At 40.4% G+C, this 57,671-nt stretch carries 51 protein-coding genes (2 of these 51 cut by a window edge); 36 read left to right on the top strand and 15 right to left on the bottom strand.

Going from position 1 to position 57,671, the window contains the following annotated elements; all coding sequences use genetic code 11:
* The 13 genes in view from nuoG to FET73_RS13065 are tightly spaced (at most 30 nt apart) and all read left to right on the top strand, a layout consistent with a single transcriptional unit that may run on beyond the window.
* Positions 1-1,902, top strand: partial view of an NADH-quinone oxidoreductase subunit NuoG gene (nuoG, locus tag FET73_RS13125; protein ID WP_154224429.1) — the 3' portion only. The gene continues 429 nt to the left of window position 1, outside the view; 1,902 of the gene's 2,331 nt are visible here — the last part of the coding sequence; its start codon lies beyond the left edge, outside the window; it ends in the stop codon at positions 1,900-1,902.
* Positions 1,899-2,909: an NADH-quinone oxidoreductase subunit NuoH gene (gene nuoH / locus FET73_RS13120; protein WP_154224428.1), complete on the top strand. Its 1,011-nt coding sequence runs from the start codon at positions 1,899-1,901 to the stop codon at positions 2,907-2,909. Before nuoG ends, nuoH begins: the two co-directional genes overlap by 4 nt.
* A gap of 19 nt (positions 2,910-2,928) precedes the next feature.
* On the top strand, positions 2,929-3,417 hold the full coding sequence (gene nuoI, locus FET73_RS13115; RefSeq protein ID WP_154224427.1) for an NADH-quinone oxidoreductase subunit NuoI: 489 nt from the start codon (positions 2,929-2,931) through the stop codon (positions 3,415-3,417).
* Positions 3,417-4,043, top strand: a complete 627-nt coding sequence (locus tag FET73_RS13110; protein ID WP_154224426.1) for an NADH-quinone oxidoreductase subunit J — start codon at positions 3,417-3,419, stop codon at positions 4,041-4,043. The genes nuoI and FET73_RS13110 overlap by 1 nt, the downstream gene beginning before the upstream one ends.
* The gene (gene nuoK / locus FET73_RS13105; protein WP_179952294.1) at positions 4,037-4,342 is read left to right on the top strand and encodes an NADH-quinone oxidoreductase subunit NuoK; all 306 of its coding nucleotides are present in this window, start codon (positions 4,037-4,039) and stop codon (positions 4,340-4,342) included. The genes FET73_RS13110 and nuoK overlap by 7 nt, the downstream gene beginning before the upstream one ends.
* Before the next feature lies 1 nt (position 4,343).
* Positions 4,344-6,305: an NADH-quinone oxidoreductase subunit L gene (gene nuoL, locus FET73_RS13100; RefSeq protein ID WP_218944343.1), complete on the top strand. Its 1,962-nt coding sequence runs from the start codon at positions 4,344-4,346 to the stop codon at positions 6,303-6,305.
* Between the two features lie 15 nt (positions 6,306-6,320).
* On the top strand, positions 6,321-7,826 hold the full coding sequence (locus FET73_RS13095; protein ID WP_154224424.1) for an NADH-quinone oxidoreductase subunit M: 1,506 nt from the start codon (positions 6,321-6,323) through the stop codon (positions 7,824-7,826).
* A 1-nt stretch (position 7,827) separates the two neighbouring features.
* Complete coding sequence (gene nuoN / locus FET73_RS13090) at positions 7,828-9,273, top strand: NADH-quinone oxidoreductase subunit NuoN (RefSeq protein WP_154224423.1); 1,446 nt, start codon at positions 7,828-7,830, stop codon at positions 9,271-9,273.
* A 12-nt stretch (positions 9,274-9,285) separates the two neighbouring features.
* On the top strand, positions 9,286-9,792 hold the full coding sequence (purE, locus tag FET73_RS13085; RefSeq protein WP_154224422.1) for a 5-(carboxyamino)imidazole ribonucleotide mutase: 507 nt from the start codon (positions 9,286-9,288) through the stop codon (positions 9,790-9,792).
* Entirely contained in the window at positions 9,789-10,898 is a 1,110-nt protein-coding gene (locus tag FET73_RS13080; protein WP_154224421.1) for a 5-(carboxyamino)imidazole ribonucleotide synthase, read from the top strand. Before purE ends, FET73_RS13080 begins: the two co-directional genes overlap by 4 nt.
* A 30-nt stretch (positions 10,899-10,928) precedes the next feature.
* Entirely contained in the window at positions 10,929-12,176 is a 1,248-nt protein-coding gene (gene hemA, locus FET73_RS13075; protein WP_154224420.1) for a glutamyl-tRNA reductase, read from the top strand.
* A complete protein-coding gene (gene prfA, locus FET73_RS13070; RefSeq protein ID WP_154224419.1) occupies positions 12,176-13,255 on the top strand; it encodes a peptide chain release factor 1 in 1,080 nt (359 codons plus the stop codon). The genes hemA and prfA overlap by 1 nt, the downstream gene beginning before the upstream one ends.
* On the top strand, positions 13,252-14,682 hold the full coding sequence (locus FET73_RS13065) for a tetratricopeptide repeat protein (RefSeq protein ID WP_154224418.1): 1,431 nt from the start codon (positions 13,252-13,254) through the stop codon (positions 14,680-14,682). Before prfA ends, FET73_RS13065 begins: the two co-directional genes overlap by 4 nt.
* Positions 14,683-14,759: 77 nt before the next feature.
* On the opposite strand, the gene cls is transcribed toward FET73_RS13065, so the two are convergent.
* The 5 genes from cls to FET73_RS13040 all read right to left on the bottom strand — a co-directional run bounded on the left by cls (position 14,760) and on the right by FET73_RS13040 (position 21,127).
* Complete coding sequence (gene cls, locus FET73_RS13060) at positions 14,760-16,193, bottom strand: cardiolipin synthase (RefSeq protein ID WP_154224417.1); 1,434 nt, start codon at positions 16,191-16,193, stop codon at positions 14,760-14,762.
* A 122-nt stretch (positions 16,194-16,315) separates the two neighbouring features.
* Positions 16,316-16,747, bottom strand: coding sequence for a hotdog fold thioesterase (locus FET73_RS13055; RefSeq protein ID WP_154224416.1), 432 nt, complete (start codon positions 16,745-16,747; stop codon positions 16,316-16,318).
* A 10-nt stretch (positions 16,748-16,757) separates the two neighbouring features.
* Positions 16,758-19,790, bottom strand: coding sequence for an efflux RND transporter permease subunit (locus FET73_RS13050; RefSeq protein WP_154224415.1), 3,033 nt, complete (start codon positions 19,788-19,790; stop codon positions 16,758-16,760).
* 4 nt (positions 19,791-19,794) lie between these two features.
* Complete coding sequence (locus FET73_RS13045) at positions 19,795-20,535, bottom strand: efflux RND transporter periplasmic adaptor subunit (RefSeq protein WP_154224414.1); 741 nt, start codon at positions 20,533-20,535, stop codon at positions 19,795-19,797.
* Positions 20,510-21,127: a TetR/AcrR family transcriptional regulator gene (locus FET73_RS13040; protein ID WP_154224413.1), complete on the bottom strand. Its 618-nt coding sequence runs from the start codon at positions 21,125-21,127 to the stop codon at positions 20,510-20,512. Before FET73_RS13040 ends, FET73_RS13045 begins: the two co-directional genes overlap by 26 nt.
* Before the next feature lie 267 nt (positions 21,128-21,394).
* On the opposite strand from FET73_RS13040, the gene FET73_RS13035 reads away from it, so the two are divergent.
* The 5 genes from FET73_RS13035 to FET73_RS13015 all read left to right on the top strand — a co-directional run bounded on the left by FET73_RS13035 (position 21,395) and on the right by FET73_RS13015 (position 29,231).
* Entirely contained in the window at positions 21,395-21,955 is a 561-nt protein-coding gene (locus FET73_RS13035; RefSeq protein WP_154224412.1) for a recombinase family protein, read from the top strand.
* 2 nt (positions 21,956-21,957) lie between these two features.
* On the top strand, positions 21,958-25,002 hold the full coding sequence (locus FET73_RS13030) for a Tn3 family transposase (protein ID WP_154224411.1): 3,045 nt from the start codon (positions 21,958-21,960) through the stop codon (positions 25,000-25,002).
* A gap of 241 nt (positions 25,003-25,243) precedes the next feature.
* Positions 25,244-25,984 carry a MauE/DoxX family redox-associated membrane protein gene (locus tag FET73_RS13025; RefSeq protein WP_154224410.1) on the top strand — a complete coding sequence of 247 codons (741 nt, stop codon included), beginning with the start codon at positions 25,244-25,246 and terminating at the stop codon, positions 25,982-25,984.
* Positions 25,985-26,074: 90 nt separating this feature from the next.
* Positions 26,075-27,085 (top strand): phospholipase A, encoded by a 1,011-nt coding sequence (locus FET73_RS13020; RefSeq protein ID WP_154224409.1) that lies wholly within the window; start codon positions 26,075-26,077, stop codon positions 27,083-27,085.
* Positions 27,086-27,119: 34 nt separating this feature from the next.
* Positions 27,120-29,231, top strand: a complete 2,112-nt coding sequence (locus FET73_RS13015; RefSeq protein WP_154224408.1) for a TonB-dependent receptor — start codon at positions 27,120-27,122, stop codon at positions 29,229-29,231.
* A gap of 103 nt (positions 29,232-29,334) precedes the next feature.
* Here the strand turns inward: FET73_RS13015 and FET73_RS13010 are convergent, their stop codons facing one another.
* Complete coding sequence (locus tag FET73_RS13010; protein ID WP_154224407.1) at positions 29,335-30,531, bottom strand: serine/threonine protein kinase; 1,197 nt, start codon at positions 30,529-30,531, stop codon at positions 29,335-29,337.
* Positions 30,532-30,553: 22 nt separating this feature from the next.
* Between FET73_RS13010 and FET73_RS13005 the strand changes: the two genes are divergently transcribed.
* Entirely contained in the window at positions 30,554-32,032 is a 1,479-nt protein-coding gene (locus FET73_RS13005) for a wax ester/triacylglycerol synthase family O-acyltransferase (RefSeq protein WP_218944342.1), read from the top strand.
* Between the two features lie 68 nt (positions 32,033-32,100).
* Here the strand turns inward: FET73_RS13005 and FET73_RS13000 are convergent, their stop codons facing one another.
* Genes FET73_RS13000 through FET73_RS12990 form a run of 3 tightly spaced genes read right to left on the bottom strand, consistent with a single transcriptional unit; the run spans position 32,101 to position 33,726 of the window.
* Positions 32,101-32,400 carry a hypothetical protein gene (locus FET73_RS13000; RefSeq protein WP_154224406.1) on the bottom strand — a complete coding sequence of 100 codons (300 nt, stop codon included), beginning with the start codon at positions 32,398-32,400 and terminating at the stop codon, positions 32,101-32,103.
* Between the two features lie 22 nt (positions 32,401-32,422).
* A complete protein-coding gene (locus FET73_RS12995) occupies positions 32,423-33,127 on the bottom strand; it encodes a UDP-2,3-diacylglucosamine diphosphatase (RefSeq protein WP_154224405.1) in 705 nt (234 codons plus the stop codon).
* Positions 33,124-33,726, bottom strand: coding sequence for a peptidylprolyl isomerase (locus FET73_RS12990; RefSeq protein ID WP_154224404.1), 603 nt, complete (start codon positions 33,724-33,726; stop codon positions 33,124-33,126). Before FET73_RS12990 ends, FET73_RS12995 begins: the two co-directional genes overlap by 4 nt.
* 233 nt (positions 33,727-33,959) lie before the next feature.
* Between FET73_RS12990 and purT the strand changes: the two genes are divergently transcribed.
* From purT to FET73_RS12975, 3 genes are all read left to right on the top strand, one after another.
* A complete protein-coding gene (purT, locus tag FET73_RS12985) occupies positions 33,960-35,147 on the top strand; it encodes a formate-dependent phosphoribosylglycinamide formyltransferase (protein ID WP_154224403.1) in 1,188 nt (395 codons plus the stop codon).
* A gap of 3 nt (positions 35,148-35,150) precedes the next feature.
* Positions 35,151-37,274, top strand: coding sequence for a bifunctional 23S rRNA (guanine(2069)-N(7))-methyltransferase RlmK/23S rRNA (guanine(2445)-N(2))-methyltransferase RlmL (rlmKL, locus tag FET73_RS12980; protein WP_154224402.1), 2,124 nt, complete (start codon positions 35,151-35,153; stop codon positions 37,272-37,274).
* 75 nt (positions 37,275-37,349) lie between these two features.
* Positions 37,350-38,234: a DUF1684 domain-containing protein gene (locus tag FET73_RS12975; RefSeq protein WP_154224401.1), complete on the top strand. Its 885-nt coding sequence runs from the start codon at positions 37,350-37,352 to the stop codon at positions 38,232-38,234.
* A gap of 38 nt (positions 38,235-38,272) precedes the next feature.
* On the opposite strand, the gene FET73_RS12970 is transcribed toward FET73_RS12975, so the two are convergent.
* On the bottom strand, positions 38,273-39,382 hold the full coding sequence (locus tag FET73_RS12970) for a hypothetical protein (protein WP_154224400.1): 1,110 nt from the start codon (positions 39,380-39,382) through the stop codon (positions 38,273-38,275).
* 402 nt (positions 39,383-39,784) lie between these two features.
* Between FET73_RS12970 and FET73_RS12965 the strand changes: the two genes are divergently transcribed.
* From FET73_RS12965 to FET73_RS12920, 10 genes are read left to right on the top strand one after another with little or no spacing between them, the layout of a single operon-like run.
* Entirely contained in the window at positions 39,785-40,705 is a 921-nt protein-coding gene (locus tag FET73_RS12965) for an ACP S-malonyltransferase (protein WP_154224399.1), read from the top strand.
* Positions 40,706-40,752: 47 nt separating this feature from the next.
* Positions 40,753-41,688 (top strand): SDR family oxidoreductase, encoded by a 936-nt coding sequence (locus FET73_RS12960; protein ID WP_154224398.1) that lies wholly within the window; start codon positions 40,753-40,755, stop codon positions 41,686-41,688.
* 10 nt (positions 41,689-41,698) lie between these two features.
* On the top strand, positions 41,699-42,706 hold the full coding sequence (locus FET73_RS12955) for a ketoacyl-ACP synthase III (RefSeq protein ID WP_154224397.1): 1,008 nt from the start codon (positions 41,699-41,701) through the stop codon (positions 42,704-42,706).
* The gene (fabA, locus tag FET73_RS12950; RefSeq protein ID WP_154224396.1) at positions 42,703-43,296 is read left to right on the top strand and encodes a bifunctional 3-hydroxydecanoyl-ACP dehydratase/trans-2-decenoyl-ACP isomerase; all 594 of its coding nucleotides are present in this window, start codon (positions 42,703-42,705) and stop codon (positions 43,294-43,296) included. The genes FET73_RS12955 and fabA overlap by 4 nt, the downstream gene beginning before the upstream one ends.
* Positions 43,293-43,799 (top strand): 3-hydroxyacyl-ACP dehydratase FabZ family protein, encoded by a 507-nt coding sequence (locus FET73_RS12945; RefSeq protein ID WP_218944341.1) that lies wholly within the window; start codon positions 43,293-43,295, stop codon positions 43,797-43,799. Before fabA ends, FET73_RS12945 begins: the two co-directional genes overlap by 4 nt.
* Before the next feature lie 23 nt (positions 43,800-43,822).
* Positions 43,823-45,103 (top strand): beta-ketoacyl-[acyl-carrier-protein] synthase family protein, encoded by a 1,281-nt coding sequence (locus tag FET73_RS12940; protein ID WP_218944340.1) that lies wholly within the window; start codon positions 43,823-43,825, stop codon positions 45,101-45,103.
* A 40-nt stretch (positions 45,104-45,143) separates the two neighbouring features.
* On the top strand, positions 45,144-45,386 hold the full coding sequence (locus tag FET73_RS12935; RefSeq protein ID WP_154224394.1) for an acyl carrier protein: 243 nt from the start codon (positions 45,144-45,146) through the stop codon (positions 45,384-45,386).
* 46 nt (positions 45,387-45,432) lie between these two features.
* Positions 45,433-46,194, top strand: coding sequence for a lysophospholipid acyltransferase family protein (locus tag FET73_RS12930; RefSeq protein ID WP_154224393.1), 762 nt, complete (start codon positions 45,433-45,435; stop codon positions 46,192-46,194).
* A 5-nt stretch (positions 46,195-46,199) separates the two neighbouring features.
* Entirely contained in the window at positions 46,200-46,838 is a 639-nt protein-coding gene (locus tag FET73_RS12925) for a 4'-phosphopantetheinyl transferase superfamily protein (protein ID WP_154224392.1), read from the top strand.
* Between the two features lie 38 nt (positions 46,839-46,876).
* A complete protein-coding gene (locus tag FET73_RS12920) occupies positions 46,877-47,419 on the top strand; it encodes a GNAT family N-acetyltransferase (RefSeq protein ID WP_154224391.1) in 543 nt (180 codons plus the stop codon).
* A gap of 28 nt (positions 47,420-47,447) precedes the next feature.
* Here the strand turns inward: FET73_RS12920 and FET73_RS12915 are convergent, their stop codons facing one another.
* The 5 genes from FET73_RS12915 to FET73_RS12895 all read right to left on the bottom strand — a co-directional run bounded on the left by FET73_RS12915 (position 47,448) and on the right by FET73_RS12895 (position 54,193).
* On the bottom strand, positions 47,448-49,040 hold the full coding sequence (locus FET73_RS12915) for a cation:proton antiporter family protein (RefSeq protein ID WP_154224390.1): 1,593 nt from the start codon (positions 49,038-49,040) through the stop codon (positions 47,448-47,450).
* A gap of 10 nt (positions 49,041-49,050) precedes the next feature.
* Complete coding sequence (locus FET73_RS12910) at positions 49,051-49,890, bottom strand: universal stress protein (protein WP_154224389.1); 840 nt, start codon at positions 49,888-49,890, stop codon at positions 49,051-49,053.
* Between the two features lie 148 nt (positions 49,891-50,038).
* Positions 50,039-52,519: a TonB-dependent receptor plug domain-containing protein gene (locus FET73_RS12905; protein ID WP_179952287.1), complete on the bottom strand. Its 2,481-nt coding sequence runs from the start codon at positions 52,517-52,519 to the stop codon at positions 50,039-50,041.
* A 29-nt stretch (positions 52,520-52,548) separates the two neighbouring features.
* Positions 52,549-53,565 carry a FecR domain-containing protein gene (locus tag FET73_RS12900; protein ID WP_154224387.1) on the bottom strand — a complete coding sequence of 339 codons (1,017 nt, stop codon included), beginning with the start codon at positions 53,563-53,565 and terminating at the stop codon, positions 52,549-52,551.
* Entirely contained in the window at positions 53,558-54,193 is a 636-nt protein-coding gene (locus tag FET73_RS12895; RefSeq protein ID WP_179952286.1) for an RNA polymerase sigma factor, read from the bottom strand. The genes FET73_RS12900 and FET73_RS12895 overlap by 8 nt, the downstream gene beginning before the upstream one ends.
* A gap of 197 nt (positions 54,194-54,390) precedes the next feature.
* Between FET73_RS12895 and FET73_RS12890 the strand changes: the two genes are divergently transcribed.
* The 4 genes in view from FET73_RS12890 to FET73_RS12875 are tightly spaced (at most 17 nt apart) and all read left to right on the top strand, a layout consistent with a single transcriptional unit that may run on beyond the window.
* Positions 54,391-55,050: a thermostable hemolysin gene (locus FET73_RS12890; protein WP_218944339.1), complete on the top strand. Its 660-nt coding sequence runs from the start codon at positions 54,391-54,393 to the stop codon at positions 55,048-55,050.
* A gap of 17 nt (positions 55,051-55,067) precedes the next feature.
* Positions 55,068-56,534, top strand: a complete 1,467-nt coding sequence (locus FET73_RS12885; protein WP_179952285.1) for an AMP-binding protein — start codon at positions 55,068-55,070, stop codon at positions 56,532-56,534.
* The gene (locus tag FET73_RS12880) at positions 56,497-57,168 is read left to right on the top strand and encodes an iron-containing redox enzyme family protein (RefSeq protein WP_154224383.1); all 672 of its coding nucleotides are present in this window, start codon (positions 56,497-56,499) and stop codon (positions 57,166-57,168) included. Before FET73_RS12885 ends, FET73_RS12880 begins: the two co-directional genes overlap by 38 nt.
* On the top strand, positions 57,165-57,671 hold the 5' portion of the coding sequence (locus tag FET73_RS12875; RefSeq protein WP_154224382.1) for an SDR family oxidoreductase. Its footprint extends 300 nt past the window's final position; 507 of the gene's 807 nt are visible here — the first part of the coding sequence; the start codon lies at positions 57,165-57,167; the stop codon falls past the right edge of the window. The genes FET73_RS12880 and FET73_RS12875 overlap by 4 nt, the downstream gene beginning before the upstream one ends.

Here is a 57,671-nt window from a genome sequence, read left to right as displayed (position 1 = left end):
AACTTAGGCTCTTTGATTTCTACCGACATGACGCGTTGTATCTTGTGTACTCGTTGCGTTCGATTTTTAAATGAAGTGGCAGGTACAGACGAATTAGGCGGAATCGGTCGTGGTGATCGCACCAACATCAGTACCGCAGTTGGACGCTCAGTTGATTCTGAAATGTCAGGTAACGTCATTGATTTGTGTCCAGTAGGCGCATTGACCAATAAACCATTCCGTTATAAAGCACGGGCGTGGGAATTGATGGCGACATCAGCAGTCTCTATGCATGATGCAGTAGGTTCAAACATGTATTATCACACCAGAAATGGTGACATATTGCGTGCTGTTCCTCAGGATAATGATGATTTAAATGAAGCTTGGTTATCAGATCGTGACCGTTATGGTATTCATGGTTTGAAAGACGCCACGGACCGCGTAACCACACCTCAAATTAAAGAAAACGGTGTTTGGAAAGACATCAGTTGGGAAGATGCTTTGGCGACTTTGGTTGATCAAATCAAAGCAGCTTCTTCAGATGATTTGGCTTTGTTTGCTGGGAACCACGCCACAACAGAAGAATATGTGTTGTTGAAACAATTGTTTGATGGATTGGGTTCACATAACTATGAGCACCGCATCCATGCCACCGATTTGTCACAACATGATCGTTTACCTCGAGTAGATTTAACTTTGCCTGAAGTCGCTGATCAAAACAGTGTCGTCATGATTGGTGCATATCCAAGACATGAACAGCCCATTTTGAACCACAAGCTGCGTCAAGCATGGTTGAAAGGGGCAAAAATATCTTCGATTACAGCGAAAAAACAAAAGCAAAACTTTGATTTGTTGCATGATTATGTTGGCAACCAATTAGACTGGGTTAAAGCTTTGGCCTCATTGGCACACTGTGTGGCTGATATCAAAGGTGAACAACCTACTGGTGAATTGGGTGTTTGGGTCATGGCTCAGAAAACTGACGAAGACTTGAATCATTTGGCCAAACAATTGTTAAAAGAAGAAAATAACAATTTATTCATCTTGGGTCAAACGGCTGAAAGTCATCCACAAGCCAGTATGATTAAGGCCACCACGGCTTGGTTAAGCCAAGTTACAAATGGTAAAGTTTATGAAACAGTTCGTGGTGCCAATGCGGTAGGTGCTTCAATGGCAGGTTTGTCATTTGATGGTAATTTGTTAGATAAAGCACACAAGGTTAATGTACTGTATCAAGCCGAATTACAAGACTTTGCTAATCCTGCAGATGCCAAACAAGCATTAATAAACAGTGATTTTTCTGTTGCTATGAATGCATTTGCTGATGAAGATTTAAAATCACGTGTAGACATGATTTTGCCGATTGCCTTGTTGCCAGAAACCAGTGGTACATTGGTTAACAACTTAAACCAAAGACAAGAATCATTGGTGGCACAACGGTCACCTGGCGAGACAAAACCAGGTTGGCGCGTGTTGAGGGTTTTGGGCACTTTATTAGAGTTGAGTGGCTTTGACTACCAAGACGTTAATGATGTGATGGCAGTGACTGAAAAAATGTCTGCAGTAGAAGGTATCATAAACCAAGATGTTGTGGTCACAGAGCCAGAAGTCAAAGGTTTGGTGCTACTCGCCAATACGGCTATTTATGATGTGGATGCACTAACAAGACGCTCTAAACCATTACAAGAAACTGTTCTGGCATCAAGTGATACGGTTTATGTGAATCCTGCTGACATGGCTTCTATTGGCTTTACTGAAGGTGATATGGTTGCTGTTGAACAGGACGGCCGTTTCGCTGAAATGACATTATCAACTTGCGATTTTGTTTCAGCAGGTTCAGCTCAAGTATCGATGGGGCGACGCAGTTCATTAAAACTCAATGCCAATGACTTGAGCATCAGTATCATAGGAGCACAATCATGATTTGGGACCAAATTTGGATGGTGATCTGGACACTTTTAAAAATTGTGGCAGTGGTTTTACCTTTGATTTTGTGTGTGGCATATGCAACCTATTTCGAACGTAAAGTGATTGCCTTCATGCACGCCAGAATGGGACCTAATCGGGTAGGGCCCTGGGGTTTGTTACAACCTTTTGCCGATGTATTTAAGTTGTTGACGAAGGAAATCATTTTTCCTGCTAATGCGAATAAGTTTTTATTTTTAATTGCACCAGTCATCACATTAGGAACGGCATTTGCGGCCTGGGCTGTGGTGCCATTTTCAGATGGTTTGGTTCTGGCAGACATCAATGCAGGCTTGGTCTATATTTTGGCCATGACATCAATGGGCGTATATGGCGTCATCATTGGTGGTTGGGCTTCTAATTCAAAATATGCACTGCTGGGTGCATTGCGATCAGCTGCTCAAATCGTTTCGTATGAGATTGCCATGGGTTTTGCCTTGGTGGGTGTATTGATTGCTGCCGGTTCTTTGAATTTAACAGAAATTGTACAGGGTCAAGAAGGCGGAATACACCATTGGTACTTTATTCCGCTGTTCCCGTTGTTTATTATCTACTTTATTGCAGGTGTTGCAGAAACTAACCGTGCGCCATTTGATGTCGCCGAGGGTGAGTCTGAAATTGTAGCAGGTTTCCATGTAGAGTATTCCGGTTCTGCTTTTGCTGTGTTCTTTTTGGCTGAATATGCCAACATGATTATCATTTCAGCTTTGGCTGCAATCATGTTCTTAGGCGGCTGGTATTCGCCGATTCCTGGAGATTCTATTTTTGCTCAACCCAGTATCATTTGGTTTTTAGCAAAAGCGAGTATCTTCATGTATTTGTATTTTTGGTTCAGGGCTTCTTTACCGCGCTATCGTTATGATCAAATCATGCGATTGGGCTGGAAAGTATTTATCCCGATCACCATCGTTTGGATCATGGTTGTTGCTGTGATGCGTGTTTATCATATCGGACCTTGGTTCTGATCCAATATAGAGTGAAATTATGAGTAAATTTGTAAGTTACTTGAAAAGCCTGACGCTGAAAGAGCTGCGACAAGGTTTGAAGTTAACGTTCGGTTACTTCTTTAAAAGGAAGTTTACTGTACGCTACCCAGAAGAAAAAACACCGAAATCACCAAGATTTCGCGGTTTACATGCTTTACGTCGCTATCCTAATGGTGAAGAGCGTTGTATTGCTTGTAAATTATGTGAAGCAGTATGCCCAGCAGCTGCCATCACCATTGACTCAGATGTCAGGGAAGATGGGTCTCGCAGAACAACCAAATACGAAATTGATTTGTTCAAATGTATTTATTGTGGTTTTTGTGAAGAATCATGTCCGGTGGACTCCATCGTAGAAACTGATATCCATGAATACCATTTCGAATCAACAGGCAAAAACGTCATCACCAAAGAGCAATTATTGGCCATTGGTGACATGTATGAAGAACAAATTGCCGATTCTAAACAACAAGACGCGAAGTACAGATGATGAGTCCAGAATTATTTCAACAATTGTTATTTTATGTGTTTGCTGCTATGACCGTTGGCTCTGCCATGGCTGTAGTCAGTGTTAAGAACACGGTTTATTCAGCACTTTTCTTGGTGTTGTGTTTCTTTAATACAGCCGTACTGTGGATGTTGATAGAGGCAGAATTCTTAGCCATCACATTGGTGCTCGTCTATGTAGGTGCTGTTATGGTACTGTTTTTGTTCGTTGTCATGATGTTAGATGTCAAACAACAAAAATCAGCCATGTTAAAACAGTCATACACCAAAGCGGCTTTGTTAATTGTTGCTGCCATGTTGGTGGAACTGTTGATGTTGTTTGGTTACAAATTACAAGATCAGTTACCTCAAGATGAATTGATTCGCATGCCAGTCGGTTACAGCAATGTAGAAGAAGTCGGTTTAGAGTTGTTCACACACTATGTCTATCCTTTTGAGATTGCCGCCGTTATATTGTTGGTTGCTATTGTCGCAGCCATTTCTTTGACGTTAAGAAAACGTCCTGAAAACAAAACCATTGACGCGTCAAAACAAGTCAACATCAACCCTGCTGAGCGCATGCGTGTGGTTTCGATGAAAGCTGAAAAAGGCAACGGAGAAAAATCATGAGTTTACATCATTATTTAATCGTCTCTGCTGTGCTGTTTGTGATCAGCATGGGCGGTATTTTTGTTAACCGACGCAATGTATTGGTCGTGTTGATGTCCATCGAATTGATGTTGTTGGCAGTAAACACCAACTTGATAGCCTTCTCTAAATATTTAGGGAACGTAGAAGGACAGGTTTTCGTTTTCTTTATCTTGACGGTAGCTGCTGCAGAAGCTGCTATTGGTCTGGCTATTTTGGTGGTGTTGTTCCGTAATAAGAAAACACTGGAATTACAAGAAATCAACGATTTGGAAGGCTGATATGGACATGAAAACCAATTTGATGTTGATTGCTTTTACGCCGTTAGTAGCCGCTGCAATAGCTGGGCTGTTTGGACGTAAAATAGGTCGCATCGGCGCACACACAGTCACAATCAGTGCCGTGGCATTGTCATGTGTGTTATCAATTAAAACACTGCTGTTATTCGTCAATGGTGAAGCCAGCACATTTAATGAGAACTTATACACTTGGATGGTTACTGGTGATTTGTCATTGCATGTAGGTTTTATGGTAGATGCGTTGACAGCCACCATGATGGTGGTGGTGACATTCGTTTCCCTGATGGTACACATTTACACCATTGGATACATGAGTGAAGACCCTGGTTACCAGCGTTTCTTCAGTTACATTTCATTGTTTACATTTGCCATGTTGATGTTGGTCATGTCTAACAATTTCATGCAACTGTTCTTCGGCTGGGAAGCTGTGGGTTTGGTCTCATATTTGTTGATTGGTTTCTGGTACAAAAAAGAAACGGCCATTTTTGCCAACATGAAAGCCTTTTTAGTTAACCGTGTAGGAGACTTTGGTTTCTTATTGGGTATTGCTGGTGTGTTAATGACTTTTGGTACTTTAGACTATGTCGAAGTGTTCAATTTGTTACCCACTGCAGAAGGCAAAACCATTAATATTTTTGGTGCAGCTGAATGGTCAATGATGACGTTTATTTGTATTTGTTTATTTATTGGTGCCATGGGTAAATCAGCACAAGCACCATTGCATGTGTGGTTACCAGATTCGATGGAAGGACCTACGCCAATTTCGGCTTTGATTCATGCCGCGACCATGGTAACAGCAGGTATCTTTATGGTATCGCGCATGTCTCCATTGTTTGAAATGTCTGAAACTGCATTGAGCTTTGTCATGTTGATTGGTGCCTTCACTGCCTTCTTTATGGGTTTGATTGGAATCGTTCAAAATGACATCAAACGTGTGATTGCTTATTCGACATTGTCACAATTGGGTTACATGACAGTGGCATTGGGTGTGTCAGCATATTCAGCTGCCATCTTCCACTTGATGACGCATGCCTTCTTTAAAGCCTTGTTGTTCTTAGGTGCAGGTTCTGTGATCATAGCCATGCATCACAAACAGGACATGCAAGAAATGGGTGGCTTGCGTAAGTACATGCCAGTAACCTTTGTTACCGGTTGGATTGGTACATTGGCTTTGACTGGCTTCCCTGGTTTTTCAGGTTTCTTCTCAAAAGACGTGATCATTGAAGCGGCTCACTTGTCTGATCGTTGGGGTTCTGGTGTTGCTTATGTTGCTGTATTATTAGGCGTGTTTGTCACAGCACTTTACAGTTTCAGGTTGTTGTACCTGACATTCCATGGCAAAGAGCGCATGGATAATCACACCAAAGAACATTTGAAAGAGTCTCCTTGGGTAGTCACTTTGCCTCTGATTCTGTTGGCCATTCCTTCAATTTTTATTGGTTGGATTGCGATTGAGCCTATGCTATTTGGTGGTTTCTTAGATGACGCGATTCATGTCAATGCATCTAATGATGTGGTTAAAGAAATTGGACTGTATTTATTTAAAGATGGTCCTGGCGCATTTGCACTACACGGTTTAATGACACCAGCTTTCTGGTTGGCATTTGCAGGTTTTGCCGTAGCGACATATATTTATATGAAGAATATCGCTTTGGCAGGAAAAATCAAAAAACAATTGTCACCTGTTGTGCGTATTTTAGAAAACAAATATGGTTTCGATGCTTTCAACCAGAAGTTCATTGCCGGTGGCAGTGTGAAATTAGGTGAATGGCTATGGAAATGGTCTGATTCAAAATTGATTGATGGCATCATTGTTAATGGCAGCGCTAAAGTAGTCAACGCCGTTTCAAAAATGTTCAGGTCACTACAGTCTGGTTATGTTTATCACTATGCATTGGTTATGGTGGTCAGTGTGATCGTGTTCATTAGTTTATACATCTTTTAAGGGCAGAGTTTAGATATGTTTGAAGGTTCAATTTTAAGTATATTGGTTTGGCTGCCTATATTGGGTGGTTTGTTGTTACTGCCATTAGGGCAGAGCAAAGCCAATTTGGTTCGAGTCGGTGCATTACTTATTTCTGTATTGACTTTTGCCATCAGTATTCCCTTGTGGACTGGCTTTGATGCCAACACAGCGGCTTTACAGTTTGTTGAAAAAAATGAATGGATTGGTGCGTTGAATATCAATTACCATTTAGCCATTGATGGCATTGCATTACCATTGGTTGTATTAACGACATTCATTACTGTATTGATTGTGTTATCAGCTTGGCAAGTGATTCGAAAGAATGTACATCAATACATGGCTGCATTCTTGATACTTGAAGGCATGATGATTGGTGTGTTCACAGCACAAGATGCAATGATGTTTTACATCTTCTTCGAAGCTATGTTGATTCCGATGTTTGTCATCATTGGTATTTGGGGTGGTCCAAACCGTGTATATGCAACAATTAAATTTTTCTTGTACACATTCCTGGGTTCTGTATTCATGTTAATCGGATTGATTTATATGTACATGAAAGCGGGCAGCTGGAATTTAACAGACTTGGCTAACCTGCCATTGAGTATGAGTGAACAGACTTGGTTGTTCTTTGCTTTCTTAGCAGCTTTTGCAGTCAAAATTCCCATGTTCCCAGTGCATACATGGTTACCTGATGCACACGTTGAAGCACCTACTGGTGGCTCCGTTGTTTTGGCAGCCATCATGTTGAAAATCGGTGGTTACGGCTTCTTACGCTTTTCATTGCCCATCACACCGGATGCCAGCAGCGAGTTTACTTGGTTGCTGGTTACATTGTCTTTGATTGCTGTGGTCTATATTGGCTTGGTTGCAATGGTTCAAAAAGACATGAAGAAACTGATTGCATACTCTTCAATTTCACACATGGGCTTCGTTACCTTGGGTCTGTTTTTGGTCTTCTGGTTGGTTCAATCAGGTGGCAACAGCCAAATGGCCGTAGAAGGTGCGATGGTTCAAATGATTTCTCACGGATTTATTTCAGCCGCCATGTTCCTGTGTGTGGGTGTGTTATATGACCGTTTACATTCACGCATGATACGTGACTACGGCGGTGTGGTGAATACCATGCCATGGTTTGGGGCATTCTTTGTGTTCTTTGCCATGTCTAATTCTGGTTTACCAGGTACTTCAGGTTTTGTGGGTGAATTCATGGTTATTTTGGCCAGTTTCCAAGCCAATTTCTGGATTGCCTTTTTAGCGTCAGTCACTTTGATTGTTGGCGCAGCATATTCTTTGTGGATGGTTAAACGTGTGGTCTTTGGGTCAATCAGTAATGATGCTGTGGCAAACTTAACCGACGTGAATTCACGAGAGTTTTTCATCTTGGCCGTGTTGGCTTTGATGGTATTGTTGTTGGGTGTTTGGCCAGAACCTTTGATTGAGGTGATGCGCGCATCTGTCCAACAAGTGATTGAACATATTTCAGTAAGTAAGGTGATATAAGATGTTTTCATGGTCTGAATTGGTTCCGGCTCTTCCGGAAATATTGATGCTCACAATGGCTTGCGTAGTGTTGATAGCGGGTCTTTTTACTGATAAATCAAAAGGTGGTTTTTTGGTCTTTTTGTCTGTACTGACTGTTATTTTTGCAGCGGTATTGACAGTCAAAGATCACTCTGGTGGTGTTGAATTTACAAAGCAATTAATTTTTAACGGTACCTTTATTCGAGATGGGTTTGGTGACATGCTGAAATTAACAGTTTACCTGTTAATGATTCCTGTGTTTTTCTACGCTAAACAATATTTGCGTCAACATGACACCTTAACAGGTGAATACTTTTCATTGTTGTTGTTTGCCACGCTTGGCATCATGGTGATGATTTCAGGTTACAACTTAATTGCTTTGTACTTGGGATTAGAGTTACTGGCATTAAGTTCATATGCTTTGGTTGCTTACCATCGAAATGATGTTAAAAGTAATGAAGCGGCCATGAAATACTTCATCCTAGGCGCATTGGCTTCAGGCATGTTGTTGTATGGCATGTCATTAATATATGGTGCTGTAGGCACTTTACAGTTGGATCAAATATCACAGTCCATTGCCGGTCAAGACAATGATTTATTTTTGACATTAGGCTTAATTTTTGTGATTGTGGGTATTGCTTTCAAATTGGGCGCAGCTCCATTTCACATGTGGGTACCTGATGTTTATGAAGGTGCACCTACAGCAACCACATTGTTTATTGCATCAGCACCTAAAATAGCTGCTTTTGCTCTGGCCATGCGCTTATTAGGGCAGGGTTTGGATGTATTAATGGTTCATTGGCAAACCATGTTGGCTACATTGGCTATCGTGTCTATTGTGATCGGTAATTTGTTTGCGCTACAACAAACCAATTTAAAGCGACTTTTTGCTTACTCAACCATTTCTCATATTGGCTTCATGCTGTTGGGTTTGGTCGGTGGACAAGATGGTTATGCAGCTTCGATGCTTTACATCATTGTTTATACAGTGATGGCAGTTGGCGGATTCGGCATGATTGTCTTACTTTCTAACAAAGGTTATGAAGCTGACAGTATCGATGACTTTAAAGGGTTGAACCAACGCAATGGTTGGTATGCCTTTATGATGTTGTTACTTGTGGGGTCAATGGCAGGCTTCCCTCCATTGATTGGTTTCTTCTCTAAATTGTATGTATTAAAAGCAGTCGTTGATCAAGGTTATATATGGTTGGCAGTGATTGCGGTTATTTTTGCAGTGATTGGCGCATTCTATTACTTGAGAATCATCAAAGTGATGTATTTTGATGAGTCTGAAACAGACCAAGCCATATCAGCGAATATAGATGTTAAAACGGTGTTGAGTATCAATGCTTTGGCACAGTTAGGCTTGTTGATAATTTTGCCTGCCTTATTTAACTATTGTATTCAAGTCACACAATCATTTTGATACACTGCTAACATGAGTGAGCAAGACAACAAAAACATCAAAGTAGGATTGATCATGGGGTCCAAGTCAGATTGGGCCACCATGGAACAGTGTGCAGCATTATTGAATCAGTTGGCGGTGCCATTTGAACAAAAAGTAGTCTCTGCACACAGAACACCTGACTTGATGTTTCAATATGCAGAAACGGCAGCTGGACGCGGAATTGAAGTTATCATTGCAGCAGCCGGTGGTGCGGCTCATTTGCCAGGTATGGTTGCTGCTAAAACCAGATTGCCAGTGATAGGTGTGCCAATTAAATCTCGAACTTTAAGTGGCGTGGATTCACTTTTATCAATTGCTCAAATGCCAGCAGGCATACCTGTGTTAACCATGAGTATTGGTGATGCAGGTGCTAAAAATGCTGCTTTATCGGCCGCTGCCATTTTAGCCAATCATGATGAGACCATTGCCATTGAGGTAGATAAATTCAGAGCGCAACAAACCCAAAACGTATTAGATAACCCAAATCCAGCGGCATGAAAAATCCAACGATCGGAATATTAGGTGGTGGCCAATTGGCACGTATGATGGCGTTGTCAGGTTACCCATTGGGCTTAGAGTTCGTCTTCTTTGATCCCACTGAAGATGCTTGTGCAGGGCAGGTTGGTGAATTGATGGTGGCAGATTATCACAATGAACTGGCCTTAGAAGAATTTTGTAACAAAGTAGATGTGGTTACATTGGATTTTGAAAATGTGCCTGTTGATGCTTTACGCTTTGTTGAGAAAAAAAGACCTGTTTTTCCAGATCCAAATGTATTAGAGGTGGCTCAAGACCGTTATAATGAAAAAACCTTTTGTTTGGCTCATGGTATTCCAACTACAGAATTCGAAGTCATAAACAGTCGATCTGAATTGATGTTTGCGGCCAAAAAATTTGATTACGATGCCATATTAAAAACACGTAAAATGGGTTATGACGGTAAAGGTCAATACCGCATCAGTGACACAGAATCTATCAGTCACATTCCTGATGATATTTTTGATGTGCCATTGATATTAGAACGTCGTATTCCATTTGTACGAGAAGTATCGGTAATGGTGGTTCGAGGTCGAGACGGCGAAGTGAAAACTTGGCCTTTATGTGAAAATAAACACAAAAACGGCATCTTAACCACTTCTATGGTACCAGCCAAAGAAAGTGAACTGGATCAGTTAACTGTTGAATATGCCACTAAATTAGCTGACTCATTAAACTATGTTGGTGTCTTGGTGGTCGAGTTTTTCCAAACTGAAGATGCAGTAATGGTTAACGAAATGGCTCCACGGGTTCATAATTCAGGTCACTGGAGTATTGAAGGCTCACAAACATCACAGTTTGAAAACCATTTACGCGCTGGGCTGGGTTTACCTTTGGGTGATACAGGCATGTTCAGAGCAGGTTCAATGGCCGCCATGTTGAACTGGATTGGCGCATTTCCTGAAAATGTTCGAGCCATCAACGAAGAGCAAATGTTTTGGCACATGTATGGCAAAGCACCCAGAGAAGGCCGAAAAATTGGCCATTCAACCATTTTGGCTGACAACCCTCAAGAACTACATGACAGAATCGTCAACTTGGTTAAGAAACTTGGCGTACAATTGTAGCCTTTGGGTTACCACTAAACATTATTCACCATGCCCATTTGTGTCATCGGTATCAACCATAAAACAGCCACAACCGCAGAGCGGGAAGGCTTCACTGTGGCTGAGTCTGAATACAAAAACACAATTGAACAGTTGTGTAACCACCCAAATATTGATGCTGCTGCTGTCGTCAGTACTTGTAACAGGACTGAATTTTATTTGTCGCTGGTTAAACTAAATAACTGGCAAAACACCGCTAAAGAAGCCTTGTCAATTGATTTAGCGTCTAAAGCCTTTTACCACTATTTAGATGCGGCATGTGCAGCACACTTATTTACAGTAACCGCTGGCGTAGACTCATTGGTATTAGGTGAAACTCAAATACAAGGTCAAGTCAAAAGGGCCTTTGAATCATCTCATTCAGTGACACAAAACAGTGAATTTCATCAACTGTATCAAATGGCACTTAAAACTGCCAAAGCTGTACGCTCTGACACAGAAATTGGTAAGAACCCCGTGTCGGTGGCACATTGTTCGGTACAGCTAAGCCGCCAAATTTTTGGAGATTTAGCACAACAAAACGTGCTCATCATAGGTGCGGGAGAAACTGCCGAGTTGATCATGCGGTATTTGATCAATCACGGTGCCCAAAAAATCACAGTGGCAAACAGAACACACAGCAAAGCTGAAAAACTGGCTTCATTTTTTGATAAAGAAAGTCACAGTTTAAATGATCTGCCTCAACTGTTACCCCAAAATGACTTGGTGTTTACTGCAACCGCATCACCTGTGGCATTGGTCACCCGAAATCAAACAGAGCAAGCAATCAAACAAAGAAAGCACAAACCCATGGTGATGATCGATTTATCGGTACCACGTGATATTGAACCGAGTATTAAATCTATGGATGACGTGTTTTTGTATACTGTGGATGATTTACAGCAAGTCATCACTGAAAACATGAACAAACGAGAAAGCATGGTTGAAAGCGCTAAACGCATCATCGATGCGGAAGCTGAATTGTTTGCCCAGTGGCAAAAAAGGCAACGACACCATGATTTACTTAAACAACTACAACAACGTGTAACAGCAGACAAAGAACAGTTATTGGCCAAACATTTGCCTAAAGATTTAAGTCAACATCACCAACAAAAAATTGAGACCATGGCACACCAACTGAGTAAAAAACACAGCCACCACAGCATCACAGCTTTACGTAAAGTGATAGAGTCTGGAAATGAAGATCACATTAAGTTGATGGCTGAAGTGTTTGATTTATCAATGAATAATACAAAATAATGACACCAGAAATACAACGCAAATTAGAAATAGCCCAAGACAGATACGAAGAAATTGCGTTGCTGTTATCTCAGCCAGAAGTTATGGCAGACCAAAATAAATTCCGTGATTTAAGTAAAGAATACGCTCAAATAGAACCCCTCGTTATCAATTTCAATAAATACTTAGAAACCCAAGAAGAACTCAGCGACGCCAAAGAAATGATAGAAGATCCAGAGTTCAAAGAATTGGCAAAAGAATCCATGTCGACAGCGTCTGCTTCAATTGAAACATTGGAAGAAGAACTGCGCATTTTATTGATCCCGAAAGACCCTAATGACGATAAAAACATCTACCTTGAAGTCAGAGCGGGAACCGGTGGTGATGAAGCTGCCATCTTTGCTGGAGACTTATTTCGCATGTATTCTCGCTATGCCGAGAAACAAAGTTGGCGTGTCAGCATCGTATCAGTGAATGAAGGAGAGCATGGTGGGTATAAAGAAATTATTGCCTTGATAGAAGGTGATGGTGCTTATTCACGTTTCAAGTTTGAATCAGGTGCTCATCGTGTTCAGCGTGTACCAGAAACAGAATCACAGGGCAGGGTCCACACATCTGCTTGTACTGTGGCAGTATTGCCTGAAGTCAATAACGTTGAAGAAATTAACATCAATCCAAGTGATTTACGAATTGATACCTTCCGTTCATCTGGCGCCGGTGGTCAGCATGTAAACACCACAGACTCTGCGGTCAGAATCACTCACATACCAACCAATACCGTTGTCGAATGCCAAGATGAACGCTCTCAGCACAAAAATAAAGCCAAAGCCATGTCACTGTTGTCGGCACGCATACTTGATGCTGAGCAAGCAAAAATAAAGTCTGAACAATCTGAAGCCAGAAAACTGCAAGTAGGCAGTGGCGATAGGTCACAAAGAATTCGAACTTATAATTACCCGCAAGGTCGAATCAGTGACCACAGAATCAATTTAACGTTATATAAACTGGGTGAAATAATTGATGGTGACTTAGACCAAGTCATTAACCCATTGATGCAAGAAGCACAAACCGAGTTATTAACCCAAATGAGCCAATCATGATAAAACACATTATTACATTTTGTTTTTGCCTGACTTTAATCGCATGTCAAAACAAAAAACCTGTTGAATACAACCAAGAACACTGGATTGAATTACAGCGACAAACAGTCGAACAATTACGTGCCAAAAGTTTTGGTGAAGCCGCCACCAGCTTGTCTCAATCAATAGACATGGCTGATGATGAAATAAAGCACTGGGACTATATTCGAATGGGTCTGGTTTCGTTACCTGCTGACCTTGCTTTACCATTGGTTGACAAAGCACTCAAATTAAAAAGCATCAAAAAAAATGATCAACAATTGTTTGGCTTCAGCAAAGTGTACACACAACTTCAAGAACTAGAAAAAGCATTGAAGACAGTTAATCAAGCCATTGATATTGAATATAATGAAGATTATGTCTTTTGGCGAGCCCGATTGTATTTGATGCTCAAAGAACACAACCTGGCTGAAAAGGATTACCAATGGTTGTTAGAAAAGGATGACAGCAAAGACATCTATATTTCACAGTATGCCAGTTTATTGAATCACTTAGGAAAAACTAAAGAAGCCAAAGCTTTGCTAGAAAAATACAAGGACAATCCTAAACTGCTTTATAAAAGCATCATATTGGCTTTACGTGATGACAATAAAGCAGAGGCCGAAAAACAATTTAAACACTTGAAAACAATATCTACCCCAAGTGACATGGATGAACAAACCAAACTGGAAATTGGAGAACTGGCTTCATGGCTAGATGACCCAGAATACAGTTTGGAACTGTTATCTACAGTCAAGGAAGGCGACAAAATCAGTCAGGCAAAATTAATCATGGGTCGCGTCATGATGGATCAAGAAAATTACGACCGTGCCATTATCATGTTTAGGCAGGCGCAAAACGGCATAGAGGAACATGCCATTCTGGCGTATTTATTCGAAGCCGATGCACATCGCCTGTTAGAAGAACCAAAACTTGGAATCAGAACTTTAAACCAAGCACTTGATGTATTTGAAGGTAACAAAGAACTGCTCTACAGCCGGGCCATGATGAACGAATCTGAAGGCAAATTCAGTGCCATGGAAAAAGATTTACATACCATTATTGCCAGTGATGACAACCATTATGATGCTTTGAACGCTTTGGGTTACTCATGGGCGGAAAGAAACATCAAGCTAGACGATGCTTTTAAGTTAATTCAGAAAGCCCATGAATTGGCGCCAGAAAATGTTGCTATTTTAGACTCTATGGGTTGGGTACATTATCGACTTGGCAACCTTAAACAAGCCCGTCATTACCTTGAATTAGCCACAGCTGATGGCATAGAAGATAAACTGATGTTAGAACACCTGTTAGAAGTCTTGGAAGCACTTGAAGATGATAAGGCGGCTAATAGAATAAGAACAATGATTAAAACTCAATTCAATGACTCGGGTGAAACAACAGAGTGACGCTGAACTTTATTAATTAGCCTCAACCCATTCAAGGAAGTTGAGGCTAAAATAAGTAAAAGCTAATCGAATCTATTTTAAAGTAATGGTGACATCAAAGCGCAACCATGTGCCTTCAACCGCGTCCAAATATTCTGTTCAGTCAATTGGTAGTTGGATACATCTGTTGAATTTCCAATGTCATTCAAAAGCATGTCTTCCACACTTTTTGCAAATTTTGGGTCGGCTACAACAGCAGAGATTTCAAAATTAAGACGGAAGGAACGGTTATCAAAATTCACAGTACCCACCACCGCAGCTTTGTCATCAATCAGCATCACTTTTTGATGCAAAAAACCAGCCTCAAAAGTATAAATTTTCGCGCCCATGCTGGCCAGCTTGCTTAAATAAACCTTGGCTGCATTGTCGACAAACCAATTGTCATTGAGTTTGGGGGTGATGATGCGGACATCTAGTTTTTTAAGAATGGCCAGCCGCAATGCATTCATGGTGGCATCATCAGGTATGAAATAGGGTGTGGCAATCCAGATTCGCTTTTGGGCAGAGTTGATGGCCTGGGTATAAAACAAACTTGAGGTTTCAAGTGCATCAGCAGGTCCAGATGAAATCAACAAAACCTTTTTATCAAAACCGTGAAAACGCGCTTCAGCGGCATCTGGCTTAAAAGGTTCCCAGCTCAGATCAGATAACAATGTTTTACTGGCCCAGTACCAATCATTAAGGAAAGTATATTGTGCTTTCAGTGTGGCTGGACCTTTGATTTTTAGGTGTGTGTCCCTCCAAGGAGAAAGTTTAGGGTATTGATGAAGGTAGTCATCGCCAATATTCAAGCCGCCGACCCATGTTGAATGACCGTCAACAACAACAATTTTCCTGTGGTTCCTGAAATTGATTTGAAAAGGGTTTTTCATGCCATCTCGGGTATTGAATGGCAGCACTTGTATTTGTCTTTTTTGTAATTCAGCAATCCAGCTTGAAGGCAAATCCGAACTTCCATATTCATCATACAAAATATAAATGGTGACACCTTCATCGGCTTTTTGAAACATCAGGGATTTGAATTTATTGCCAATGTCATCGGCACGGAGGATATAAAATTGAAACAAAACATAGTTTTCGGCTTCAACAATACCTTGGTAAATACTGTCAAAAGTGGCTTCACCATCAACCAACAAATCCACCCCGTTACCACCTAAAAACGGAAACTCTGCCAGTGTTTTAATGGCCTCATAAGCAGGAAAATTTTGTTCAGGTTCTTCAATAAACGGTTCTAAAGCGTGGCCAACATTTTCAAACTCTTTCCTGACATTGATTAAACTACTGCGGTGTGCTTCAACATAGCCTTCAAATTTACTGTGGCCAAATATCCAGTATGCAGGCACGGCAAGAATAGAAAAGGTATTCAAACTGACAACCCAAGCGATGGCACCTTGAGCGGTCCGTGCTTTGAGGATGGCATTAACAGAACTGATGAGTCCAAGGAATTGAAAAATCAGAAACACTGTTACCATAAATTACCCTTTCTGTTATTTGATAGGGGTTAAGCGGAAGAACCCCCATAATTGTATATTTTGAATATTGGCAGAGTTATTTACAGGGTCTGGCCAGTTATTAATTAATGTCTTTCTAAACGCTATTTATCCATACTTTCTCTAATAAAACTATATACAGCCTTACCCTCAGAAATAAGGGCTTCATTTTGATAAGCTTTCATCTTGGTAACCATAATTCTATTTCCCAACCTAACAATCTCTCCTGAAACAATAATTGTTGATGCTTGAGCTGCTTTTAGATAATCCACACGAATGTCTATGGTTGCAAGTTTGTCATTATTTGAAGTGAAGTGAGTCCATCCAGTTATACCCCCAACTGAATCCATAATCGTAGCAATAATGCCTCCATGCCATCTGTTCAACCTAATATCACCTACGACTTCTTTGCGATAAGGAACACTGACTTTTACATACCCATCTTCCAACTCAAGAACTTTTAAACTCAGAAAATTATGGATAGGAATACTCTTTTCGATAAACTTTACTAATTCTTTTTTGTTTTGATTTAACATAGTATTATTCTTAAATCTTACCCACTTCGTACCATTTTCTTAACCAACGATCTACAGGATAAAGAATTTTGTAAAATGCTGGGACTACCAACAAAGCTAATATTGTTGAACTGATTAAACCACCAATTACAGATAATGCCATGGGTGAATTCATTTCATGACCAGCTCCACTTCCAAATGCCAAAGGCATCATGGCGCCAACCATGGCAAATGTTGTCATTAATATTGGTCTTAATCTTTTTTCCCCAGCTTGAATAAGGGCATTATCAACCGATTCGCCTTGTTTTATTGCTCGATTGGCGAAATCAACCACCAAAATGGCATTTTTACCGACCATCCCAAGCAATAGAATAATCCCAATCATAACAAATAAGGAGAAATTATTACCGCTAAGCCCCAGTGCTGTTATCACACCAGTAAATGCCAAAGGCATGGTCACCATAATAATGATAGGTTGAATTAATGATTCATACAATGCTGCTAAAATAAGATAAATAAGTATCACTGCTAAACCAACTGCGGCTCCAAATGAAACAGCTGTTTCTTGCATTCTTTCAACATCTCCAGCATAGGTGTAGTGGTATCCTTTTGGCAATAATTCCAATATGTTTTCATCGACTTGGTTGACCAAGGCGTTTAAAGGAACATTAGATACGTTGCTACTCACCATAACTTTTCTTTCTCGATCATATCGATTAACCGAAGCAATTGATGCGCTTTCTTCGAATTTAATCAATCCATCAAGAAATACAAATTCTCCATTGGCCGCTCGAACTTGTAGCTTTTTAATGTTGTTAATATTGGCACGACTATTATCATCAAAGCGCAAAGTTATATCATACTCCCTGCCATTTTGTTCAAAGGTGCTAATTTCTCGGTCACTTGAATAGTTTGAATTTAACAATGATGCAATTTCTAATGCAGTTATTCCAAGTCTTGAAGTATTGTGTCGTAATAATGTAATACTAATCTCTGGCTTACCATCTTGATAATCACTATCTACATCAACGGCTCCTTCAAACTCTCCTAACATTTTGGTAACCTTGCTTGAAATGTCTTTGAGCTTATCCAAGCTATCACCCGTGATGACAATTTGTAATGGGGCGTTGCTTGACCCAGTATTTATAGGTGGTATTTTTTCAACTGCAACTTTCATGTTTTTTATTGAGGCAAATTTATCACGGTAGTTTTCTGTGATTTCTATTTGCCCAATTGGACGATCTTCAATGGGCTTAAGCTTTACATAAACTAAAGCTTTGTGTGATTCATTTGCTGCTGTATAGCCAATACTCAAGGCATAATAGTCCACCATATCATCTGACTTAACTGCATTGATAATCGGTTGCATTTTTAATTTCATGGCTTCGATTGAAGTACCAACCTCAGCTTTTGCAGTGATTTGAAATTCACTATTATCCTCTGTAGGAACAAAATCCATCCCAACATTGGTAAATATTTGACTAGATAAAATCAATAAGCCAAAAGTGATTAGTACTGTAAAATATTTAAATCGAATTAATGGTTTTAATATTTTCACATATCCGTTATCCAAGGCTTTAAGAATGGGTTCTGTTTTGGCATGAAACTTGGTTTCTTTATGACGCAATACTCTGGCACCAATTGTTGGAATAAGCATTATGGCTACTAAATAAGACAATACTATTCCAGAGGCGACAGTCATGGCAAAAGCATTAAAAAACTTTCCTACCAAACCACTCATGAATGCCACAGGTATAAATACTGCTAATAACATGGCTGATATTGCCAATAAAGAAAAGGCTATTTCATGTACACCTTCATAAGTGGCTTTAAAAGCCTCCATGCCGGATTCCATCTTTTTACTGATATTTTCAATCACCACTATGGCATCGTCTATAAATATTCCGATAGCCAAAGTTAAACCGATTAAAGTTAATTTATTCAAGTCATAGCCCATATAATCAATAATTGCAAAAGTACCAATAATTGAGGTAGGAATTGCCAAAGCTGAAACAATTGTTGCTGTAAAGTTTCTTAAAAACAAGAATACAATGACAATAGATAATATGGCACCGAAGATTAAATCAAATTTTACTTGGTCAACGCTATGCAGAATTTTATCAGATTGGTCCTTAATCAAAATTAATTCATAATCTTCGCCAGCCAATTCTTTTAGTTCAGGTAAAATTTTCTTGGCTCCGTCAATTATGCCAATTACGTTTGTGCCTGAAATTTTAATGAGGTTAAGCATGACTCCCTTCTTACCTTTATAGGAGGCGAAGCTCTCAACATCACTGAGCCCATCACTCACTGTTGCCAAATCTTTGAGATGTATGCCAGGTCTTATCTCAATATTTCCTAATGCCTCTACACTTTTTGTATCTCCTTGAAATTTAATGATAAGTTCTTGCGTTTCATTGATGCTTTTTCCTGTACTTGCTTTGTAATTTTCTTGGCTAATTTTATCTTGTAATTCTGAGGCTGAAATTTTGTATTTACTGAGTAGATAAGGGCTAACCATAATTCGTATTTCACGGTCTTGATAACCGTCAATATCCACATCACCAACATTTTTAATGCGCTGCAAGCGTGGTTTTATCTTTTCATCAACCATTTGCATTAAAGCTGAATAGTCTTCTTTTTTGTTAATAACAAACAAGCTTATAGCTTCACCTGCTGTACTGATTTTTTGCACAATAGGTGATTCGGCAGTAACTGGTAATATTACAGCCCCAATTTTATCACGCACATCGTTAGCCGCTTCATTGATATCTCGATCTAAATCAAATTGCACAATGACATAACTCAAACTTTCATAGCTTGTTGAATTGAGCTTATCAATGCCATTAATACCTGAAACAGCCTCTTCAATTTTGTCGGTGATTTTTGATTCAATGGTTTTAGCATCAGCTCCTGGATAAACTGTTTCGATAGTAACAATTGGAAAGTCGACATTAGGAAAAAGTGCTAAAGGCATGGTTGTATATGATTTTAAACCAAAGATGATTAATGCCATTACTGCCATTAAAATAGTTATCGGTCTATTTATTGCAAACTTATACATAGTTTCACTCTAATACTGTTGTCTCTGTAAGAGAGCTGTCTGTAAAAATATATCCTTCACCAAACAAGCCAACTTTCAAATCTTTAGCCAACACCTGGGCTGCAATTTTCCGATTTTCCATATTAACTTCGGGATAGATTCTGTATATAGTTCCTTCATATTGACGATTATCACCATCAAGTTTATATTTAAAAACATCTCCAATTTTTACTTGTGTGTTGTACATTTGGTCGAACTGCACCACCAACATTCTGTCATGTTGACTTTGAATCTGATAAGCTGTTTTTAGCGTTTGGCCACTTACAACGTCACCAGATTCAATCATTCTTTGAGATATCACACCATCAAAAGGAGCACGCAGAATTGTTTTATCATATATTGTTTTTTCTATTTCAATCTGCGCGTTAATTGATTCATAAGCTTGCTTATACTTATCTAATTGTGACTTATCAATTAATTTTTTATTATATAAATCCTGGTATCTTTCCAGCTCAGATTTTGCATATTTCAAATTAACTTTAGTCGCATTATTTGTCGCGATTAAATCATCACTTATCAAAGTAGCAAGAACATCACCCTTTTTCACAACACTCATGATGTCTACATTAATTTCTTTAACAACTCCAGTGTAGTTAAAAGCCAATTTAGCACTTTTCTGTGCGTAAACAGTAAAGGTCGCATACACTTCTTTCGCATTCGTATTGAAACTAAATGCCAAGCTAAAAAGTAATACTATTTTTTTCATCTTTTATCTCAATTAAATCAAATATAGTGTTTAAGTACACCTTGAATACTTTCTTATTTATTATGTTTTCTGACCAATCCATTAGCATAAAACCACGTTCAGATACCATGATTCCAGTTATTAGATTTTCAGCAACAGCTTTAATTTCGCCTTTAGAGATACCATCAAATATTATTTTAGTTAGCATTTGGTGGATAAAAGTTGTACATTCCCTATTAAATTCAATCATGCTTTTATCATCTGTACTTAAAGTAGCTGCAATGTATTCTTTATAAACCTCTAGATGCTGTTTATATTCTTTAAATTCACATAAGTAAAAATCAAATAAGTAATAAACCTTTTCCCTTGTGGTGGTATTCTCATTGCTTCGCTCATTTAAATTATCTTGGTGTTCTTGAATAATGTTTCTGATAATTTCAAATACTACATCTTCTTTATTTGTAAAATAATCATAAACAGTTCCCTTACCAATACCTGCTGTTTTTGCTATTTCACTAATTCTTAAATCTTTTAATCCTTTTTCTAATAACAATTCCGTGCATGCAATAGCAATTTTTCTGCGTTTGTTGTCTTTGTCCACTATTATTGGCATATCTACCTCAATATTTTAAATGACCGACAGTCGGTCATCATTATTGTATTCCACAATGGTGTTTTAATCTATATTTTCTTATCTTTAAAAAAGAATGATTCTGTATGTACAAGCAAATCAAATAGAAATTGTAAATTTAAAGTACATCCTAACTGGACGTCAGGCTACCTATAGGGAAAGTGCCAGTTTAAGGTGGTATTTTAAAAACATTGACAGTTTCAAAGGAAGCTCTTAGACTCTAACCTGACACAACGATAATAAATTGAAATGAAAGGACAAAAACTAGGTTACATAAGAGTCAGCACGCTTGACCAAAATACTGAACGGCAATTAGAGGGCATTAACTTAGATCGAAAGTTTACAGATAAAGCCTCTGGTAAAGATACCAACCGAAATCAACTTGAGGAATTATTGCTGTTTGCCAGAACTGGTGACATCATCATTATTCACTCCATGGATCGGTTAGCCCGAAACTTAAATGACTTACTTAGGGTTGTCCAATTGTTAACAGATAAAGGCGTTTGCGTTCAGTTTGTAAAAGAAAACCTTTCATTTGATGGCGAAGATTCACCCATGTCAAAATTAATGCTATCAATCATGGGGGCTTTTGCTGAATTTGAGAGGTCACTGATTCGAGAGCGACAAAGAGAAGGCATTGCTCTGGCCAAAAAAAGAGGGGTATATAAAGGTAGAAAAAAAGCTTTGTCAGATGATGATATTAGTTTATTGGCCTCCAGAGCCAATGATGGTGAAAACAAATCACAGCTTGCAAAAGAATTTGGGATTAGCAGAGAAACGGTGTATCAATATTTAAGACAAAGCAAATAACAATGCCCAAAACAAAGCGAATTCAGATTCTTTCAGAAACTGAGAAAAATGACCTTTATTGTATTCCCTTATATAATCCTCATGAGAGAAATGAATATTTTGAACTATCAAAACCTGAACAAGCTTATCTGAACAAATACAATACCGCCAGAACCAGAATTTACTTCATATTGCAGTTAGGCTATTTCAAAGCCAAACAACAGTTTTTCAACTTTGATTTTCATGATGTGAAACATGATGTAAAACATTTGAAAAAAACTATGTTTCAAAACACTAAACTGAAATTTGATAAAGGAATATCAAGAAAAATCAGAAGCAAACAAATTGAAGACATACTCAAGTTAACTGGTTATACAAATTGGAGCACTGAGTACTCTAAACAAATCATCAACCAAATCAGTAAATTGATCAGGTATCACCCACAAAGCCACAGCGCACTGAGGCAACTGTTTTCATACCTTGAAAATAAGCAAATAGTTATTCCTTCATACAGATCATTGCAAGATATGTTTTCAAGTGCATACGCACAAGAAAATAAGAGGCTTGATGGATTAATGAACAGTGTACCTAGAAAAATCCAGGTTAAATTAGCCAGTTTGTTGGTTAAATCAGATGGCATAACACCATTTAATCAAATACGTGGTGATCAAAAAGACTTTAAGTACAAGGCAGTTCGCCTAGAGGTTAATAAAGCAGGTGATCTGCATGAACTTTATACTTTTTCAAAAGAATTTATCCCAAGACTCGAGCTTTCAAAAAACGCAATCAGATATTATTCAGAAATAGCCTCTACATACGCAGCCTACAGAGTTAAAAGGCTAAATAAGACACAACAATGGTTGCACCTGATTTGCTTTATTTCTTTCAGGTATCAGCAAATACTTGATAACTTAATCGTTAGTTTTAATTACCACACCAAATCATTGATGGATGGCAGCAAATTACACATACAAATGGCAATGCTTGAACACAGTAGTAAAGCTGCGGCAAATATTCCACAGCTTGCAAAATTCTTGAAATGGTTTCCATCAAGAGAAAAGGGATTAAATCATAAACAACTAAACGAAATAGCATACAACATATTGCCCGCAGAACAGTTTCCAGTTTTGGCAGAATTCTTAAAAGGGAATAAATTCGATAAAAAGACCAGCAAGTGGGAGTATTTCAGCAGCACAAGTAGGATACAGTCACTTTATTTGCGACCAATATTAATGGCTGTACCATTTGTTCACTATAAAGAAGATTCAGTTATTGTTGAATATATAAACGTTCTTAAAAACCATTATTCAAAATCTAAAAGCCCCTCAAAATTAATCATTCCCGAGCATGTGATTGAAAAAATACCATCATCAGTAAAAGGCTTTCTCAAAAGGAATAAAACTGACAAGAACATAGACCCGTATTTGTTTGAGGTTTATGTGTACCAAAAGATGTATCACGAAATTGATCGTGGCAGGCTTTGTTGCAATGAAAGTATTTCATATTGTGACATTGAATTCGATTTGGTAGATGATTCAAAAGTTGATCAAATTGAAACTATTTGTGAAGAGCTTGGATTTCCAAGAATACCTGTGTATTGCGACAAACGATTAGATGATGTTTTATCTGAATTAGACAATGCATGGCAAAGAACAACAACAAATATTGAAAACAATCTCAATACTGGGTTTATGGTTAAACAAACAGAGGATGGCGTATCAGTCTGGAATTTACTGTATGACAGTACGGAAAAACTTGATGTTTCATTTTTTAGTGATTTACCCAAAGTTGAAATTGCTGATGTCATCATGTATGTGGGCAACCTCATCAATATGTGGGAGGGGTTCAGTCACATAAAACCTCGATACATAAAAAGGCAAAAGCCTTTGACTGTGGCCATTAATGCTTGTTTATTATCAGAGGCCTTTGGATTTGGTGTTACAAAGATGTCAGAAATGTCTGATTTGAAACTCCATATACTGAGAACAACTCGCGAAGATTTTGTAAGAATTGACACGTTAACAACTGTGAATGATCTAATCAGTAACCACATTGAATCATTATCGATTTTTAAAAATTGGAATTTATTGGATGACCGGTTGTTAGCTGATGCTGATGGGCAAAAGCATTCAACTACTGACAGTACCATTCAATCTAGATATTCAAGAAAATATTTGGGTAAAGGCAAAGGAATATCAATCTATACTTTGATCGCTAATTTTGTTGCTGTTAATGCTAAAAACATTGGATTAAATGAATATGAAGGGCATTCACTTTATGACATGATCTATGGTAATAAAACGGATGTATATATAGATGTGGTAACAGGTGATAATCATTCTCTCAATAAATTGAACTTTGTGGCCCTTGATTCAATTGGTGTGGATTATGTACCTAGTATTAAAAATGTTAAAGAAGCTGCCAATGAACTATTTTCAATGGATTCAATTGAAAACTATAAAGGGATATTGAAGCCTAAAAGAATAATTGACGTTGATTTGATAAAACATCAAAAAAGAGGGATCTTGAGGATATTATTGTCATTGGTTTTACAAGAAAACACGCAAAGCATCATTATCAGAAAACTAAATTCCCATGCAAGGTACTCAAGACTGAGAGCAGCATTGTACGAATACAACAATATATTTAAAACCATCCATATTTTGAATTTAATTGATGATATTCAACTGAGAAAAGCCATTAGAACAGCGAGAAATAGAACAGAAGCCTATCACCAGCTACAAAACCAAATACGAAACATCTTTAAGGGGATATTTAAAGGCAGAAGAATCGTTGATAATAGAATCAGTGCACATGCATCAAGACTGATTGCAAATTCAATCATCGCTTATAACAGCATTGTTTTAAACAATATATATGAGAATATGATTGCAGAAGGTGTGTCTCAAGAGGAATTGGATAAATTTGCCAGAATATCCCCAATAGCCTGGGCCCATATATTATTTACAGGGAAATATAAATTTAAGAATAAAAAGGGCCAAATTGATGTTTCTAAACTGATAATGATATTACAATCGGCTATGAAAGAAAGTTTTTTTACTAAGTGATTAATTCAAAATACCCATATTTGGGGGTTCTTACGCTAGACCCCTGATAGGCTGAAAAAAAAACGTCAATCAAAACTAAAATTATTGTTTTAATTATAACTGAAGTGTTCAACAGATTACCAAAAATCAAAGGAAGCCACAATGTAATACCTGACCAGCTGTGATAAGCTTTATATAGCAAATACATTTTATTTTTACTGACATTTAAGTTAAAAAACTTTTTTGAAACAGGAGGTGATGAATGCAGAAAAAAGCACAGCTTTTTAGAATGAAAACCAAAGATCACATCTGTCCTTTTGGTCTGAAGGCGAAATACCTGCTGAAAAAACATGGATTTGAAGTTGATGATCAAACATTGAAATCAAGAGCAGAAACCGATTCATTCAAAAACAAACATGAGGTTAAAACCACACCCCAAATTTTTATTGATGACGAGCGAATTGGCGGTTATGAAGATTTGAGGCATCACCTGGGCTTAAAGCTCACCCAGTCGGACAGCACAAGCTATCAACCCATCATTGCCATCTTCAGTGTGACCTTTCTGATGGCCATTTTGTGGTCTTTTAATCTGTATGGTGAGTTGCCAATCAAAGAAACAATAATTGGCTTTGTGGCTTTCAGCATGTGTGTTTTGGCTATTCAAAAACTCAAAGACCTGAACGCTTTCACCAACCAATTCATCACCTACGATTTGGTGGCCATGAAATTGATACCCTATGCCAAAATTTATGCCTTCGGTGAAGCCTATGCTGGGCTGGGTATGTTGTCAGGTTTGAACCCCTTCTACTTTGCACCTGTGGCTTTATTGATAGGAATGGTTGGTGCAGTGTCAGTCATCAAAGCCGTGTACATAGACAAAAGGTCGCTTAAATGTGCCTGTGTGGGTGGAAACAGCCATGTACCACTGGGTTTCGTTTCATTAGTTGAAAACTTCATGATGATTTTGGTTTCTGCCTATATGATGATTGAATTTATGGCTTGAACTTGAATGGAATATAATTAAACTGGTGACAAAAAATCGAAGTCATTAAAATTCTTAGATTGACACCCATTAAAAACAAGTCAAACCACAATGAATAACAATTTAAAAACCCCACTCACGGCCGCATTGATGTCATTGGCTTTCACTGCCACTGCACAAGAGCCATTGACTGAATGTGTCATGGATCAATTTAAACATGGCGAAGATAATCTGACACTGTCAGAAATCAGGTCAATTTGCCAACAAAGTGCTGAATTAACTCAACCAACTGAACCAGAAACAAACATTCCTGGTGCCATCACCAACAGGATCACCAATGAAAGGCGAACTGAACATGACGCTTATGTGTTGACACCTCACAAAATGAACTACATCCTGCCCGTTTACACATCGGACAGCATCAACAGAGGCGCTTACATTAACCGGAATGGTTACCCAGAAAACCTAGAAGACATAGAAACCAAGTTTCAACTCAGCTTTAAAGTACCATTGAATCAAAACAGCATCCTGACTGAAAACGATGGCTTGTATTTGGGCTTCACCTTACAAGCTTGGTGGCAAACTTTTGCCAGTGACATCTCTAAACCATTTCGTGAAACAAACTACCAGCCAGAATTGTTTTACCTCGCACCGCTGAACTGGCACCCATTGGGCGGAAACACAGGTTTGGTTATGGGCATGGAGCATCAATCGAATGGTCGCAGCCAAGGTTTGTCGAGAAGCTGGAATAGGGTGTATGCACATTTACTGTTCGAAAAAAACAATTTCGCCTTGTCACTGAAGCCTTGGTACAGGTTGTCAGAAAATGAAAAATCATCTGTTGATGATCCAGAAGGCGACGACAACCCAGACATAGCTGATTACATGGGGCATTTTGAATTAACGACGGTTTATCAATGGGACAAATACGAATTCAGTTTTATTGGCCGACAAAATTTCTCGACCAACAAAGGTTTTGGCGAAATTGGCCTGACATTTCCCCTTTGGGGCAAGCTGCGCGGCTATGCCACAGTGTCTGATGGTTACGGTGAAAGTCTGATTGATTACAACCACAGCCAAACACGCTTCGGTATTGGTATCGCTTTGAGCGACTTACTATAAATGGTTTGCTTAAATAACCTGATCAGAATATGTCATGATTAAAGTCATCCTGCTGTTATCGATCTTATGCGCTTTAAGACCTGCATGGGTTTCAGCCCAAACAAATATCCATGAACATGGTTCTGACAATGTAGATGAGCAAGCAAAAGAAAATGAAAAAGTGGAACTGGAATCGATAGAAATCATCGCCCATTTCGATAAACAAGCCATTTTGGGTCTTACGGCTTCGGCTCAAACCATTACGGCAGAACAGATCGAAGCGCAACAAACCACCACATTTTTACCAGCCATTAACAGCATAGCTGGCATCCGCATGGAACAACGCGCTCCGGGCAGTTACCGATTGGCCATGCGCGGCAGCTTGATACGGTCACCCTTCGGCATAAGAAATGCCAAAATATATGTCGATGAATTTCCGCTCACCGATGCCGGTGGCAACACCTACCTTAACTTAATTGACCCAGCTTCTGTCGCATCGATACATGTCTTGAAAGGACCAGACGGTTCATTGTATGGCGCCAATTCGGGAGGTGTTATCCGCATGCAACCGAAAGGCTTCGACGTGTTTCAAAATCAAGGCAGTATATCAAGCAATGCCGGTTCTTATGGCTTGTTCCAAGAACAATGGTCAATACAGCGCAGGGTCAATGACGATTATGCCTTTTCAATCGATCAATCCTTTACCCGCTCAGACGGTTATCGTGACCACTCGGCTTTGAACAAAAAAACAGTCCAAACTGCCCATAAGTGGCGTTATGCGAACCACAAAGAAATTAGATTCTTGGTTTTGTACAGTGACTTACATTACCAGACACCCGGTGGTTTAACTGAAAGCCAAAGGCAAGCAAACCCAAGGCTTTCACGTCAAGCCACCGCATTCACACCATCGGCCATTGAACAGAAAGCCGGCATTTACAATACAACATTCTTCGGCGGCATCACGCACGAATCGCATTTGAGCGACAAACTCACTCACAGCCTCAGTTTATTCGGCTCGAACACTGATTTTGAAAATCCATTCATCACCAACTATGAATTCAGAAAAGAAAAAAACGCCGGTTTGCGGACCTATTTTTCCTACAAAAACAGCAACCACCAAAACGCCCAATGGCAAATGCAATGGGGACTGGAAACGCAAAAAGGTTGGAACAACCTGGAAAACTACGACAACAACCAAGGCCGACCTGCAGACTTACAAACCAAAGACGACTTGAATAACCACCAAACCAGCTTGTTTTACCGGGTTATGGTGGACTTATACAATCGGTGGACAATCGAAGCCTCAATGGGTTTAAATCAAGTTGAAATTAACTACACATCCTTAAAACCTATTTTTGAAAAAGGTAACATTGATTTCGGTAACATATTGATGCCAAGAGTTGCCAGCTCATTCAGCTTCACAGACGATTTAGCCATACGTGCTTCTGTTTCAAAAGGGTATTCACCACCCACCATCGCCGAGGTGCGCTCCTCAGACAACACCATCAATACCGAACTAGAACCCGAAACAGGCACCAATTATGAAGTCGGCCTGCGCTGGGAACCAATCAATAAAAACTGGTACACCGACCTCACTGTCTACCAACTCGACATGGACAACGGCATCGTGCGTCAAGTCAATCAAGCGGGAGCTGAATATTTTGTCAATGCAGGCGAAATCAAACAAAAAGGCTTTGAAGCCACCATTTCAGCATTTCTTATTTCGCCCAATGATGAACGCTTGATCCAATCACTCAACTTGCAATCAGCACTGACATACAACCACTACCGCTTTGGTAAATACCAAGTTGAAGACAATGATTACTCAAGAAACAAAGTCACCGCTGTGCCAGAATGGGTTTGGACAAACACACTGTCATTGAGCCTAGCCAAACAAGTAGGCCTCAACATATCGCATAACTACACATCGACAATGCCCTTGAATGATGCCAACACGGTTTATTCTGACGCATTCCATTTGATACAGCTCAAAGGCACTTGGGATTTAAATTTGTCCTCATCAAAGCAAGTCCAACTGTTCACCGGCATAGATAACCTGCTCAACGAAGCATACAGCCTAGGTAACGACATCAATGCCTTCGGCAACCGTTACTTCAATCCAGCCGCAACAAGAAACTACTACGCAGGTGTTCAAATGTCATTTTGAAAAAATTATTTGTTACAAAAATAAAATATAAATACAGTTAAATGACCTTCGTAAACGGGAGGTGCTTTGTGTTCGTATTTTTTTAAATTATTTTGGCGGTAAATCAGTCACAGGCTTCTATAATCTTATTGTATTTTTCAATGTTTAAAATTTTCATTCGCCCCCTGGCATCTTCCTCCTTGCAATCATATTTTGTGAGAATTTCTTCGTAAAATACTTCTGCTTGAGTGAAGTTTTGCATATTAAAAAAACTGTTTGCGGCAGGTAATTTTTCTGAAAGTTCTACCATTTGTTGTGGTGTCAATTTCACTTTATTCACTTCAATCACACCGTCATTTTTTCCCATAAAAAACCCACCTGCTAAAACTGCTGCGCCTAATGCGCCTCCACCAACAATGTATGGTAACCAACTTTTCTTTTGAGCTCGATGATCAGTAATGGGAATAAAAGAATGTGTTGTGTCATGAGCTGGGTGTAAACGCCGGACGTATTTTTTGAGCTGATGAACCAGTTGAGTGGCTGATTGAAAGCGATCATCAGGGTTTTTAGCCAATAATTTATTTAACAGCGGTTGGTACTTGGCCAAGTTTTTGGGTAAATCTGGAATGGGTTCATGAACATGAGCGTAACTGACTGCAAAAGTATCAGCAGCATCATAAACTTTTTCACCTACCAGCATTTCGTAAAAGACCACACCTAAAGCATATAAATCAGAACGTTCATCAATGTCTTTACCCAAGGCTCGCTCAGGACTCATATAGTGAGGCGTTCCAACAACAGCGCCAACCCGAGTGAATTCACTGACGGCATTACCAGCTCGAGCAATACCAAAATCCACAAGTACCGCTTGGCCGTCGTCATGGAATAAGATGTTTTCAGGTTTGATGTCCCTGTGTAAGGTGCCTCGCTTGTGAGCATGTTCTAGCGCTTTACCCATGTCAATCATGATATTGAAAGTTTCCAGCTCTGTCAGGCCTTGATTGATTTTTTGCTTTAAATCACCGCCTGCCAAAATTTCCATGGCCAAGTAATAATAGTGATCAACCACACCACAAGCATAAACAGTCACAATATTGGGGTGCGAAAACTGAGCGACCGTGTCGCCTTCCTTCTTTAAATCTTCAAGTATTTTTTCATCATTACCTTGTGGTGAAACCACTTTGATGGCCACTTGTCTTTTGGGCTGCAATTGCTCGCCCAGATAAACAGCTGCCATACCGCCTCGGCCGATTTCCTTACCAAGGGTGAAATTTGGAATGTCTATGTTAAAGATTTCTGCCATTGAAAAGACTTTTATCATTTATATGAATCTTTCTATTATAATGAAGGGACTAAAATTTAAAACCCAATATTTCATGTTCCAGTACATTGACAGTAAAAAAGAGGCCATGCGCAAAGTAGATACCGCTTGGTTGCGAATGGAATCGCCGCATAATTTGATGATGATTACAGGGTTGATGTTTTTGGATACCCAGCCTGAATTGGCTACATTTATTGAAGTTTTAGAAAAAAAATTCCTCAAATACCGCCGTTTTAAGCAACTGGCACTACAAAATGCCAGTGGTTCTTACTGGAAAACAGATGAATATTTTGACATGGCGGCTCATGTGCGTCGAGTGGCACTGCCTGGAAAAGCAGATTACCGTGAATTGCAAGATTATGTCAGCAATTTGGCCTCCACGCCATTGGATAAAAACAAGCCTTTGTGGTCTTTTCATATCGTTGAAAACTATGCCAAAGGACCTGTGATAGTGTCACGCATACATCATTGTTACGCTGATGGTATTGCCTTAATTCAAGTGTTACTTTCTATGACCAGTACCACACGTGAAAACAGTGTCTTGCTCGATCACAAAGAAAGTAACAAAGAAAAACACCAAAAACTGGGGTTGTTGAAGCAAGTAATTAACCCGGCCAAAAAACAATTCAACCAGTCTTTGAAAATGCTCAATGAAGCAACTGAATTGGGTAAGAAGATTTGGCAAGACCCCAGCCTGATAGAGAAGGGTGTTGGCGGATCTGTTGAAATCATGGAGGAGTTATTCCATGCTTTGACCTTAAGCAATGACCCTGAAAGTGTCTTTAAATCAGATTTGTGTACTCGTAAACGTGTGGCATGGGCAGAATCATTGCCCTTGGATGAAGTCAAGGCCATATCTAAAGCCACTGGCACTTCAGTGAATGATGTGTTGATTTCTAATTTAGCAGGTGCGCTTCGTGAATACATGATAGAGCGGGGTGATGATCCGAATGAAAAAGAAATCCGAGCCACAGTACCTGTCAACCTCAGACCTTTGAAACATGCCAAAGAGTTAGGCAACCATTTTGGTTTGGTATTTTTAAAACTGCCAGTACATGAGGCCAATCCTTTGAAACGTTTGGCATTGGTGCACCAAGAAATGAACGAGCTCAAATCATCAAAGCAAGCTTTGGTGGCCTTAGGGCTGCTCAGCATGGTTGGTTTGGCGCCACAAGCCATACAAAACGTGTTGCTGAATCAATTTTCAAAAAAAGCGTCAGCCGTATTAACCAATGTACCTGGGCCACAAGTGCCTTTGTATATTGCAGGCTGCAAGATCGAAAAAACCATGTTTTGGGTGCCACAAAATGGCACCATTGGTATGGGAATCAGTATCTTGTCATACAACGGCAATGTTGAGTTTGGTTTGATTGTTGATAAAAACCTGGTGCCACAACCACATGATGTGATTGCCAAATTCCCATCTCAGTTTTCAATGTTGAAAGAAATCATGATGCTTCATCCTTGGGATGGTGAAGTACACGCTGAATTGTTGGGTTAATTGTAAAGCGAGCATGTCGAGGCTTGTGATGTTGTCTGTCAGTTTTACTCTGTCAGGTAATGTAAAATTTATGCCTCGGGATTCAGTGCGGTGACCCACTTTTGTGCATCTGACAAAATAAACTCATAGCTGCTGTCATCGTTCATGACAATTCGGATGGCTTCTGTGGTGGTAGGGATGATGCCGCCACCTTTGCCCATTGTTTGTTCTACTTTGTTGATCTCTTTTCGGTCTAAATGGTAAGGGCCCAATGCCACTTGTTTATTGAACGGTTCAAAATCGATGTGGTCTTGAGTGGCCGAAAATGTGCCGTCAATTCGGGCTGCGCCTTTTTGAAAACTGGCGGTTGTGGATTGTGTAATTTTCATGTTTATAAAGTCTCCTTTGTATTTAAGCATGCACCAATGACATGCCTGAGTCATTATATTCTAAATAACTGGCTTGTTTGTGCCAGTCGCCGAGAACAATTCGCTTGGTGTCATTGCGTTCATGAATGGCAGGTCGGTGTGTGTGACCATGAATCATTTGTTTAACGTTGTGTTGTTCGAACAATGCATCAATGGCATTTTGATTGACATCCATGATATTCATATCGGCCCCTTGGGTATGTTCTTGACTTTGTTTTCTGGCTTGTTCAGCAAAAGCGATTCGTTCAGCTATACTTTTAGATAAAAATTCAACTTGCCATGCAGGGTTTCTTAACATAAGCCTGGCTTGCTGATAGGGTTTGTCGTCGGTGCATTCAGCGTCACCATGGATTAACAGGGATTGTTCGCCGTTCAATTCAATCAAATGGGGTTCATTGATTATTTTCATGCCACTCTTGTTGGCATAACTTTCACCCAACAAAAAATCACGGTTACCCGCCATATAATATATTTCAACACCCAACGAGTTCAATTCTTTGAGCCATTGAGAAACAATTTCAGCCGTTTCATCTAGGGCATCATCGCCCAGCCAATACTCAAACAAGTCTCCCAAAATATACAAAGCCCGAGCATGTCGGGCTTTGTCATCTAAGAAGGCTTTGAACATTTCAGTGATATCAGGTCTTTGCTTGCATAAGTGCAAATCTGATATAAATAAGGTGGTCATTGTTTAACGGCTTGTTCTTTGGTGTCAGGTTTTGGTGCTTTTTCAACCACTTTGGCCGATAAAATTTCAATGGCCTCTTGCGGTACATCTTTTCTGAATGGTGGTTGTGCACCGGTTGGAACAAAGCGAATGTCGTCAACAACTTCCATGCCTTGTACGACTTCACCAAATACCGCATAGCCCCAAGTGCGAGTATTTTGTTCGCCTGTGTGGTTCAAAGATGGGTTGTCTTGCACATTGATGAAAAATTGAGCTGTCGCCGAGTGTGGAGACGGTAAGCGAGCCATGGCTACAGTGCCTCGCAAATTTTTCATTTCTGCATTGGCTTCATTTTTGATTGGGCTTTTGGTATCTAATCGTGTCAGGTTTTTATCAAAACCACCCCCTTGAATCATGAACGTACTGATAACGCGATGAAAAATGGTGCCATCATAAAAACCTTCATTCACATAAGAGAGGAAATTTTTGACTGTGTTGGGCATTTTTTCATCATATAACTCAATATAAATGTCACCTTTTGTGGTACTTAGTTTTACTGTAGTGGCCATGGCTTGCATACTAAAAGCCATGATTAAAATCATCATTAAAGTTTTTTTCATTAGGGAATTCCTAGTCAAAATGTCAGTGGAATATGATACAAACCATGGTTCAAAATTACCAGTGTTTGCTGTCTGTTTTTATTGGCTTAATTCGACAGCAGTTAAATTGCCTGAGTTCAAAATAAATCATTGTCAATAATTTCTCATGTAAACATGGTTTCAGACTGATTTTTGTGAACTGTGTTTTTGGGCTTGGTGTTATAATGGCCGCTTGTTTTATACACCCAGTTTTTATGAGTCAGTATTTTTCTAAGGAAAGAGTCCACCCTGTTAAAATCATGCTGCTTGGTTCGGGAGAGCTAGGTAAAGAAGTGGTCATTGAAGCGCAGCGTTATGGTGTGCATGTGATTGCTGTTGACCGTTATGATAAAGCGCCTGCCATGCACGTGGCAGATGAGTCATTTGTAATTGATATGACAAATGCGCAAGCTTTGCGTTCTTTAATTGAACAGGTTAAACCTGATTTGGTGGTACCAGAAATTGAAGCCATTGCCACTGATGAGTTGGTTAAATTGGAAGCCAATGGTGTAAACGTGGTACCAACGGCCAAAGCCGCACAATTGACGATGGACAGAGAAGGTATCAGACGACTGGCGGCTGAAGTGTTGGATGTGCCAACCAGCCCTTATGCTTTTGTTGATGATTTTGAGGCATTCCAAGGTGCAGTAGAGCGCATAGGTATGCCATGTGTGGTTAAACCCGTCATGAGTTCATCAGGCAAAGGACAGTCAACCATCAAAACAGACGATGACATTGTAAAGGCTTGGCAAGAGTCGCAATCGGCAGGCCGTACGGGGGCTGGTCGGGTTATTGTTGAAGGCTTTGTGAAGTTTGATTTTGAAATTACCTTGTTGACCGTCAGACACAAAGACGGTACGTCCTATTGTGAGCCCATAGGTCATGTTCAAGTTGATGGTGACTACCAAGAATCTTGGCAGCCACAAGCCATGACCGACCGTTCCATGGCATTGGCCAAAGAAATCGCGAAGAAAGTCACAGATGCTTTGGGTGGTTATGGTATTTTTGGTGTGGAATTGTTCATCAAGGGTGATGAGGTGATATTTTCAGAAGTGTCACCCAGACCACACGACACTGGTATGGTGACCATGGTGTCACAAGATTTAAGTCAGTTTGCCTTGCATGTGCGTGCCATCTTAGGCTTACCGATTCCTAGCATCATACAAAACGGCCCATCAGCTTCCCACGTTTTACTAGGGAATGGAAAAGCAAGTAATCCGACTTTTGCCGGCGTTTCGGATGCCTTGGCACAACCTGGTACGCAGTTGCGATTGTTTGGTAAGCCAGAAATCAATGGTAAAAGGCGTTTGGGTGTGTGTTTATCTACCGCCAGATCACTCAATTCAGCACGCAAGAAAGCAGCTGACATGGCTGAACAAATCAGCATCAACTTGGACAAATAAACCATGACCACATTTACTGGGTTTGCATCTTGCCCGAAACACTTAGAGTTGTTACTGAAACAAGAACTGTTAGACCTGGGCGCCATTGAAGCCAAAGAAGGCTTGGCCGGCGTGCATTTTGAAGCTGATGCCAAAAACGTCATGCGCATGGTGATGTGGACCCGATTGGCCAACCGTTTGTATTTGAAGCTGGACAGCCAAATTTGTGCCAATAAGAAGGATTTGTATAACAGCATTTCTGCTATTGAATGGCACCGGCTGTGTAAAGACATACCATCGACGCTGACAATTAAATTCAATGGTACCAATGACGAATTAAAAAACAGCCACTTTTCATCTCAAGTATGTAAAGACGCTATTTGTGACCAGATGTACGAGGAATTTGGCAAACGGCCCAAAATGGTAAAGAAAGATGCCCATTTGATGGTTTATGCGCGTTTAAAGTACAAACAACTGGATATCTATCAAGACATCACGGGTCATTCTTTGCATCAGCGTGGTTACCGCGAACAAAATACGCTGGCACCATTGAAAGAAAATTTAGCGGCGGCGATATTGATGCGCGCCAAATGGCCTGAATTATCTAAAAAAGGTTATAACTTGGTTGATCCCATGTGTGGATCGGGTACGTTGTTGACCGAAGGTTGGCAAATGGCCTGTGACTTGGCGCCGAACTCGCTAATGAAAAGTCACGCTTTGTTTTCCTGGAAACATTTCGACTCTCACCACTGGACCCAGTTGATGATTGAAGCTGAGGGCAGGGCAGAAGCCGGCTTGGAAACATTCAGAGGTCAGTTGATTGGGGTTGATCATCACAAGGACTCAATTGCTTTGGCGAATGAAAATTTAGAACGAGTGCAGCATAACAAACGCATCAGCTTTCAATACCAAACATTAGATAAATTCAAAATTCCTCCTCGAAATAATTTGATTGTGTGTAATCCGCCTTATGGTGTGCGGCTACAAAAGAACCATTTATCCAGTTGGAAACAATTGTCCACTTGGTTAGAGCAGAAGGCGCAAGGCGCACAAGCCGCTGTACTGACGCCAGATGCTTCCAAAGGCTGGTTGTTGGGCTACCGTGAAAACCATGTGTATGCCTTGATGAATGGTGCTTTGCCGATTCAACTGCGGTTGTTTGAAATTAATAAAGCCAATAAGCTCAACACGCCCAAAGACCAGTTGTTCGTTTTACCAGCTTCGGCACAAATGTTGGCCAATAGGTTAAAGAAAAATTTAAGCAAACTGACACCTTGGGCTGAACGTAATGGGATTGAAGCTTTTCGTGTTTATGATGCCGATATCCCTGAATATTCTTTTGCGATAGATAAATACAGGAACCACATCAACATCCAAGAATATCAAGCACCAAAAACGATTGCTGAAAGTAAGGCCAAAGTTCACCTTGAGCAAGCCATGTTAGCGGTGCAATCGGTATTACAGCCTGTCACAGACAAGATTCACCTCAAAACACGCCAAAAACAAAAGCAAAATGACCAGTACAATAAATTGGACATGGATGCGGCACGGTTTGTGGTTAATGAAGGTGACAGAAAGTATTTGATTGATTTGGGTAAATACTTGGACACCGGCTTATTTTTAGACCACCGCTGGTTGCGAAACCAAGTGCAGAAAACAGCCAAGGACAAATCTGTATTGAATTTATTTTGTTATACCGGAGCGATTTCAGTGGCAGCCGCTGTGGGTGGCGCCAGTGACATCACCAGTGTCGATACGTCAAAAACCTATTTGAAATGGTGTGAAGAAAATTTTAAAATCAATGAGTTACGAACGAAACATGAAGTACTTCGTGCAGATGTGATGAAACACCTGATCTTTGATAAAACTTTACATGACATCATCATTGCTGATCCGCCAACGTATTCCAATTCACATTCTCGAGAAACAGATTGGGATGTACAAAGAGACCACGTGGAATTAATTGAAGCATGTGCACAAAAACTCAAGCCAGGTGGTGTGATTTATTTTTCTAACAACTTCAGAAAGTTTAAGCTCGATGAATCTTTACAAGAAACATTTGTTGTTAAAAACCTGACTAACAAAAGTATGGACATGGACTTTAAAGGTTCAAAAATCCATCAATGCTATTTATTAGAAAGAAAATAAATGATTTCAGTTCATATGTGAGGTGATAGAATTAATCATAAATTGCATCACACTTAACAACAGAAGGAGTGAAAAATGTTCAAAACGATTGGCTTGATTTTAATGCTGATGATGACAAGCTTTGCTGTGGCAGATTACCCAGAAGAGCTACAACAGTGGAAGAATAATCGTGTTGAAGCCTTGCAAAAACCTCACGACTGGTTAAGTTTGGTTGGATTGAGTTGGCTCAAAAAAGGCGCCAACACCATCGGCTCAGATCAAAGCAATGACATCGTGTTGCCACATGGCCCAAGTCATTTGGGTGCATTCGTTTTGACTAATGACAATAAAATTCATTTCCAACCCAAAGAAAACAACCTACTTAAAGCAAATGGTGAGCTGTTCAATGATGACATTGAGGTGTTTGCTGACAGTCATGAAACTGAAGCTGCCACAGCGTTAACGGCAGATACTTTTAAATTTGTTGTCGTTGAGCGCGGTAAACTAGGGGTTAGGATTTGGGACTCAAGAGCCAAAACCCGAACTGAATTCCAAGGCCTAGAATACTTTCCAACAGACCCAACAAAAAGGGTTGTGGCTCAGTTCACACCTTATGAACCCGTTAAAATGATTCCTATTGTCAATGTACTGGGCATATTGACTGAAACGCCATCACCTGGTCGTTTAGATTTTATATTGGATGGTGAGTCTTACAGCATCGATGCTTTAGATGATGCGGACGATTATTACATCATCTTTGCGGACAAAACCAATGGCAAAACAACTTATGGGCCAGGTCGATTTATTCACACCGAAAGTAAAGTGGATGAAAACGGCCAAGTCATCATGGACTTCAACAAAGCTTACAACCCTCCTTGTGCCTTCACTGCATACTCTACGTGTTCACTACCACCACGCCAAAACCGCTTGCCCATTGAAATCAGAGCCGGCGAAAAGAAATACGGTGACAGTTTGTACTGAAGAAACACCTGTTTCAAGTAAAGCGTTTCAATTTGTCTTTATGGGTCAGGCCAAGTTACCAAGTTAGGATCTGGCCAGTTAAAAGGGTTTGTTGAAAAACCTGTGTTACTCATCCAGTCAACACATGAGTTGATTTGGTCAGGTCGATTGGTGAAAGAGAAGTAACGATCACAGCCTTCGTTAATCATGATTTGGCGGCAGGCAGACATGGTTTTTGAGCGATATTCTGCAAGGTATTGCTCAGCATATTGCCATGCCAATTGTTGTAATGCCAGGCCAGTGTCATTTTGTATGGATGCAGGGATGGTGGCGCCAACAGGGCTTTGTTTGTTGATGATTGCAAAGCTCAGGGCTGATAAATAATAAATACCCTCATGGTTTAAATGTACAGTGTCATTGAATAAGTCATCAACCCTTTGTGCGTCTGATCCGCTGAAGCCGGGCACTTCATCATCAAGTATGTGTTGTAACAGATTGGCTAATGCCCAGCCAGCTGGAATGACATTGACACCCATGGTTTTGCCCTCAGAGGCGAGCGTTAGATTAACTTTGTCTGCCACACATTCCCAAGCATTGAGCATCAGGCCTTCGAATGATATCCAGTCTTGCGGGTCATTGGGGTCTATATTAAGCCATGAATGGTAAAGGTAAGTTTCAGCTTTGTTGTTTCCATGTATAAGCCTGTTGTGATAATGATGCAATAAGCTGTTACTGTATTCCCAGCGGATGACATCAAGAATGTCATGGCGTTCTGTTATCAACAGTGCATTGTATACTTCATTACTGCCTATCGTTGTTGGTGATGTCAATTCTGCAATCACATCCATGTCATTGCCGCTGCGGTTTTTACCCGTGTGATAGCCGGCCCAGTTGTTAGGTGGTAATTGATTTCCACTGGTTCTTACTCTGATCGGAGAGCCAATACCAATTTGTTGATTCCAGTTATAGACAATGTTTTTTGATTCGTTTATAGACTGCAAGTGGTCAGCAAAAGGGTTGTCCATCAAGCTGTGACCTGAAATAAACGCATTGTTTTTTAATAACTCAAATGTGCTCTTTTTTATCACATCCCATTGTTGTCCGAACGCAGGTTGAAAACATGTGGTGGTAACTGCCAATAATATGACAATGTATTTCTTGGTAGGCATGGCTGTTGAGAAAGTATTTTAAGACAATTGATTTTATCAATTGCGTTGAGCTTGTACTGACCATAATTTGAGTATTTGTTCACAGAATGATTGAGAACTGCTATGAATTAGGGGTTTATATTGTAGTTTGCTTTACAGCTAACACATGTAACCTGATTGGCGTGTGTTGTTATCATTTTGGCGGGTCATTCCCATTTCAGTTGTTTGTATTTATGTCTGATAAATTCCATTAAAAACCATATAAAACAATAAGTTGACTGTGGTATTCGCTGCTTCGTTTTAATACTTAATTAACGAAAAACAAATATTTAAGCGTACACGTGTAAATTTATATAAGTTTTACCCTTGCTTGTTTGCTTTAAAGACTTCATAATTCGCATTTGTTTTTAACTGAAGTGTTTAATGACTTACAACGCAGTGGTATTCCCTGGACAAGGGGCGCAAAAGGTTGGCATGGCCAAAGATTTTATTGAGCAGCATGAAGCTTCAGCACAATTGTTCGCTGAAGCCAATGATATTTTGGGTTTTGATGTTTATGAAATTTGTCATCAAGACAATGAACTGATTCATCAGACTGAATACACACAACCTTGCTTACTGACAGCTGAAGTGGCGATGTATAAAGCATTATCTCAAACACATGATTGGCAAGCTGATTATTTTGCTGGACATTCATTGGGTGAATATTCGGCTTTGGTGGCAGCAGGTGTGTTGCCTTTTGATGTGGCATTGAAAATGGTGGTCAAGCGTGGTCAATTGATGAGCCAAGCCACACAAGATGGTGCCATGACTGCCATCATCATGGATCAAATTCCATACCAAGCTGTGGTGGCTGAGGCCGCTCAATTTGATGTCGATGTAGCGAATGACAACTCTGATCAGCAAGTGGTTTTGAGTGGTCAAAAATCAGCAGTGGATGAGGCAACAGCTTCTTTGGCTGAGACTTATAATGACGTTCCTTTTCGTGCCGTTCCATTGACGGTTAGTTCGGCTTTTCATTCGCGTTGGATGCAGCCTTTAGAAGTGGAATACAAATACTTTTTAGAGACTTTTTCGGATCAAATATCAGTGCAACATTTGCCTAAAGTGGCTTCTAACTTTTTAGGTGGTTTTTACCCTGAAAACAAAGCCACTTTGATTGATGGCTTGGCCAAACAGTTAAGTGGCAGCGTCAAATGGCGTGACAACATGCAGTTGTTATCAGACAAACAAGTGATTGAAATAGGACCTAATAGACCTTTGCGCGGTTTTTTTAAAACCCAAGGGCAGGGCATTACTTCAGTCATCAACCTCAAAAGTGCGGCCAAAGCCTTCTCAGCATAAGCAGTTAAACGAACAATTAACCAGACAAAAAAACGGGACAAATCACCATGAACATATTCAACAACAAGCAATGGGCAGTTATTTTGGGCGGATCAAGTGGTTTTGGCTTGGCCAGTGCCAAAAAACTCAGCGAACAAGGCATGAACATTTGTATCGTTCACAGAGACCGTCGTGGGGCCATGCAAAGCATCAATGAATCATTTGAAGAAATCAAGGCCAACGGCACAGAGCTGATCACATTCAATGTGGATGCTTTATCTGATAAAGGCATGAACCAAGTGGTTGACGGTTTGAAAGTGGCGATGGGCACATCGGGCCGAGTCAGAATGATGTTGCACTCGATAGCTTTCGGCAATTTGAAATTAATTGCACCTCAACAAGGAAAAACTGAAAACGCAGGCTTATCAAAATTGGCAGCAACTTTGGGTGTTGAAGAAAGCAAGCTCAGTGCAGCTGTGGCTGAGTTGATTTCACAAGGAGGTGACGAACTGTTTCCTTTAGAAACCCCTGAATACAGCGACGTTTTGATTGAAGATGAAGACATGACACGCACCATTTACAGCATGGGTACCAGCATGTTGACTTGGACTCAAAAATTGTCCAGTAATGAACTGTTTGCCGATGACGCCCGCGTGTTGGGTTTGACCTCTGAAGGGAATACGGTGGCTTGGCGTGGTTATGCTGCTGTTTCCGCTGCCAAAGTGGCCTTGGAGTCGGTTTCTCGTTCGATTGCTGTTGAATTTGCGCCATTAGGCATTCGTTCAAATATCATCCAAGCCGGTGTGACTGACACCAAAGCACTTCAAGCCATTCCGGGCAGTGCGCGCATGAAGGCAGTGGCCAAGTTGAAAAACCCATTCAAACGTTTGACCACGCCTGAAGATGTGGCAGATGTGGTTTCATTATTAACTCGTGATGAAGCCCAGTGGATTAATGGTGCGTTGATTCGAGCCGATGGTGGCGAACAAATCGCTTCATTTTAAGGCCAAAATGATGAGTCAAAATAACAATTTATACATTCATGGCGCGGGCCATTATCATCCACAAAATGTGATTGACAATGCTTTTTTAGAAAGCTTGGGAATCGAAACCAATGACCAATGGATTATGGAACGGGTGGGCATCAAGTCGCGTCGAACGGTCATGAATTTGGATTACATTAAAACCAGTCAAAACCAGTTTTTAAATGAACGCGAGGTGCTCGAAAGCAGTGCCGAAATGGGGTGCAAAGCCATAGAAATGGCCTTGTCACGTGCAGGCGTCAGCAAGGAACAGGTGGGTATGGTAGTCGCCGCTTCGTGTGCACCAACTTATTCTTTGCCTGCCAATGCTTGTGTCATTGCACAACAAGCAGGTATCAACGCTTTGGGCATAGACATCAGTTCAGCATGCTCTAGTTTTGCAGCCCACATACATTTTTTATCGAATATGGGCGCATCAGCCATGCCTGACTATGTGGTTTGTGTGATTCCAGAAAGTTGGACCACGACTACAGATTTCAGCGACAGAAGAACCGCCGTGTTAATAGGTGATGGCGCCGCCGCAGTAGTTGTATCTAAAAAACATGTGGCCGATTTGAAGGTCAAACAAACATTCATGAAGTCAGATCCTGCTTCTTGGGAGAAAGTACAGACACCAACAGGTGGTCACTTTTATCAAGACGGTTTGTCAGTACAAAAGTTTGCCATCAAAAAAACCATGGCTACGTTCAAACACTTACAAAAATCTGAAGACAAAATCTTGAATCAGCACTATTTTATCAGCCACCAAGCCAACCTTTCTATGTTGAAATCTGTATGTAAGAAATTAGATATTCAAGATGAAAAGCACCTCTTTAACGTTGACGAATTTGGTAATTGTGGTGGTGCAGGTGCACCTTCTGTTTTGTCTCAAAACTGGGATGTTTTTAAAGCAGGAGATTTGTTGACATTGATTGTTGTCGGCGCGGGTTTGACCTGGGGCGGTATGGTCATAGAAAAAAGTGATGGAGCATTACAATGAAACTCAAATATGAAGATTTTTTAGCAAGAACCTCATTCAGCAAACAAGAACTGTTGGCTTATTCTTGGGGTGATTTGATTGAAGATGCGCCCATTGAAGGTTGTGGCCTGTTACCATCACCACCGATGTTGATGTTTGATCGCATCATTGAAATCAGCCACAAAGGCAAAAGGGGACGGATTGTAGCCGAACAAGACATCTCTTTGGATGATTGGTTTTTCCAATGTCATTTCAGGCAAGACCCTGTGCAACCGGGCTGTTTGGGAGTGGATGCCGTGTGGCAGTTGATTGGCTTTTATGCCATCATTCGCGGTGGCAAAGGCGCAGGCCGTGCTTTGGGTGCGGGTGCCATCGAGTTCTTCGGCCAAATCAGACCGCACAACAAAGTGGTGCGCTATGAGGTCGAAATCAAACGATTTTCCAACATGGCGGCGCAAGACGCGTCGATTGCTATAGGCTCGGCCAAGGTGTTTGTTGATGACCAAGAAATATACAGCATACAAGATGCCAAAGCCGGCATTTTCAAAAATATTCAATACACCAATTACCCACATGAAAGTGATCAGGCATTGGGAGGTAAGTTGTCATGAGTGGAGACATGAATGAAGACGTAAACAATGAAAACAAAGTCATCAAACCATTAACTGCTGAACAGGTTTTGGCTTTGGTGCCTCAACAAAAGCCATTCAGGTTCATAGATGAAATCATCAGCATGGATGAAGAGCACATTGTGGGCAGGTATACATACAAACAAGACGAAAGTTTTTATGCTGGGCATTTTCCAGGTCAACCGGTCACACCCGGCGTGATTCTTTTAGAAACCATGGCGCAAACGGGTGTGGTGGCTTACGGATTATATCTTTTGTCTTTAAAACTAGAAGCGTCGCAATTGGACCAATGGTTGACCTTATTCAGTGATGCTGAGGTTGAGTTTTCTCGTACGGTTTTGCCAGGTGAAACAGTCACCATCACCGCCAAAAAGGTATTTTGGCGTCGCATGAAGTTAAAAGCCGAAGTGGAGATGCACAATGAACAAGGTGAGTTAGTTACCAGTTGTGTGATTTCAGGTATGGGTGTAGCGAAAGCTCAGTAGTAGGTTTGATAGCAATGAATATGATGAATCAAGAGAGTGAAATGAAAATGGAAAAAGTGGTCATTACAGGTTTGGGCGTTGTGGCTCCTAATGGCAATGGTCTGACAGCTTATGAACAGGCTTTACGACAGGGTGTTTCTGGCATCAGACAACATGAACATTTGGCTGCTGCTAAGTTCGCTTGTCAGGTGGGTGGTATTCCTCAAGGCATCGATGAAATCAAACACAATTACTTGTCTGATGAGTCTTTGTTGGCGATGAACGATGCGATGGTTTTTGGTGCTATAGCCGCTATAGAATGTTGGCGTGACGCTGGCTTGCCAGAACCTGGAGAAGAAACAGATTGGAACACCGCTGCCATTATTGGAACTGGCATCAGTGGTTTAGATACCATTGGAGAAAAGTTGGTACCATTAACTGACGCTGGAAAAGTGAGGCGTTTGGGCTCAACCATAGTGGAACAAGTCATGGCCAGTTCAGCCAGTGCGAATATCGGCGGCTTACTCGGCTTAGGAGGTCAAGTAACGACCAATTCCAGTGCCTGTACAACGGGCACAGAAGCAGTAGCCAATGGTTACCACATGATCAAGCAAGGCTTGAGCCAACGTGTGTTAGTCGGTGGTACAGAAGGTGCATCCAAATACAGTTGGGCCGGCTTTGATGCCATGCGTGTTTTGGCACGCGGGTACAATGACGACCCTGAAAGTGCGTCTCGACCCATGAGTGCTTCGGCAGTGGGTTTTGTGCCTGGATCTGGCGCAGGTTTTTTGATGTTGGAATCATTGAGCAGCGCACAAGCCCGAGGTGCTCGAATTTATGCTGAAGTTTTGGGTGCTGATGTGAATTGTGGCGGCCAGAGAAATGGCGGCAGCATCACATTCCCTAATCCAGTTGGCGTACAGCGCTGTATCAAAACCGCCTTAAAACGTGCTGATATTAAGCCTGAACAAGTTGACTTGATTAATGGTCATTTGACGGCCACCATGGCTGACCCTTATGAAATCAAAAATTGGCAAGCCGCTTTGGGCTGTGAAGCCAGTGATTTGCCATTGATTAACAGCACCAAAAGCATGATTGGTCATGGTTTGGGTGCAGCAGGAGGTATGGAGTGTGTCGCTTCTGTATTGCAACTGGCCAAAGGTTTTGTCCATGGCTCATTAAACTGTAAAGATTTACATCAAGACATCGAACCTTATGCGGGATCAGTGGTACATGAAACAAAAACCATTGACGCCCAAATTTTAGCCAAATCCAGTTTTGGGTTTGGTGACGTGAACGCCTGTGTGTTGTTCAAAAAATACTGAAAAATAAACAAATTATTAAATAGCTAACCGGAGAAATACCATGAGTAATGAAATTTTTGAAAAAGTAAAAAGTATCGTAGCACCTTATTGTAAAAATACAGAAGCCTTAGAAGCCGCCACTGAAAGCACCAGTTTTTTAGGTGATTTATCTGTGAATTCAGCACGTTTGGTTGATATTGTCATCGACTTTGAAGACGAGTTTGACATCGAAGTGAGCGATGAAGAAGCTGATGAAATCCGTACCATTGGTGATGCGGTTAAAGTGATCAACGCCAAAATCTAATGATTGAAGTGATTCATACCCGCTCACAAACAAGGTTGGGCGGGGTTTGACAAAGACAGCATCACAATATGGTGAAACATCAGGTGGTTTGGGGTTATTGATTCAGCAGGTGGTCAGTTACTTGCTGTTCCCTTTGTTGTATTTGCTGTGTATTTTTTGGATGAAATTTGTTCGAAAATACCAAATCGAAAACATCAAAGACATCAGACGTCAATACCGTGAGATTTGCGAATCAACCCCACAAGGTTTGTTGGTTTGTCCCAACCATTTAACATTCATAGATTCCATGCTGCTTATTTGGGCCTTCGCATCACCGTGGTATTACGCCAAGCATTTTCGCCGATTGTGCTGGAATTTACCCAAAGCAGCTCATGTCAAAGAAAACTGGCTTCACCGTGTGGTGTGCTATTTAGGTAAATGTTTGTTGATTGAAAAAGAAGTTTCAGCATCAAAACAAACGATGATTCAAGCCAGTGCTTTGTTGCAAAAAGGGCACCACATCATGGTGTTTCCCGAAGGTACACGCAGTAACACTGGTCGCATCAATGATCAAAATTTTATTTATGGTGTGGGGCAGTTGCATATTGACAGTCAGTTGCCACAGGTGTTGATGGTTTACTTGCGTGGCATGCATCAAAAAACGGCCACAAAATTACCAGTAAAAGGCGAACACTTCACTGTTGAAATGAAACTTGAAAGTATCCAAAGCACACAAAAAGGTCGACGTGCCATGCGTGATGTGGCGAGCCAAATGATTGAATCATTGAAACAATTGGAAGCCAATTACTTTACTCAGAATAAAGATTAAGGCTGATGATAGGCAATGACATTGTTGACTATTCGGTTGATGAAAAAAAGTATTTAAATCAAAGATATGTGTCTCGTTGTTTAAGTCAATTAGAGTCTAATTTCTTGGTTCAAAACGGTAATAAGAACGCTTTATTTTGGACTCTTTGGGCTTGTAAAGAAGCGGCATACAAGGCGTACCAACAGCAACATTTATCTTGCAAATTTTCGCCACCAAAGTTTGAATTGTCAGAAACTACATTAATTGCGTTATCCAAACATGACATGAAGTCTGTCTTTCAAGGTGAAATCCACTACCAATCCCATTCTCTGAGTTTTCAACTCACTTGGCCAGCTCTTGATGTGGTGCATTGCATTGCCGCTCAAAACCTTACATCAATCGAGCCATGTCTTGTTGCCATAGAAAACAATCACGCAGCCACAGATAACATCAAACAATCACATTTCACTCGAACCTTGGCTAAAAAGTTATTGATGGAGCAGGGCATTGATGCTGAAATCTTCAGGCCAGAACTGGATATGGGTCATTATAGAAAACCAGGTCCGCCCATTTTGATTGATAATACCACCAAAACAAAACGCAAAGAAAGCATCAGTTTGTCACACGATAAAACTTGGTTGGCTTTTGTTGTATCCAAAACATGACTTTCATATAAAATAGCTGTTTTAAGTACTATTTCACCATGCTCAATATTCCTGACAGTGAACGTTTGATTTATCGATTTTTAACTCAAAATGACACCGATTTATTGTTTGATTTAGACCAAGATCCAGAAGTCATGAAATACATCAATGGCGGGAAAGTGTCCACCATGGAAGACTTAACCCAAGTCATGTTGCCCAGAATGGCCAGTTATGCCGACCAAAGCAAGGGCTGGGGTTTGTGGGGTGTGTTTACCAAAGACAATGCAGCATTCATAGGTTGGATATTGGTTCGTCCAATGGATTTCTTTTCTGATAATCCCAAATGGCAAGATTTAGAGTTGGGATGGCGCTTTAAACAGTCTTCATGGGGTAAAGGTTATGCGACAGAGGCTGCAATTGCTGTAAAAAACACTTTAGAGACCACACAGCAAATAACGCACTTCACTGCTTTGGCATTTCCAGATAACCAAGGATCTATCAACATCATGAAAAAACTGGGCATGACTTATGTTAAAACTGACATACACAAAGACCCCTTAGGTGATGACGAAGTGGTTTACTACCAGCAAAGCATTGAGTAATTAAAGTCAATTACTCAATGACTTTATCTTAGGTCATTTTCAGCACTTGGCTGGCAAACCCGCTACCGGCTTGGGTATATACATTGAAAACCGTATCAACGCCTGCAGCTTTATAAATTTCTTCGTGATCAAAATACCTCGAAGTGGCAGCTATTTGACCATCGTAATGGAGTGTTTTCAATTGTTCAATGACAGACAAAGCTGCTTTGATGTTTGGTAAGGTTATCATTACCATTTGCAACTGATGATTCTCTAAAACACGATCCCAAAAATCTGCATCAGAAGGGTCGCCGACAATGGCTTGTCGACCTTTACTCAATTCAGTTTCAACAACTTCAGCATCAATGTCTATACCCACCACTTCATCGCCTAATTGTTCATGCATGTGATCATAGGCGCCACAGCCTACACGACCTAAACCGATAATGACCACCTTGGCTCTACTGATATCAACGGCCTGGTCATCCGGTAAGCGTATTTGCTTTTGAAAACGCAGCCAAAAATGACGGTAAACTTTGAAGTGTTGGTGTGCATTCGCATTGAGCAACGCAGCGGTAATTTGTGACAAGCTCATCGCCACAGCAATGATAATCAGCCACTCTGGTGTTAGCCATTGATTTGTCACACCTATGGCCGCTACTATCAAGCCAAATTCACTGTAGTTGCTTAAATTCAAAGAGGCCAAGACACTGGTTCTGGCACGTAAGCTGAAACGACTGAACAACCAAAAAAATAAGCCAGTTTTAAAAGCCACCAAGATCAAAAGCAAGGCAGCCATCCAGATACTGTTCCATGTTAAAGTTCCAGTTAAACCAATTGATATGAAAAAGCCCAATAAAAACAAGTCTTTGAATGCCATCATTGTTTTGGCCAATTCTTCTGACTTTTTAAGTGGCGCCAATAACATACCCACAATCAATGCACCCAAGTCACCTTTCAAGCTCACCAATTCGAACACTTGTGCACCACCCAGTGCCAAGAAGAACCCAAAAAGCACCAACAATTCGCCATGGCCAATTTTATTTAAAACCCTTGCAATAAGTAGCCTCATTGGCCACAAAAGCAACAAAGCCAAAGCCCAAATTGATGGAACCTTTCCAGTAGAAAAAGCCAGAAAAACAACGGCAAAAATATCCTGAATGACCAACACACCAATCGCTATTTGACCGTGTCTGGATTGATACTCGCCTTTGTCTTCTAATATTTTAACAACAAAAACCGTACTAGAAAAACTCAATGCAAAGGCAATAATGACCAGCGTGTTATCACTCAGGTCTTGTAGTTGACTGAAGCCGCCCCAAGCCAATAATTTAAACAAACCAAAAAATACTGTCACGACCAGGGCAGTGTGTAAACTGGTAACAGCCCAGATATGTGGCTTGATTAAAGATTTGATATTGATTTTCAGGCCAATGGTAAACAGCAGTAAGGTGATGCCAATATCAGATAATTTATCAAACAAGGCAGCATCAGCATGCGGAAAATGCTGTATCACAAAACCCGCAAGCAAAAAGCCCACCAATGGGGGCAATTTGATTTGTTTTGCGGTCCAGCCAAATAAGAAAGCCACAGCAATCCAGCTGACGTCACTGAATGCTATGGCCACACTTGAAAAATGCATGAATTACGTTTTAGCTGTGTAGCATAAAAACGGGGATGTCAGCTGAGAACAGCATGTGTTCAGTCACACCACCAAAAATCACTTGGCGCAGGCGACTTTTACTGTATGCACCCATAACCAATAAGTCTGATTCTGACTCTTTATAGGCTTTAACCAAAGCAGTAGCATCTTTTTTGCTTTTAAGTTTGATGTGATTGGCATTAATGCCATGCATGGTTAAGTATTGTTTCAGGTGTTTGACCTTAGGTCCCAGCCTGTTTTGAGTGCCATTGGACATGATGGTAACTTGGTCTGCTTGTTTGATTAATGGCATTGCTGCGGCCACAGCCCGTGCAGCTTCTGGACTCTGATTCCAAGCGATACAAATTTTCTTGCCGACTGTTTTTGTGGGTTTTTGAGGTAAAATCATCACAGGTTTGGCTGAATTTAACAGTGCTGACAGCATGAATTTACGCGCCACTTTTCCACCTTTTTTAGGGCGAGAAACTACAATCATATCAGTGACGGGACCTATGATTGAAAACAGTTTGTCCGGAGAGCCTGTTTTGGCTTGCCACAAAGCCACAGGTGCTGCGCTGGCTTTTTTCTTGAACACATAGCCATGCATATCAGCCAATCTAGCAAATAACTTTTCAGCACTTTGTTGGTTATTTTCGCTATCTGATGGATTGTTTTCGTCCCCATTGACCATTTCAGAAACTGCTTCTGGCAAATTCACAGCACTTTCTCTGTGAGCGCGCAAATGATATCCCATCACAGCGGCATCCAAACTTTGGCTCAATTCAAAGGCTGTGTTTAATGCCACAGCACACTCAGGTCTGTCAATAACAGGTACACATACAACTTTCATTTCTTTCTCCTAAAAACATTTGAATGACATGTTTAAGCTTATATTTTTGTTAAAAAATAAGCATTTGATTTAAATCAACAATTAAAAAATACGCTGCCATTTTAACATTATTTAATGCCGAATTAGCTGCTCTTGAACCTGCTATGTATCACCATTTAAAACTGACTCTAAAATTAGGTAATAAGGGCAGTTGGTTTTTAGTATTGACAGCTAATATACCTTCGCTTAGGTAATAATCAGTACAACATGGGTTGTTGGTATTCAATGCATTAGTCAGCTGAATTTCAGCTTGCCACCGGCCTAATGAAGATTGCCACGATCGAGCTAATTTCAAGTCAAGTTGATAAAAATCTTTGAACATCGTTTTGTTGCGTTGTCCAATAAAAAGAACATCATCCATTTCAGTATGTTCGACTATCTGTGTTCTAGGCCAGCCATTGTGAAACTTAGCGTTTACACTCAAACGCCATGACTTGACAGGGACGCTGAGGAATACATTGAATGCGTTGCGTTGATTCCAACTTCTTGGTACTGAGACTGATTCAAATTCATCTTTAACATCACTGAAAGTATAGCTGGTTGACCAATTTATGTTTTTATAATCGCCCTTTAATGTGAGTTCTAAACCTGCTGCCTTGGCATCATCAGGATTGATGCGAATTCTGTCATAGAATAAATCGGGTAACACATGAAAGCCATTGAACATGTTTTCATAATAAGGGTGGGTTCGACTGTATTTTTTGTAATACACCTCACTGAGGAATGACCAACGCTTGGTGAACTGGTGGTTGAATTCTAAAACCATCAAGTCAGCTGATGCCGGTTTAAAATAGGAGGGTGCACTGTCTTCTAATAGCAGTTCATCGATGTGCTGGGTTTGTTGATGCCGACCCATGCCCAAATGCCAAGAAGTTTTGTTGTTTGGAAAATAAGCCACATTCAACCGTGGGCTTAATGAGCCACCACGAACCCATTCTTGGTTATGGTAATGTACGCCTAAATCCATGGTCCATTCTTCATTCCATTGATAACGGGCATTGGCATAACTTTTTATAGAGACACCATGTTCTTCAAAATGAAATTGCCTGTTGTATTCATGATTCAAGCCCAAGGCTTCTGGTAAGGAACCATGATGATTGATGTTTCTGATTGAATCAATCTGTGTTTCTTCGGTGCTGACATCAAAGCCATAGTCAAACAATAAACGGGCACTAATTGTCCACTGGTGTTCAAATTTAATCCCTTGAAATTGGCTGAATATGTCTTCATTGACGCTGGCCTGACTGTTGTCGTCGGACAGCTGGCCTTGTCTTCTGTCATGACGTCTGCTGGCATAAGTTTGTAAGTGTATTTGGTGGTTGTCTAAATTGTCATAAATCCACTGAAACCAAAGGTTCTGGTCATGATAATCTGCAGAAGCTAGTTCATCGTCTTCGTCAATTTTTATTTCATCTCGAGAGAGCAACAAGTGTTGTGACATCTGCCAGTTTTGATTGATGATTTGAGCTGCTTTAAAATACCCGTCATCATATTCGGGACGAACACCCACACCTTTAATTAAATGTTTGTCTATGAATTGTCCACCCGTTCTCAAAGCCATCATGTAATATCGATCTTGATCAGGATTTTGGTATCTTAAAGTGTATGAACTGGTCAATAAACCCAAGTTGACTTCTTGATTTGGTAGGTCATTCCATTGGTTGCTGCTGACATCTAAAACAGCGCTCAATCTCCCTCCATATTTGACAGGAAAAACCCCGCTGTAATAGTCAATTGAATCTACTACAGTGTCATTGATTGTTGAAAATAAAGAGAAAAAGTCTTTGAAATGATAGGGGTTTCTTAATTCTCGGTTATCCAGCAAAACCAATGATTCATTTAAGTTTCCACCTCGTGTGTGAATTTTTCCACTTATACCATCACCGGCACTGCCAGTCATGTTTTCAGCAGCCCGAAGGGCGTCATGATTAAAAGAGACTTGGTTTGCCAAATCTTCACGAGACAGGGGTTTCAAACTGTTTTCATACAATTGAAAACTGACCAAACTGGAAGACACCCTGATGTGTGACAACGCCACAGGCAACGGATTTAAGGCTACTTTTAAAAACATGGTTTTCCCTTGTTTTATTTCAGCTTTCAATTGCTTATGGTAATAGCCAGTGGCACTTATTATCAAAGTGTTATCAGCTCCAATAGGGTTGGTTAAAACGATACTTTGTTGCAGGCTTTGTTTTTTTGACTGACCAGATAATGAGGCCCAGAAGGATTGAATTTTATGGCCACTTTTGGCGTCATAGGCATGAATTAATAAGGTTGAAATTGGCTGTTTTTGAATGGGCCTGATCACGTAAACTGTTGTGCTTTCTTGAAGGATTGATTCCAGTGACAGCTTAAGTGGCAGCAGGGCTTTATTCAGGCTTTGAATGTTTGGTTGTTCAGTGTTTTTTTGATTAATATACAGGGGTTGGTTGAGTAATGAGTCAGTTAAATAGTCACTGCTGTAAAATATACCTTCACCCGATTTATTATAAAAATCAATCCATTGAATCAGTGTTTTTAATTCAGCAAAGGAAGGTGCTGGAACTAAAACCAGAAAGGCAAAACACAAGCAAGCTCGAACAGCTGTCATCATTGATAAAAACGACAAAAAAAACAATTTTAATTTGCTTGGGCTGTGATTTGCAATACTCCATTTTTAATGTGGTAAAAATATTGGGTTGATAAAAACACTGTTTTGATGGCTTGTTCAGCATTCATGTTTTTGATGCTGCCATTTAACTTGACACGTTTGGTTTGGCTTTCTAATTGGTTCCAGTCAACTTGGATGCCGGTTTGGTGTGCGTACCATTCTACAAAGTCATGCAGTGACTTTTGGTTTAACTTAAATTCAGCCTGTGCTTTGAAAGTCCAGTCCCAAATAGGATCGTTTGCAGCAATCGGGCTGATCCCACTATTTTCACTGTCCATCAACTGTATTTTTTGTTGACTGTTGAGCACTTCTTCAACAGCGTGGTCATTTGAAACTTTTACTTTACCGGACCTGACAGCCACATCAACTTGATCAGCTTTCGCATTCACTAAATACCGTGTACCTATGTGTTTAATTTTCCCGTATTCGGTTTCAATGGTCAGCGGCATCGCTTTAAATGCACTGTCTGTGTCGTGGTATAACTGACCTTGTTTCAACTCTATAGAACCCGTACGCAAGATTAATGTGGTGTTGGCAGCCAGCCTGATTTCACTGTTATCGAGCAATTTCATTGACAGAAAACTGTCATCATCCGTTTGCAATTGTGTGCCCTGTTTTAATGGACTGTCACTGCGCAGTTCTTTAAATTTACCACCGATTTGCTGTATTGATACTTCACCCTGATATGCCGCAATAGATGCCAAAAACACAGGTTCAATTGTGGTTTTTTCTGTTTGATTGCGAAACAAAAGCAATGATGCTACCAGTAAGAAACTGGCTGCCATCGGCCACAAATATTTTTTATGTTGGGCTTGTCTGGCCTTTTTGTGTTTTTGAATTTGTTGCTGCCAATGTGCTTTCACAACAGCTTTACTCTCAGCACTTTTTTGTGCATCGGGTGTTGTTCTGTTACCTAATTGTGTTAACAACTCATCAGCGTGATTCGAACCTTTGCTGCCGCCTTTTTTGTTTTCAGCGTTATCCATGATGGTTTTCCGTATGACCAACTATCAGCGCCCTTAATGTGTCATGTTGCAGCATTTTATTTATCACTTGTTGAAAGGATTTGCGCGCTCTGGCCAATATAGATTGTGCCGCTATTTGTGTGGTTTGTAGTTGAGCAGCAATTTCATTGACACTCAAATCATCCACGTATTTCCATGTCAACACATTGCCATAATCTTTGGGTAAATGATCTAACACCTCTTCAATGATTTGTTTGAGTTGTAGGTTCATCGACAGTTGTTCCGGTTGTAATTGATCGTTCATGGCGATATTTTCCAATATGTTTTTCATCTCTTCAGTGTCGGCCAGAGGCTGAACCACTTGAGCCCTTCGTTTGTGTTTGACAAAATGTGCATGAATCAAACTGCGGCTGATTTGACACATCCAAGTGAACAGGGCAGCTTCTCCTCTGTAGTCAGCGATTTTCTCTAATGCTTTACACAAGGTGTCTTGTGCCATGTCATGTGCTAAATCATAGTCTTGATCTATGCGGCTCATAATAAACCTAAATATCCTCGGGTGGTATTCATCAAAAAAGTTATTGAATACCTTTTCATTCCCTTTCATTAAGGCTTTGGCCAGCTTTATATCCGCTTTATGCGTTTTCATCCACTTCATTATTAACAATTGTTTAACACTTAGAGGGCATCACATTCCTAAATCAATCGACTTATTTTAACTTATTTCATTTTATTTCATTTTTTGCGATTGATTTATGTGGCTGGCATGCTCAAAAAGTCACAAGCCAACTGATTTCAGCATGGCAAACAGCAAATATGCCACAAATTCTAGGCATTGGAGTGACTATGATAAACAAAACCATGGGCTTTTTACCCGCCAATAATTGGGCTTTAAATATAAAAAAAGCAGCACCCAAAAATACAGTCCAATCCAAAGCCACACCTTTTACCCAAGGCATTCAGTTGATGCTGGTTTCTCCTGTTGATGAAGCAAGGGGACGGGTTGAATCATTTATAGCCAATGGATACCAAAAGCATTTTAATGCCACTTTGGTTGAGTTTTTTCCTGTGATTCTGGCCATCAAAGAAATCGATAGTGGTCATATTCTTGGCGCGGTTGGTTTGCGTTATGCCGAAGGTGACCAGCTGTTTTCAGAAAAGTATTTAATGCAAAGTATCGAGTCATTGATCTCAGTAAAAGAAGGGCAAAGTATTGATAGAAAAGAAGTGATAGAACTCGGTCATTTCATTGTTTCAGAAACATCAAATGTAAACACGGTGATGCCATTGGTGGCACAGTTTTTGAAAAGCTTGGATGTTAAGTGGGCTATTTACACCCTGTCTCGACCCATCAAAATAGCATTCAAGAGAATGGGCATTCAACTGACTCACCTGCAACTTGCTGATCCTGAAGCGCTCAGGCACAGCAAAACAAATTGGGGTAACTACTATGATTTCAAGCCAGCCGTGTATTACTCAAGTATTGAAACCAACATGAACACATGATGACCCTGAATGTACCCATGACAAATCACCTCGGACATAAAGTGCTGACAGCCATGCAGTCATTGGCAAAACAAAGCCCAGATCAATGCGCGGATCAACATGTAGATCAACGGCTAAATCAAAGACTGGTAATTCACCTTGATAACAGTGAAGCATGGTTGCAGATTGATGCTTATGCCACTGAATTAGATTGGGTCATAATCCCTGTGCCTTATTTTTTTTCAATCAGCCAAATTCAACATTTAATCCAGCAAGCTGGCGTGTCCGCCATAGTCTGTGATTCGCGCGCGTTGCCTTTATATCAACAGCTTGGTTTTCAGCTTGTTGAGGCATGTGAAAGTGGCCTTTATTTATTACACAAAACAATTACAGAACTGCCCAAATTACCAGAAGGTACTCACAAAATCACCTACACATCTGGCACCACCAATGAACCCAAAGGGGTCTGTTTAAGTGAAGCCCATTTGGCAAAAGTAGGGCATTCATTGGCTCAGGCGACGCGTGAATTAGGTTTGACCAAACACCTCAGCTTATTACCATACAGTGTACTTCTTGAAAATATGGCCGCCACTTACGCGAACCAGTTTGCGGGCTTGGAAATCATCAGTTTACCGTTGAGCCAAATTGGCATGACTGGTTCAGGAAAGCTGGACATTGTAACCATGACCGCTGCCATTGTTGAACACCAAGCTGACAGTTTGATCATGATGCCTCAAATGCTCAAAGAGTTGATCAGTTACTTGACAGCGCATCCCATAGATTTGGGGTTTATCAAATTTATTGCAGTCGGTGGTGCTGTTTGCTCACCCCACTTGATTCAATGCGCTCATGACATGGGTTTGCCCGTTTATCAGGGTTATGGCATCAGCGAATGTGGCTCTGTTATTTGTTTGAATACTGAAAAAAATGCCGTTTATGGGGTGGGTAAAGCTTTACCTCACTGTGATATTCAGCTCGCCGAAGACGGTGAAGTGTTGGTTAAGGGGCCAAGATTTTTAGGTTATTTGGGGTGTTCAGATTATTTGATTCAAGGGCACAGCAAAAACCACAACAACTACTTTTCCACCGGAGACATAGGAACAATAGATAAAGCAGGTCATTTGAACATCACAGGCCGAAAGAAAAACACCATCATCAATTCTTTCGGCAGGAATATTTTACCTGATTGGCTGGAAGGTGAACTGTTGGCCATACCAGGGGTGCACCAAGCAGTGATTTATGGAGAAGCCAAACCTTTCCTGACTGCACTTTGTGTGACTCAATTAAGCAAACCAAAATTACAGCAAGCCGTTGATCGGCTTAATCAGACACTTCCTGACTATGCCCGAATCATCAAAACCATAACCATCGAGCCTTTCACCATTCAAAATGGTCAGTTGACCAGCTCAGGTAAAACCAAACACAAACAAATTTTTAAAACTCACAAAAACACATTGGAGAAAATTTATGCAACACGCACTGAAATCATTAGCCAAGCCATTTGAAAAGTTATGCAAAGCAACAGCAACTGAACAACAACAACTATTGTCACTGCCAGTGATACAACAAGCCACTCAAGGTGACATCAAATTAGAAACTTATGTGGCATTCTTGACTCAAGCCTATCACCACGTGAAGCACACGGTGCCATTATTGATGCTGACGGGTAGTAAAATTTCACACCAAGATGAATGGATCAGAACAGCCATGGCCGAATACATCGAAGAAGAGATTGGTCATGAACAATGGATTCTAAATGACATCACGGCCTCTGGTGGTGATGCCGCCGAAGTCAGGGATTCAGAACCTGCTTTTGCGACCGAAATGATGGTCGCTTATGCTTATGATTCCATTAACAGAATAGGGCCGTTGACATTTTTAGGCCTGGTCCATGTTTTAGAAGGCACCAGTGTATTACTTGCTACACATGTGGCAAACAGTGTAAAAAACACTTTAGGCTTGCCTAATAAAGCATTCAGTTACCTTTATTCACATGGAGATTTGGATCAAGGTCATCAAAAATTCTTTGAAGATTTGATTAATAAGCTTTCTGAGGCACAATTGTCAGAGGTCATCAAGTCGTGCAAAAAATTCTATCACCTGTATGCCGGCATATTCAGGGGGCTACCAGTATCATGAGTTTCAATTGGAAAAATCAAACCGTGGTCTTAACAGGTGCTTATGGTGGCTTGGGTCATGTGTTGGCTGAGGCTTTGTCGGAGCAGGGTGCTGACTTGGTGTTACTAGGCCGTGATTCAAATAAACTACAGCAGTTACAAAGTGCATTGAAACACACCTCAGATGTTGTGGTGGGTGACATTTCAGATAGGACCACAACATCCGCTTTAAAAACACTGCTCGAAAACAAACAAAGTCCTGAGCACATGCTGATAAATAATGCTGCGCTAAGTGATGCTAGTTTTCTTAATAACAGTGACGAAGCTGATATTGAAAATGTATTAAAGGTCAATTTATTGACACCAATCGTTTTATCTAAACAGCTGATGCCGTGGCTACAACAGGCCGAACATGCACGAATAATTAACATCGGTTCCAGTTTTGGTGGCATAGGCTATCCCGGATTCAGTACCTATTGCGCAAGCAAATTTGGCCTCAGAGGCTTTACTCAAGCATTGAACCGC

This window comes from Marinicella rhabdoformis (genome assembly GCF_009671245.1).
GTDB classification, from domain to species: domain Bacteria; phylum Pseudomonadota; class Gammaproteobacteria; order Xanthomonadales; family Marinicellaceae; genus Marinicella; species Marinicella rhabdoformis.
This window is presented reverse-complemented; position numbering and strand designations above follow the sequence as displayed.

Bases quoted from the DNA above. Each gene is read 5' to 3' on its own strand.
- FET73_RS12900 (WP_154224387.1), bottom strand. From the start codon at position 53,565: ATGGATAACGCTGAAAACAAAAAAGGCGGCAGCAAAGGTTCGAATCAC.
- FET73_RS12970 (WP_154224400.1), bottom strand. From the start codon at position 39,382: ATGCCTACCAAGAAATACATTGTCATATTATTGGCAGTTACCACCACA.
- FET73_RS13080 (WP_154224421.1), top strand. From the start codon at position 9,789: ATGAAAAATCCAACGATCGGAATATTAGGTGGTGGCCAATTGGCACGT.
- FET73_RS12915 (WP_154224390.1), bottom strand. From the start codon at position 49,040: ATGCATTTTTCAAGTGTGGCCATAGCATTCAGTGACGTCAGCTGGATT.
- FET73_RS12945 (WP_218944341.1), top strand. From the start codon at position 43,293: ATGAGTGGAGACATGAATGAAGACGTAAACAATGAAAACAAAGTCATC.
- FET73_RS13020 (WP_154224409.1), top strand. From the start codon at position 26,075: ATGAATAACAATTTAAAAACCCCACTCACGGCCGCATTGATGTCATTG.
- rlmKL (WP_154224402.1), top strand. From the start codon at position 35,151: ATGACCACATTTACTGGGTTTGCATCTTGCCCGAAACACTTAGAGTTG.
- purT (WP_154224403.1), top strand. From the start codon at position 33,960: ATGAGTCAGTATTTTTCTAAGGAAAGAGTCCACCCTGTTAAAATCATG.
- hemA (WP_154224420.1), top strand. From the start codon at position 10,929: ATGCCCATTTGTGTCATCGGTATCAACCATAAAACAGCCACAACCGCA.
- FET73_RS12910 (WP_154224389.1), bottom strand. From the start codon at position 49,890: ATGAAAGTTGTATGTGTACCTGTTATTGACAGACCTGAGTGTGCTGTG.
- FET73_RS13050 (WP_154224415.1), bottom strand. From the start codon at position 19,790: ATGTATAAGTTTGCAATAAATAGACCGATAACTATTTTAATGGCAGTA.
- purE (WP_154224422.1), top strand. From the start codon at position 9,286: ATGAGTGAGCAAGACAACAAAAACATCAAAGTAGGATTGATCATGGGG.
- FET73_RS12885 (WP_179952285.1), top strand. From the start codon at position 55,068: ATGACAAATCACCTCGGACATAAAGTGCTGACAGCCATGCAGTCATTG.
- FET73_RS12955 (WP_154224397.1), top strand. From the start codon at position 41,699: ATGAGTCAAAATAACAATTTATACATTCATGGCGCGGGCCATTATCAT.
- FET73_RS12925 (WP_154224392.1), top strand. From the start codon at position 46,200: ATGATAGGCAATGACATTGTTGACTATTCGGTTGATGAAAAAAAGTAT.
- FET73_RS12995 (WP_154224405.1), bottom strand. From the start codon at position 33,127: ATGACCACCTTATTTATATCAGATTTGCACTTATGCAAGCAAAGACCT.
- nuoH (WP_154224428.1), top strand. From the start codon at position 1,899: ATGATTTGGGACCAAATTTGGATGGTGATCTGGACACTTTTAAAAATT.
- prfA (WP_154224419.1), top strand. From the start codon at position 12,176: ATGACACCAGAAATACAACGCAAATTAGAAATAGCCCAAGACAGATAC.
- FET73_RS12895 (WP_179952286.1), bottom strand. From the start codon at position 54,193: ATGAAAACGCATAAAGCGGATATAAAGCTGGCCAAAGCCTTAATGAAA.
- FET73_RS12940 (WP_218944340.1), top strand. From the start codon at position 43,823: ATGAATCAAGAGAGTGAAATGAAAATGGAAAAAGTGGTCATTACAGGT.
- nuoL (WP_218944343.1), top strand. From the start codon at position 4,344: ATGGACATGAAAACCAATTTGATGTTGATTGCTTTTACGCCGTTAGTA.
- FET73_RS13110 (WP_154224426.1), top strand. From the start codon at position 3,417: ATGAGTCCAGAATTATTTCAACAATTGTTATTTTATGTGTTTGCTGCT.
- nuoI (WP_154224427.1), top strand. From the start codon at position 2,929: ATGAGTAAATTTGTAAGTTACTTGAAAAGCCTGACGCTGAAAGAGCTG.
- FET73_RS12935 (WP_154224394.1), top strand. From the start codon at position 45,144: ATGAGTAATGAAATTTTTGAAAAAGTAAAAAGTATCGTAGCACCTTAT.
- FET73_RS13065 (WP_154224418.1), top strand. From the start codon at position 13,252: ATGATAAAACACATTATTACATTTTGTTTTTGCCTGACTTTAATCGCA.
- FET73_RS13035 (WP_154224412.1), top strand. From the start codon at position 21,395: ATGAAAGGACAAAAACTAGGTTACATAAGAGTCAGCACGCTTGACCAA.
- FET73_RS13055 (WP_154224416.1), bottom strand. From the start codon at position 16,747: ATGTTAAATCAAAACAAAAAAGAATTAGTAAAGTTTATCGAAAAGAGT.
- FET73_RS12880 (WP_154224383.1), top strand. From the start codon at position 56,497: ATGCAACACGCACTGAAATCATTAGCCAAGCCATTTGAAAAGTTATGC.
- FET73_RS13025 (WP_154224410.1), top strand. From the start codon at position 25,244: ATGCAGAAAAAAGCACAGCTTTTTAGAATGAAAACCAAAGATCACATC.
- FET73_RS13040 (WP_154224413.1), bottom strand. From the start codon at position 21,127: ATGCCAATAATAGTGGACAAAGACAACAAACGCAGAAAAATTGCTATT.
- cls (WP_154224417.1), bottom strand. From the start codon at position 16,193: ATGGTAACAGTGTTTCTGATTTTTCAATTCCTTGGACTCATCAGTTCT.
- FET73_RS13045 (WP_154224414.1), bottom strand. From the start codon at position 20,535: ATGAAAAAAATAGTATTACTTTTTAGCTTGGCATTTAGTTTCAATACG.
- FET73_RS13095 (WP_154224424.1), top strand. From the start codon at position 6,321: ATGTTTGAAGGTTCAATTTTAAGTATATTGGTTTGGCTGCCTATATTG.
- FET73_RS13030 (WP_154224411.1), top strand. From the start codon at position 21,958: ATGCCCAAAACAAAGCGAATTCAGATTCTTTCAGAAACTGAGAAAAAT.
- FET73_RS12990 (WP_154224404.1), bottom strand. From the start codon at position 33,726: ATGAAAAAAACTTTAATGATGATTTTAATCATGGCTTTTAGTATGCAA.
- FET73_RS12965 (WP_154224399.1), top strand. From the start codon at position 39,785: ATGACTTACAACGCAGTGGTATTCCCTGGACAAGGGGCGCAAAAGGTT.
- FET73_RS13005 (WP_218944342.1), top strand. From the start codon at position 30,554: ATGAAGGGACTAAAATTTAAAACCCAATATTTCATGTTCCAGTACATT.
- FET73_RS13010 (WP_154224407.1), bottom strand. From the start codon at position 30,531: ATGATAAAAGTCTTTTCAATGGCAGAAATCTTTAACATAGACATTCCA.
- FET73_RS12890 (WP_218944339.1), top strand. From the start codon at position 54,391: ATGATAAACAAAACCATGGGCTTTTTACCCGCCAATAATTGGGCTTTA.
- FET73_RS12975 (WP_154224401.1), top strand. From the start codon at position 37,350: ATGTTCAAAACGATTGGCTTGATTTTAATGCTGATGATGACAAGCTTT.
- FET73_RS13015 (WP_154224408.1), top strand. From the start codon at position 27,120: ATGATTAAAGTCATCCTGCTGTTATCGATCTTATGCGCTTTAAGACCT.
- FET73_RS12905 (WP_179952287.1), bottom strand. From the start codon at position 52,519: ATGACAGCTGTTCGAGCTTGCTTGTGTTTTGCCTTTCTGGTTTTAGTT.
- fabA (WP_154224396.1), top strand. From the start codon at position 42,703: ATGAAACTCAAATATGAAGATTTTTTAGCAAGAACCTCATTCAGCAAA.
- FET73_RS12920 (WP_154224391.1), top strand. From the start codon at position 46,877: ATGCTCAATATTCCTGACAGTGAACGTTTGATTTATCGATTTTTAACT.
- FET73_RS13000 (WP_154224406.1), bottom strand. From the start codon at position 32,400: ATGAAAATTACACAATCCACAACCGCCAGTTTTCAAAAAGGCGCAGCC.
- nuoN (WP_154224423.1), top strand. From the start codon at position 7,828: ATGTTTTCATGGTCTGAATTGGTTCCGGCTCTTCCGGAAATATTGATG.
- FET73_RS12960 (WP_154224398.1), top strand. From the start codon at position 40,753: ATGAACATATTCAACAACAAGCAATGGGCAGTTATTTTGGGCGGATCA.